Here is a 57,671-nt window from a genome sequence, read left to right as displayed (position 1 = left end):
GCAACCCTCTGTACCGACCATTGTATGACGTGTGAAGCCCTAGCCATAAGGGCCATGAGGACTTGACGTCATCCCCACCTTCCTCCGGTTTGTCACCGGCAGTCTCCTTAAAGTGCCCAACCAAATGATGGCAACTAAGGACAAGGGTTGCGCTCGTTGCGGGACTTAACCCAACATCTCACGACACGAGCTGACGACAGCCATGCAGCACCTGTGTTCAAGTTCCTTGCGGCACCCCCCAATCTCTCAGAGGTTCTTGACATGTCAAGGCTAGGTAAGGTTTTTCGCGTTGCATCGAATTAATCCACATCATCCACCGCTTGTGCGGGCCCCCGTCAATTCCTTTGAGTTTTAGCCTTGCGGCCGTACTCCCCAGGCGGTCTACTTCACGCGTTAGCTGCGTTACTAAGGAACGAATTCCCCAACAACTAGTAGACATCGTTTAGGGCGTGGACTACCAGGGTATCTAATCCTGTTTGCTCCCCACGCTTTCGTGCATGAGTGTCAGTATTAGCCCAGGGGGTTGCCTTCGCCATCGGTGTTCCTCCGCATCTCTACGCATTTCACTGCTACACGCGGAATTCCACCCCCCTCTGCCATACTCTAGTTCACCAGTTTGCAATGCAATTCCCAGGTTGAGCCCGGGGCTTTCACATCACACTTAATCAACCACCTGCGCACCCTTTACGCCCAGTAATTCCGATTAACGCTTGGACCCTACGTATTACCGCGGCTGCTGGCACGTAGTTAGCCGGTCCTTATTCTTCCGGTACTGTCATCCCCAAAAGATATTAGCTCTTAGGATTTCCTCCCGGACAAAAGCGCTTTACAACCCGAAGGCCTTCTTCACGCACGCGGCATTGCTGGATCAGGCTTGCGCCCATTGTCCAAGATTCCCCACTGCTGCCTCCCGTAGGAGTCTGGACCGTGTCTCAGTTCCAGTGTGGCGGATCGTCCTCTAAGACCCGCTACAGATCGTCGCCTTGGTGAGCCTTTACCTCACCAACTAGCTAATCTGATATCGGCCGCTCTAATAACGAGAGGTCTTGCGATCCCCCTCTTTCCCCCTCAGGGCGTATGCGGTATTAGCTATCCTTTCGGATAGTTATCCCCCATTACTAGGTACGTTCCGATATATTACTCACCCGTTCGCCACTCGTCAGCGGTGCAAGCACCCTGTTACCGTTCGACTTGCATGTGTAAAGCATGCCGCCAGCGTTCAATCTGAGCCAGGATCAAACTCTTTAGTTTAATCGCTAAGCTAGTACTTACTGGCTTACAAAACTCAAGCCATTCCGAAAAATGACTCTTACTATGCAAGCACTTGTTTCGCTTCCGAATCAAGCACTCACACTCATCGACTGTATTTTTTTAAAGATCGTTTCGCTTGCCCAAACACTGTGTTGCCGTGTGTGCTGCAGCGAGAGGCCGAAATATACGGACCTTACCCGGGAAGGTCAACCACTACCGTGCAATAAAAGCCTAGTAATGCGCTAAGCTGTTGATTTAAAATAAACCAACCCTTCCACCTAAATGACGCAAACACCCAGTAGAAATTAAGCAAAAGGTCAGAACATAAAAAAACCAGCGTACTTTAAGTAGCTGCGCCCAACAAACGCAGCACTGCCATTGCGCCTAAACGGGTATTGTCACCTGCCAGCCAAAGCGACACACCCTGACCGCTGGCACGCACACGACTCACCCAAACCTTGTCCCCACCAATCACGTCTTGCGGCGTAACCAAACCAGCAGCACCCTGTACTTCTAACAAGTAAACACCTTCTGCATCTGTTAATACCGCTTTCAGTGCATTTAAAGTGATATCTTCAGAAAAACGCACATTCAAGCTAATACCATGACCAAAAAACATCGGTACACGGGTACAAGTCAGTGACATCGGCACATCCACACACACGCTGCCAACCTCTGCAATGATGCGCATTTCTTCAACACTTGCGCCATATTCATCAATGGCACCAATAGAAGGATGCAGATTAAACGCCATCCGTTTTGCATAGTGGCTAATTTGCACTTCACTTTGTGCAAACAAAGCGCGTGTTTGCTCGGATAACTCGTAAATCCCCTGCTTGCCGTCTTGCGAAACCGACAACATGGCGGTCACAGTTAAACCAGAGAAAGGAGCAGCTTTAGCCAATGCCTTAAGTACAGGCAATAAAATAGTTGTGACTTCATGCGGCATACACGCCACACCACCACGCTTCAGGCGCGTATCGGCCTCTGCCAGAGGCACATCCGCCCCGCCACTTAAATCAACCACGGCTGCGCCAGCTTCTGCAGCAATTTTGGCATAGCGAATAGCGCACGCCGGATCTTCACCACAGAACACCACTAAATCTGGCACTTCCCAGTTGAAATCTTCCACACCCAGGATAGGAAAATCCTGGCCACGAAACTCGACCATCTCGCCTTCATCTGTCACCGCCAAAGGAAAAAAGGTGGAGAAAGACTGCGATGTTGCACCCAGCACCTCTAATAAAGTCTCGCCCGAAGTACTGTTTGCCCCGACAACAGCCAGAGAAAGCGGTTTTACAGCCATGATCAAATCCTTTGAAAATATAAAAATACAAAAACCAAAATCTGCAGACACAACGCGCATGGCTAAACAATGCAGAGGGTAAACCACAGAAATTGCACCCATCCACTAACAAAATGGCGCAGCACATCTGGTTTTACCCACATCGTTCGTATTGGCCGTGAACAATAAGCGCTGCTGTCATAAAACAAACAGGGCGCAATATGCGCCCTGCTTATCCATGCGTCCAGCTTAATATTTTACAAAGCCGCGACCACCGCATCGCCCATTTCTGAGCAGCTTACCTTTGTGGAGCCCGCTTCAAAAATATCAGCGGTGCGTAAACCATCAGCCAGTACTTTTTTCACCGCGTTTTCAATTCGCTGTGCAACCGCTTCCAGATTAAAGCTGTAGCGCATCATCATCGCCACCGACAAAATCGTCGCCAGCGGGTTAGCCAGATTTTTGCCCGCAATATCCGGTGCAGAACCATGGCTAGGCTCGTACAAACCTTTATTATTAGCATCTAAGGACGCAGAAGGCAGCATGCCGATCGAGCCGGTCAGCATCGAGGCTTCATCGCTCAGAATATCACCAAAGATATTACCGGTGACCATCACATCAAATTGCTTAGGATTACGCACCAATTGCATGGCCGCGTTATCCACATACATATGGCTAAGTGTGACTTCAGGGTACTCCTTAGCCACGTCAATCATGATTTCTTTCCAAAACTCGGTAGTTTCCAGCACGTTGGCCTTATCTACCGAGCACAATTTTTTATTGCGCTTCATCGCAATACCGAAAGCCACATGGGCAATGCGGCGCACTTCTGATTCGGCATAGAGCATGGTATTAAACCCCTCACGCTCACCCGATGCGTTGACGCGAATACCGCGAGGCTGACCAAAATAAATGTCTCCTGTCAGCTCGCGCACAATCATGATATCCAGACCACTGACCACTTCAGACTTCAATGTGGAAGCATTCGCCAGCTCAGGATAAAGAATAGCCGGGCGTAAATTAGCAAAAAGATTTAAATCTTTACGAATTGCCAGCAAACCACGCTCCGGGCGCAGCGGGCGATCCAGGTCATCGTAAGCCGGGCCACCCACCGCCCCCAGCAACACCGCATCAGCCTCATGGGCTAATTTTTGCGTCACTTCTGGATAAGGCGAGCCATACTGATCGTAAGCAGCACCACCCAAAGGCGCTTCTTCCAGCGTAATGGCCAGCCCTTCTTTTTGCAGCACTTCCAATACTTTACGGGCTTCTTTGATAATTTCCGGGCCAATGCCATCGCCTGGCAATACCGCAATCTTCATACCAATCAACCTTTTGCTAGTCTTTTAAATGGGTTTACGGGCGCAACTTATGTTAAGAGCACCCGTTGCAACGCTACTCTGCATCGTCTCTTTAGCGGAAAATCTCACCACAAGTACTGGCGATTAAATACAATACGCGTAAAGATATCACCTTGGATATTACCTGTTATCGACAAACCCACCAAGAAGCCCCTTTTACAATTAACCAACTCTGCAGATAAAAAAGTGCCCTCCATCGAAAACGGTATCTACCAGCATTACAAAGGCCCGCTCTATCAAGTCATTGGAGTGGCAAAGCACAGCGAAACCGAAGAAGAAATGGTAGTTTATCGCTGCCTCTATGGTGAATTTGATCTTTGGGTGCGCCCGCTCGCGATGTTCACGGAAAGCATTACTTACAACGGAAAAACCGTGCAGCGCTTTTGCTGGCATTCCAAGTAAACAAATAAAGCGCCCATCTCGTTGGCTCTTTTGAGCAAAAAGAGAGCGAGCTGTTTTTTTATATTCAAAAGCCATACAGACAAAAACTGCCCCTGTTTTAATAGGTGTGTTTGATTACACCAATCACACCCTTAATATTCAAAGCCATCAACGAAGAAAATAGACGCATAAAAAAAACCCGCCAGAGCGGGTTTTTTTATCAAAACTCAATATCAATTAAAAATTATATTTAGCCGTATAAATCATGGCATTTTGGTATGAAGCAGAGCCTAATTTTTGGTCCGCGTAGCGATATTGCAAACCAGTTGTGAATTCCTTGCTGACATTCCACCAAAGAGAAACTGCGCCATTCTGGCCTGTCGAATCCCCCTTGGTCACGCCTCCCGCCGGGCTGCCCATCATCAGAAATTTATCGCTACGATTAAATTCTGTTTCATGCCATTGCGTCGCCATAAAGGACTGACCAAACATCTGGAAGCTATAGCCTGCAACATAACCTGCCATCATGCCATTGCCATGTGCGCCAATATTTTTATCCAGCTGCTGATGTGCACCCAGAAACAGTTTAATCCAGAAATTGCCACTGGAAAAACTGGTCCCCAAGCCTAAAACGCGATTCTGCGTAAAGAAACCTGTACCCGGGTCACGTAAATCATAAATATGCACATAAGCCTGCACAGGCACAGAGCCCAGATGAGTCATGTTAAAGCGTCCAACAGCCTTAACTACATAGCGGCGGTTATTTCGCGAATCCGACTCGCTCTTTGCTTTGCTTGGGTTTTCGATATCAAAAAAGCCATAAGCCTCGCCCCAATCGCCACCAAAGCCTCCTTCTACTTCCAAAAGGGCGAAATCTTTCTTCCCTGCAAACGCACCTGCATTAGTACGATCTTCAGTACCACTGGACCAATCCAGCCAGTTCACGCTCACATTTTTGAAAGACCAGTCATTTGCAGCAAATGCAGCGGGAGTAGCCAGGATGCTGGCAGCAACTAAAATATTGCGAAGTTTCATATTAAGCTCATCATTTGATTATTTAATTCGGTAGAAATCTGCAACCATTCTTCCCTAACCGGCCAGGAGAGGGCAGCATAACGAGTTTATTTACGCTAGTAAATGAAATATATTTAATGAGCAGACTAATAGATTTAAACAGTAATATTATTGATTAAACTTAAGAAAGTTGTTCTGACCCGAAAGATGAGGATTGCAACTGTCATTTTTATATTCAAAATAGACACACAATAAACAAATACCCCTACGGATTAATATTTAAACAGCAAAATGCCCACCTATTAAACACCATTAAATAAATAATAATTACTACGTAATAGAATCACCAACCAAACATCCAGCAATTTAATTAGTTTTTTTATGCCTTTTAACCTAAAAGGCAAGCACACAGTAAATATCCTAGTAAGAAAAACCAATCAAAGGTTCAGGGTCAGGCCCAACGGTGCCACTAGGCCCATGTTAAAATTCGCCATATTCACCTTTGCTCGGGAAAATCTTATGCATATCGGCACACCTCTTTCACCCTCCGCTACTAAAGTCATGCTGTTAGGCAGCGGTGAGCTGGGTAAGGAAGTCATTATCGCCTTACAGAAACTAGGCGTTGAAGTAATTGCAGTGGATCGCTACGCGAACGCCCCCGGCATGCAGGTAGCGCATCGCAGCCATGTCATCGATATGACAGACCCCGCTGCACTGCGCGCCTTGGTGGAGCTAGAACGCCCGCATTTAATCGTGCCCGAAATCGAAGCCATTGCAACATCCGAGCTTATGGAGATCGAAGCCGATGGCCTTGCCACAGTAATCCCGAACGCCCGTGCCACCCATCTCACCATGAATCGCGAAGGCATTCGTCGCTTAGCCGCTGAAGAGCTGAGCTTGCCAACTTCCAGCTACCAGTTCGCCTCATCCCTAAATGAAATGCGCGCCGCCGTTGATGCCATCGGACTTCCTTGCCTGATTAAGCCGGTCATGTCATCTTCCGGCAAAGGCCAGTCCTTTGTTCATGATGCCACAGAAATCGATGCGGCATGGGAATGCGCCGCCAGTAGCAGTCGTGTCAATCAGGGCCGCGTCATCGTAGAGGGCTTTGTGGATTTTGAATACGAAATCACCCTACTTACCGTGCGGGCATTAGGCCCCTCTGGCAAAATTGAAACTTTTTTCTGCGACCCTATCGGCCATATCCAGAAAAATGGTGATTATATAGAAAGCTGGCAACCACAGCCGATGCGCCCGTTGGCCCTAAAACGCGCCCGCGATATTGCCCAAAAGATCACCAATAATTTAGGTGGTCGTGGCTTATTTGGTGTTGAGCTCTTTGTAAAAGGGGACGAAGTTTGGTTCTCCGAAGTCAGCCCACGCCCGCACGATACCGGCCTTGTTACCCTGGCCAGTCAGCGCTTCTCAGAATTTGAACTCCACGCCCGTGCTATTTTAATGTTGCCAATTGATGCCACACTGCGGGAACCTGCAGCCAGCGCCGTAATCTATGGCGGCATGGAAGAAACCGGTATTGCCTTTAAAGGCTTAGAACAGGCTTTAGCTATACCCCGGGCTGATTTACGCCTGTTTGGCAAACCAGAAAGCTTTGCCCGTCGCCGTATGGGTGTAGCACTCGCAGCAGGAGCCAGCCCCGATGAAGCACGTAGCCGCGCCAGACTTGCGGCCAGCCTTGTTAAACCTGTTAAGGAATAAGCAATGCAAGAAGTAGCAGAAATGACGCCCTACCACTTATTGGGTGGCGATGCAGTATTACGTCAATTAGTTGATCGCTTTTACGACATCATGAATAGCGACCCGCGTGCCAGCTCTATTCGCGCCATGCACCACGAGGACAGCACGCTCATTCGCGATAAATTATTCGATTTTTTATCTGGCTGGCTAGGCGGACCACAGCGCTTCATGGAAAAATATGGCCACCCTATGTTGCGTGCGCGTCATATGCCTTTTGCTATTAGCGAAGACGAGCGGGATCAATGGCTAATGTGCATGTTTCAAGCCATGGAAGAAATCCCTATGGAAAACACATTACGAGATCATTTAGAAGATGCATTTTTCCGTACAGCTGACTTTATGCGTAATAAATAGATACTTTATAAAATAAAGAAGTATAAAAATACTGACGTATTTTGTAATTATATTAGACACTGCAATTAACACCTGATTGACCTTATGCGTAACTCCAAATACCGTATCCAAATAATTGGATACGGTATTTTTTTGCTCACTTGAATTACAAGTAGCACCCCAAACTAATTATTTATTCATTTATAACGCTTTCTACTAGCAATACGCTAAATCAACTCTACAATCCATAACAAAGCTTCCTTTTGGAGAATCCCATGCTATCTAAATTTACAATTGCCGCAAGGCTGGTAGGAGGCTTTGCTCTACTCCTGCTTTTGCTCATCAGCGTGGGTGCTCTTGGGCTTTGGGGCCTTAATCGACAAGCCAGTCTTACAGAAAATATGCTGCAGCGTGATTTAAACTACTCACTTGACCTACTTGAAGCTCGTCATCAGGTTACAGATTTAAGACGATATGAAAAAGATATTTTTTTAAATTTTGAAAACATCGAAAAAGTTAAAGAATACGATCAAAAATGGCATGCTGCCCTTGAAAAAGCCAATATAGCCATCAAAGATGGCTCTGCCAACGCCGATGCTGAAGATTTACAAAAACTAAGTGAACTATCTCAACATCTAAAAACCTACTCCGAAGGTTTTAACAATATATCTAATGAGGTAAAATCCAAAAAATATGAAAGAGCATCAGAAATAAATGCTGAATTTTCCAAATATAAAGAGCCTATTCGCTCTATGCAAGAGAGCCTCACACATTTAGCAGATGAAGCCATCAATAAAGCAAAAAAGATGGAAAAAACACTCAGCCAAATTACTAAAACAACAATCAATACATCGATTATATTGATGTTTATTGCTGTACTCATTGGTATTGCCAGCGCTCTGATTATTATTCATAGCATTCGCAGACCACTCTCCGCATTACAAGCTGTTATTAGCGAAATAGATCAAACGGGTAATTTGGCACTCAGGCTTAACCAGTCCGGGATAGATGAAATCAGCCAGTCTTCTGCAGTTATCAATCGCTTACTCATCAATATGAGTAAAGTAATTAGCGAATCCCGTAAAAACTCCAGCCAGCTACTCAGCTCTGCCGAAATGCTCTCGTCTGCAGCAAAACAGATGACAGACTCATCTCACGTACAATCCTCTGCATCCAGTGCGACAGCGGCTGCGGTTGAAGAATTATCAGTAAGTGTGAATATGATTTCATCCAGCGCAGAAGGGCTAAATTCCGAAGCCAGACAAGGTGCATCAACAGCGGCTGAAGGCGCAATTTCTGCCAACCGCACTGCCAATGAAATTCGCCAGATTGCCGAAAATATAAATAGCTCTGCAGCCGTAATTGATCAGCTAAATCAGCGCTCGGGTGAAATTGGCAGCATTGTGATGGTTATTAAAGATATTGCGGATCAGACCAACTTACTGGCTCTCAATGCAGCAATTGAAGCTGCCCGTGCAGGTGATTTAGGCCGAGGCTTTGCCGTTGTTGCCGATGAAGTCAGGAAACTGGCCGAAAGAACGACCCAGGCCACCACCGAAATTACCAGCAAAATTGAAGCAGTACAAAGAGACACCAGCACTGCATCTGAAGGCATGCAGCACGCCAGCAAGATGGTTGAAAGCGGAGTGCGCAACACCCAAAGTGTCGCAGAATCTCTGGCGAACCTGGAACAGCAATCCAAAAATACGGTTAGCGATATCGCCCAGATGGCCGATGCGATCAGTGAGCAAAGCTCTGCCAGCCAGGATATTGCCAACAATATTGAAAAAATCGCCCAGGCTAGCGAACAAAATCATACAACCGCAAGCAGCACCAGTGAACTATCCGAAGAACTTCGCCAGATTGCTATCACCCTGAACACTATAATCAGCCAATATCACACCTGATTTCAACCGAAATATGTATAAAAAAAACACCGCTATTTCAATACATAGCGGTGTTTTTTATTTACTAATTATCGTAACTTAATTAGTTTGGTAGGGATAAGGCTTTTGCTGCACTTTAGATGCTATAGCGCGTAAATGCTCATCCAGATCCAGTGGTGCTTTATCCCACAAAAGTGCACGCCCCTCAAGCTGGCCCTGAGCAACCTCCGGGTTTTTCACCAAATAGTCATCCATAAACAAGGTAAAATCAGAAACGTACTGTGTGTTCTTAAACATGGCAATCCACGTTAGATGTGACGAATAAGCTCATTATACCGCGTTCAGCAGAAATGGCAGCGCTGCTGCGTGTAATACCGGGTTAGCCGCAGCCAGAACCCGCCCCTCACTATGAATATCCAACGCCCTGCCCTGCCAGTCTGTCATCCGCCCGCCTGCACCGTTCACCACAGGAGCCAACGCTGCAAAATCATGCAATTTCAGGCCTTCTTCCACAACCAGCTCCAGCCAGCCGCTAGCAACCTGTGCATACAAATAGCCATCACCTCCATAAGTAGTAAATCGGCACTGCTCGGACAAACGAGCAAAACCCGCAGCTCCCACATCCAGGTACTGCGGCCCAGTGGTTCCCAGCCTTGCCGAGTGCAACTGCTCAATTTGATTGACCACGACCCGCTCACCGTTAAACCACGCGCCTTGCCCTGTAATCCCCAGCCAGCGCTCATTTTGAATCGGCTGATTAATCACGCCCAGCACCGGCTTACCATGGTGCAGCAGGCCAATAAGAGTAACAAATAATGCCCGCCCTACCGTAAACGACTTGGTGCCATCAATCGGATCTAACACCCACAACCATTCCGCATTTTCACGCTCACGGCCAAACTCTTCGCCAATAATGCCGTCTTGAGGTCGTATTTTTTGAATCAGCTCGCGCATTACCTGCTCGGCTTCTTTGTCAGCAATCGTTACAGGGCTACGGTCATTTTTATCATCGATAGCTAAAGAGCCTCGAAAATAAGGGCGTATAATCACGCCACTGGCATCTGCCAATTGATGTGCCAGTGCAATAATTTCATCAGGCAATATCATAAGTGCTCCTATAGACCACGATTATCTTCAGCAAAAAATAACATAAATAGCCAACAAATAATAATAGTTTTTATTCCTTATACATATTTCAGATATTTATCATTACAACCAGACTTTTTAATGATTATTCATTAACACAGCAAAATAGTAAGAACTATTCCTAATAAAAAATACAAAAGATTCAATGGTAAAATATGGAGGAATCATAAATACTAATAGAATAAACAGCAGATAAATCATGAACAGTAATTTTGAATTCCCACATAGTTAGAAGGGTGTTAAAACTGACAAATGTCCCTGCCAGTCATAAATTGTAAAGCTGGACCAGCCACAAGGAAAATACAAAATGCAAGGTAGCAAACTCGTACTGAGCTCACTCAATAGCGTACTAGGCAATGAATTAATTGCTATCAACCAATTCTTCTTACACGCGCGCATGTATCGTAACTGGGGCTTAAAAAAACTGAATGATGCCGTTTACCATGAATCAATTGATGCAATGAAGCGGGCAGACCAGCTTATTACACGCATTCTAATGCTGGAAGGCCTGCCAAATTTGCAGCAACTGGGTAAATTATACATAGGTGAAAATACGCCAGAAATGCTGGAATGCGATTTAAAACTGGTCAGTGCCCACCTTAGCACTTTGCGCCAAGCGATTGAAACCTGCGAGCTTGAACAAGACTATGTCTCACGCGACATTCTGGAAGATCTGCTCGAAGAGGAAGAAGAATATGTTGATTGGCTGGAAACCCAGGCCGAACTGCAGGCTTCCCTGGGTTTAGCAAATTACCTCCAATCACAAATCGACGCATAAGGAATATCACCATGCAAGGCAAACAAAATGTAATCGCAGCCCTGAAAGAGCTGCTGGTAACTGAACTCACCTCCGTTGACCAATACTTTGTACATAGCCAGATGTATCATAACTGGGGCTATAGCAAGCTTTTTGAGCGCATTGATCACGAACGTCAGGATGAAATTGGCCATTCATCCCTGCTGATTGCACGCATTTTATTCCTGGGCGGCATACCAGATGTTGCCGGGCGAGATGCCTTACGAATCGGTTCTGATGTCCCCTCTATGCTACAAAATGATCTACTGACCGAATACGATGTCGCCAGCGCGCTCAAACGGGTAATCGCCATTTGTGAGCAAGAACAAGATTATGTCAGCCGTAATATGCTGGTTAAGCTATTGGATGATACCGAACAGGACCACGCACACTGGCTGGAGCAACAACTTGGCTTAATTAAAGCCATTAGCCTAGCTAATTACCTGCAAACACAAATGTAAAATCTTTTGTAAAATAAAAAAGGCCATTCATTTTATTAATTAATGAGTGGCTTTTTTTTATCTGACTAACCCCTAATAAATCAATCCTTATCATACTCACCGATCTAAAAAAGATTTCACCATCCACCTGCCTCTTGCCAATAAACAGACAATGAAATATCAGGCATCAGCTATAAAAAAACTTACTTGAAAAAATCCACACCGCCAACGGGAGTATTGTCATGCCTCTCAAGCCTTTTATTATGCTAGATGCAATGGCCAACCTCACCAGCTTAGATGATAGAGATGCGCTGTTAATCAGCCTGGGCATAAGCTTGCAGGAAATTTTTGATTTGGAGCAAGTCGACTTTTACCATTGCCATCTCCAGACAGAACAAACACAAACAATCTGGCAAATCAAAAAAACTTTAAGTCTTAGCAACGGATTGATTCAACAAGCCTGGCAATGGCGGGCACACAATACACTCAATAGTAACTCCGCCGATTTCGACCCGCTTCTTAAAAGTACTTTACTTGACTCAAAAAATATCACTGAAATAACCCACTTTCGCCTGGTGCGCTGCCTCAAAGTAAACAACCAACCCCATCTTTTAATCGACTGTCAGGGTAAGCGAGCCTTTAAGCAACAGGATTTACGAGCGATGCAGGGTATGACACGCATTTATGAAAATCATATATCCCTGCTCAAATATAGTGAAACAGATACCCTGACAGGGTTACTCAATCGAAAAACGCTGGAGCGCCAATTCCAAAAAATCATGGGCTCACAAGAGGAAGCCCCCTGCTCCAACCTTCACGGAATCCCTCCCTCGGAAGGAAGTGAGCGCCGCCGTCAACATGAGGACGACGCCTATTTTTTAGCCGTCATGGACATTGACCACTTTAAACGTATCAATGATCAGTTTGGCCATATTTACGGTGATGAAGTCCTTCTGCTAATTGCACAGCTCATGCAGGCGAGCTTTCGCAGCTGCGATTATTTATTTCGCTTTGGCGGAGAAGAATTTGTCGTTTTAATGGGGCCACAAATGGAAAGCAGTGCTCTTTTTGCCGTGGAGCGCTTTCGTGAAAGAGTAGCACGCATGCAATTTCCACAGGTAGGCCAGGTCACCATTAGCATCGGTTTTACCCGTCTCCTTCACTCCGAAGTACTCAGCACCGTGCTTGGGCGGGCTGATGAAGCGCTGTATCAATCCAAAAGTAATGGCCGCAATAAAGTCACTATCGCTCCTGTTGACACCCTGAACATTCATCGCCCCGCCAATGGAAGCGTTGAGCTGTTTTAAGTACACCCACTCCTTGTAAGCAGTAATTGAGCAAATTAAAAACGCAAAACGGGGACAAAGCCCCCGTATCGTTTGTGTGACAAAACTACTTCTACTTTCCATATTAATGCTTACCTGTACTTCCAAACCCCCTTCACCACGATCTGAATCTGCAAACTCCTCGACCAGATTAAACTCTACCTGTACCACGGGCACAATCACCAGCTGCGCAATGCGCTCCATAGGCTGAATGGTGAAAGGCACCTGGCTGCGATTCCATACCGAGACAAAAATTTGCCCCTGGTAATCTGAATCAATCAGGCCCACCAGATTACCCAACACAATCCCATGCTTATGCCCAAGCCCCGAGCGTGGCAAAATCATGGCTGCAAGGCCTGGATTATCCAGATGCAGCGCCATACCCGTTGGCACAAGTTGAGTTACACCAGGAGCCAGCTCCATCGGCATATCAAGACAGGCACGTAAATCCAGCCCAGCCGAGCCTTTGGTAGCATATTGCGGCAGGTTTTCTTGCAACCGGCCATCTAAAATCTTTACGTCTATCCGAGACATTTTCTTACCTTTTTTGATAAAGCCGTGCGATATGGGCAATCAAACGGCGCGCAACATCAAGCTTGGGGGCACGTGTTAATCGCGTTTCACCATCATCATCAAGCAAAATAATTTCATTTTCATCAGAACCCATTGCATTTTGCACTAAATTAGCCGCCAGCAGAGGCAGCTTTTTGCGCTTGCGCTTCGCTTCTGCATATTCCAGCAGATTTTCGGATTCCGCAGCAAAACCTACACAAAATGGAGGATGATCCCGTGCGGTAATATTGGCCAGAATATCCGGGTTGGGGCCAAGTTCCAGAGTCAGGATGTGCGCATCTTTCTTAATTTTTTGCTCGGAGGGGTTAAGCACATAGTAATCAGAAACAGCAGCCACACTAATAAAGATGTCAGTGTCTTCTACTTCGGCATTCACGGCCTGCAACATTTCCTCTGCACTCACCACATCAATACGGCGGCAGCCCAGCGGCTCTGGCAAAGCGGTTTCACCTGACACCAGAACTACATCTGCGCCAGACTCCCAAGCTGCACGGGCAATGGCATAGCCCATTTTACCTGAGCTGCTGTTAGTAATGCCGCGTACGGCGTCGATCCGCTCGAAAGTGGGCCCAGCAGTGATCAAGACCCGTTTACCAGCCAGCAATTTCAACTGAAAAAAAGCATCGATATGCTGCAGCAGCACTTCTGGCTCCAGCATCCGGCCAAGACCTATTTCACCACAGGCCTGCTCCCCCTCGCCAGGCCCCAGAATATGTACACCATCAGAAATCAGCTGCGCCACATTGCGCTGATTCGGCGGGTTTTCCCACATTTGCCGATTCATGGCAGGCGCTAATAAAAGCGGACAGTCTCTGGCTGCCACCAGGGTTGACAACAAATCATCGGCAAAACCATTAGCAACTTTCGCCATAAAATCAGCAGTAGCCGGGGCCACCACAATGGCATGAGCACCGCGGGTTAAATCAATGTGCGCCATATTATTTGGCGCTCGCCCATCCCATAAATCAACAAAAACCGGGCGCCCCGATACGGCCTGAAATGTCACGGGCCCAACAAACTTTGTTGCAGCTTCGGTCATGACCACCTGAACTTCATAAGACGCTTTTGTTAATAAGCGTACCAGCTCAACTGATTTATACGCGGCAACGCCACCGGTTACTCCAAGTACGATGCGTTTTTGGCTCATTGCTAAGCGCTCTCTTCAATAGGACACAAACAATAGTTTAACTGAGGATAGACCATGGTAAGTACTGTTGAATTAATGAGTAAGCCGATGCAAAGTATTGCAAATCAATATTTGATGCATTCTGACACCTGAACATACAGACTCAGCCCCCCCTAGGCTGGGCTTTATACCATCTGTACCGCCAAACAACAGACCCCCCGCCATGCTGACGCCTGCCACCTAAACTACAGACAACAATCTATAAGCAGCTAAAGCATGGCAATCACCGACTGGCCCGAAGACGAGCGCCCCAGAGAAAAACTACTTGCCCATGGAGCAGAAAATCTGAGTGATGCCGAACTGCTGGCGCTTTTTTTGCGCGTTGGGGTAAAAGGCAAAAGCGCAGTGGATCTGTCCCGGGATTTGCTGCTGCATTTTGGCTCTTTACAAGCACTATTTCATGCACCGCACAATGCACTTTGTCAGGTTCACGGCATGGGCTCCGCCAAATACTGCCAGCTACAGGCTGTTTTAGAAATGTCCAAGCGAGCCCTGCAAGAAGAGCTTCGCCAGACAGATGCATTTACCTCGCCAGCAGCTGTGAAAGCTTTTTTGAAACTACGCCTTCGCAGCCTGGATCACGAAGAATTTCATGCGCTATTTTTAAACACAGCCCATCAGTTAATTAGTGCTGAAACATTATTTAAAGGATCATTATCCGAGACTCGGATTTACCCGCGTGAAGTAGCAAGGCGAGCTTTAACCTTAAATGCTGCAGCCGTGATCGTCGCGCACAATCATCCATCCGGCAGCCCGCAAGCATCAGATGCAGATATTCACATTACCCAGCAGTTGCGCAATACTTTGGAAACGATCGACGTAACCCTGCTTGATCACTGCATTATTGCCGCGCACCAGGTAATCTCAATGGCAGAACTGGGGCTCCTATGAACAGACCATACATGAAGTTGCTGCGTTTTAACGCAGAACATCCCGCTCCGGCAACAAAGATTTCCCCCTCTCGCAGCCCCAAAAATCGGGCTCATTTTTCATCTAAAGCGATGCTCAATGAAGTAATCCAGTCTTCAAAAATGCGTAAAAGAAGACAGCATTAACGATCTCTGACACACCGGTCAAGCCATTTAATCTTCACAAAATCTTAATCTGACGGAGGTAAGCGGAGCTGTTGCGCCTTAGATACAGCTCCTCTCTGTTTGCAGAAATTCAATTGCGATGTCAATACCGAATAGCCTCTAATAAGGCAGGCATCAGCCTGCTGAAACCATAATTCACACCAAGGAATAAAGACATGACTATTGCACGTTACAGCCTTATCGCGGCTGCCATTCTGGCTCTTGGCGCTTGTGGTAAACAGGAACCCCCCAAAGAAATGGCCAGCCAGGCCGCTACAGTAACAGCCCCTCCCGTAGCTGGCAGCGATACAGTAAAAATTGCTCACTCAGCCCCGCTTACCGGCAATAATGCACACTTTGGCAAAGACAACGAAAATGGCACACGCATGGCTATTGATGAAATCAATGCCGAAGGCGGTGCTGATATTGCGGGGAAAAAAGTTAAATTTGAACTGGTTTCCGAAGACGATCAGGCCGATCCTAAAACGGCCACAACCGTAGCCCAGCGCTTTGTCGACATGAAAGTTGTCGGCATTATTGGCCATATGAACTCTGGCACGACCATTCCCGCATCCAAGATTTATGCGGATGCAGGAATTCCGCAAATTTCCCCGTCAGCCACCGCCGTTGCTTACACAGCACAAGGCTTTAAATCAGCTTTTCGCGTGATGAGTAATGATGCTCAGCAGGGAAAAGTACTTGGTGACTTTGCCGTTAAAAAACTAGCCGCTAAAAAAATAGCCATTATTGATGACCGCACGGCTTATGGCCAAGGTTTGGCAGATGAGTTTGAAAAAGCCGCCAAAGCAGCTGGGGCCGAAGTCGTTAAACGAGAATTTACCACCAATCAAGAAACAGACTTTAATGCGATTCTGACCAGCATTAAGGGTGCAAAACCCGATCTCGTCTTTTATGGCGGCATGGATGCACAAGCTGCCCCCCTTAAAAAGCAAGCTAAAAAACTAGGTATTGCCGCAAAAATAATGGGGGGAGATGGCACACAAACTCCTGAGTTTATTAAACTAGCAGGTGCAGATTCTGAAGGCATGGTATCTTCGAGCCCCGGTCAATCTAAAGAAAGCATGCCGGGCGGCACCGAATTTTTAACAAAATTCAAAGCAAAGTTTGGTGTAGACGTTAACCTCTATGCTCCTTACAATTACGATGCAACTAAAGTCATGATTGAAGCCATGAAAAAAGCAGGTTCCGTTGATCCTGCAAAATACCTGCCTGAATTGCAAAAGATCGAATACAAAGGTGTAACAGGCACCATTAGCTTTGATGAAAAGGGTGATATTAAAAACGGCCCGATCACGGTCTATCAAGTGAAAGGTGGCAAGTGGGAAGTCATCGAAGTCGTTGCAGGTGAAGCTAAGTAAGCGTCATAATGACGTAATCTAAAAAGGCGACCCTAGCGTCGCCTTTTTATTAAACGACAGTCTTGGATTCGCTAGCGGATAGCCCTGCCTTGAACTAGGATAAAAACGGCATTCGCATAGAAATGCACGCAATACGGGAGAGTAACACCATGAAACTTGAAGAAGTTTTCGAACAAACGCACAAGCTGCCGACTATACCCAAGGTTGTTCAAGAACTCATTGATAGCTTTAGCAAAGATGATATTGATATCGAGACCATTGCAAAAAAAATTTCGCTCGACCAGGTTATTACCGCAAAAGTACTTCGCCTGGCTAACTCCGCCCACTTTGGCGCATCCAGACAAATTGCATCTGTAAACGAAGCAGTAGTTGTCCTTGGGTTTAACACTGTCCGAACCTTAGTAGTTGCCTCCGGTGTTACAGGCGCATTTATTACAACCCCTGGCTTTGATCGTAAGCGTTTTTGGAAACATAGTCTGCGCGTGGCCACGCTGGCTAAATGGCTTTCCAAGCATGCCAAATATAATGGTGAAATCGCCTTTACCACTGGCATGATTCACAGTATTGGCGAAATGCTTATTCATATCGTGGCACCCGAATTAGCAGCAAAAATTGATCAATATGTAGAAAATGGCGCTGCAGATCGTGTAGCGCTGGAAACTAATAATATTGGCTTTGATTATGTTATGGTGGGGGAAGAGCTTGCCCGCCGCTGGAATTTCCCGATTGAAATTCAAATGGCTGTTAAATACCAAAATATACCAAATGATCAACAGCCCAGCTCCAAATTAAGCCATCTGTTGCACCTTGCCTTGCTACTGACCCAAAATGAAAAAAACAGCGCAGACGTACAGAAACTGGCCGCCAGCCTGCCCGCATTATCACTCGACGCTCTGGCCCTTGATATTGAGACCTTGAATGCTCAGCTTATTGAAATTAAAGACCTCACCTGTGGCATGGAAGAAATGATGGGCTAAAACCTGCTCAGTAAAATGATTATGACATTAAAAAAACCGGTATATTTGCCGGTTTTTTTAATGCAACATCTCGCATTAAGCCTGTTAATTCAATAACCTGGCACCCAACAAGTATTTCTATTTAATCAAAAAAAACTTTGTGTTTAAAATGCGGGATTAGCCTGATATTCAAATCATAGGGCAGCACTTAGTCTTGCTTTACCGAATGCTTAAAGCCAGAGAATCGGTCCCCCCCCCAAAGCGGAGATACAACATGTTCAGCAAAAAAAATATAATTCTATTGCTCGCCAGTACCACGCTGCTCGTTACTCCTGCATATGCTGCAAAAGCTTACCAGGTTGCCACCGATGCCGCTTATGCACCGTTTGAATCTGTAAATGAGAAAAAAGAAATTGTCGGTTTTGACATAGACATCATTAAAGCAGTTGCACTCAAAGCAGGTATAGACATTCAGCTACACAATACCCCCTGGGAAGGTATTTTTGCGACGCTTAGCTCTGGTGATCGTGATTTAGTCGTCTCTGCCGTCACCATTACACCGGAACGCAAACAAAGCATGGATTTTTCTGATCCATATTTTGAAGCCAAGCAACTAATTGCAATTGGCAAAAAAAGCACCATAAGCAACTTTACGGCATTGAAAGAAAAAAAAGTAGGCGTTCAAACGGGTACAACCGGTGATGAAGTCGTTCAAAAGCTACTCGGCAAAACCAGCTCGAATATCAAACGCTTTGAATCTACGCCACTAGCCCTTAAAGAATTACTAAATGGCGGTGTAGATGCTGTCGTTGCCGACAATGGCGTCGTTATTAATTTCATGACTAATAATAAATCATCAAGTCTCAAAACCATTGACGATGTAACTTTCGCAAAAGAATACTATGGATTCGCTGTAAAGAAAGGTAATAAAGAACTATTAGAAAAACTAAACAAAGGTATCGCTGCAATTAAAGCTGATGGTACTTACGACAAAATCCATAAGAAATACTTCGGTAGTTAAGCTTAATCCTTTAAAATCGCATTAATCTCTTTCAGATGCGCAAGCCTGCTGGGCTTGCGTTTTTTTATTCCGTAACCATGAATATGGCATGACAATGGATTTCATTACATTTTGGCAACAAATACAAACAGCCGTTCCCATTCTTTCTAATTTTCAATTACAAGTTGTCTGGGAATATCGCTCACTCTTTATTGATGGCATGAAGATGACCATCGGCATTACCCTGATTGCGGTTGTCTTTGGTACATTAATTGGCTTATTTGCGGGAATGGCCCGCCTTGCCGACGTCAAACACGGCCTATGGAAATACCCGGTCCGCTTTTTAGTCCGCTGGCCCTCTTCTGCCTATGTCACATTTTTCCGCGGCACGCCTTTATTTGTGCAAATTCTACTCACCCACTTTGCCGTCATGCCAATGCTAGTGCATCCCTCTGATGGCCTGCTTATCAGTGGGGATCTGGCCTCCACACTTCGCCAGGACTACGGCGCATTTATGTCTGGCCTTGTGGCGCTCACCCTGAATGCCGGCGCTTATATCACCGAGATCTTCCGTGCAGGGATTCAGTCGATAGCCAAAGGCCAATTTGAAGCATCCCGCTCCCTGGGTATGAATTACTGGCAAACCATGCGTTTTGTGATTATCCCGCAAGCCTTCCGACGCATGCTGCCACCACTAGGCAATGAAGCCATTATGCTGCTCAAAGACAGCTCGCTGGTATCTGCCATTGGTTTAGCCGAGCTGGCTTACGCCGCCAGAACAGTCGCTGGTGCGTATTCTCGCTACTGGGAGCCTTACCTCACCATCTCGTTCCTCTACCTGATTCTTACCCTGCTGATGGCTGCAGGTGTAAACAAACTGGAGAAACACTTTCAGGCCAGCGGCGGCATTCACTAGTGCCCTGGCCAATGCAAAAGCCTTCCAGCGATGGAAGGCTTTTTTTTGCCTTAAAAAAACCGACATAAATACATGGCTTTCTGTGTTTTAGTTTCACGACTACATCTCAATCGGATCTACATCCAGAATGCAGCGTACTTTATTATTGCGGACCTCCAGCATGGGCGCAATCCGTTTTAAGGCGTTCACCAAGGGATGACGTGTGTCACTCATCACCAGCAGCTGCCAGCGCTCCATCCCTGCCTTACGCTGCATGGTGGCAGCAATCGGATCAAACATCTGTACGCCTGCCGCATCAGCAAGCAGAGCTTGCAATTGCTGCAAAAATGCCTTAGCCAGCGCTCCCTCTTCTGCCTCGGCACGTAATAGTGCATAAGCTGCAAAAGGCGGCAGCTGCATGCTACGACGCTCATCCAGCTGAGCATCCGCAAAGGCCGCATAATCCTGCGCCAGCAACTGACCATAAAACGGGTGATCATGATAGCCGGTCTGAATCAGCACCCGCCCTTGCGTGCCTGCCCGCCCCGCACGCCCAGCTACTTGCAAGAGCTGGGCATACATACGCTCTTCTCCGCGAAAATCGACACTGAACAAACCCGCATCAGCATTTAATACCACCACCAGATTAAGCGCCGGAAAATCATGCCCCTTGGCCATCATTTGCGTGCCCACCAGCAAATTGGCCTCGCCCGCACTTACCTGGCGCAGCATTTCCTGCAGGCTACCTTTGCGCCTTGTATTGTCTCTATCGATACGTAAGATTTTGGCATCAGGGAACAATGTTTCTAAAGCGGCTTCAATCCGCTGTGTTCCCTGCCCAAGCGGACGTATATCCTGATTACCGCAATCCGGGCAAGCCGTCGGAATCATTTGCTCGTCACCGCAGTGATGGCAGCGCAAACGGCGCTCTTTTAAATGCAGCACCAGCTTGGCCGAACAGCGCTTACATTCACCCAGCCAGCCGCATTCACCGCAAGAGAGCACCGGCGCATAGCCGCGACGGTTAATAAACACCAGCACCTGCTGACCCGCCGCCAAATGGTCACGCATGATGTTTAAAGTAGCCTGATGCAGACCTTCCACCACCTTGGCGCGATGCATGGGAATAATTTCGATTATAGGGGGCATTGCGCCGCCCACAGCGCGGTGTTGCAAAGTAATCAGGCGATAGCGCCCCGAACGGGCGTTGTGCCAGGTTTCCAGTGCCGGTGTGGCCGAGCCGAGCACAATCGGCACTTGCCGCTGATGCGCCCGATACACAGCGGCATCACGCGCCGAATAGCGCAGGCCTTCTTGCTGCTTAAACGAGGCGTCGTGTTCTTCATCCACCACGATCATTCCCAAGCGCGGCATAGGTGTAAACACAGCCAGACGCGTGCCAAGCACAATATGCGCCTCGCCCCGGCTGGCAGACAGCCAATTGAGCACCCTTTCTTTATCACTGAGGCCACTATGCAAGGCCACAATGCGGGCCGTGGGAAAGCGCGCTCTGAAACGCGCTTCCAATTGAGGCGTCAGGTTGATCTCCGGCACCAGCACCAAAGCTTGCTGTCCTCGTGCAAGGCAAGCGGCGATGGTTTGCAAATAGACTTCGGTCTTGCCACTACCGGTAATTCCAAACAGCAAAAAGGCAGCAAAAGCAGCATGGCTGCCATCAATCGCGGCAATGGCTGCGGCCTGCTCGGCATTCGCCTCGGCAGCCCCTGCGGGCAAGGGAATCACATCAGGCAACGTTTCTGTAAAAGCCACCCAGCCCGCTTCCATCCAATTCTTCAGCCATTTACTCGCACTGGGAGATGCCGCGGCCAACTCGGCACGTGCCATAGGCTGCGCCAGCATCAGGGCCAATTGTTTTTGGGCCGTCGCGCGGGCAGACAAGCTTTGTAATAAGGCATTTAAATCGGTGGCTTGATAAACGCCACTGGGCTCTGGCGGCACAAAGACCTTAGGCTGGCGCAGCGCAACCGGCAGCGCAGTGGCCAGAACTTGCCCTAAGGGATGGCCGTAATACTCGGCACAAAAACGGCCAAGCGCCAGTACATCCTCAGGCAAGGGCGGCATATCATTGGGCAAAGCAACGACCGGGCGTATTTTGCTGCTATCAAACTGCGTTTCACTCGCCACCCCCAGTACCACCCCCGCCAAGCGGCGCGGGCCGAAGGGCACAATCACCCGCGCCCCGATCTTTGGCAAAGACGCTTCAATGCAGCGGTATTCAAAAAGGCGTGTAAGCGGAACATCGAGCGCCACTGAAACGTAGCAGCATTTTTTTAATACTCCGGTCATAAACGCCCTGCAGATATAAGCAAAACAAGACTACCCACAGATTATGTGGATAACTTTGTGGATTAACTGAAGATAAGTGCACAAACCCCAATAAAATCGGGGATATGCTTAGCTTGCCTATTTTTTGAACTTTAAATTAATTACTTTAAAATCAATGAGTTACAAAAACACGCAACAAACAATTAATTTATCTTTAATACTTGACAAGTCGCACTTAGTAATCATGCACGTTGTGTATAACTCGGGCTTATATTTAAAAATCATGAGAAAACAAAGAATATAAGCCCTTGTTTTACTTGTGAATTTGATGATATTTTTGAGATAGATTATGCACACTATCCACCAGAGTGGTTACATGATCAGGGTTAGTAAATTGTGAAATACCATGGCCCAGATTAAATACATGTCCCTCTCCTTCACCAAAACTTGCCAGTAAGCGATCAACTTCAGACTCGATTGCAGCGGGATTGGCAAACAACGCATTCGGATCAAAATTACCCTGCAAAGCCACTTTATCACCGATACGGCGACGTGCATCAGCCAGATCAACAGTCCAATCCAGCCCTACTGCATCGCAACCACTATTAGCGATATCTTCCAGCCACAGACCACCACCCTTGGTAAACACAATCACCGGCACTTTACGCCCGTCATGCTCACGCTTAAGGCCGGCAATCACCTGCTTCATATAATTGAGCGAAAATTCCTGATACTTGCCATAGGCCAAAGCACCTCCCCAGGTATCAAAAATCTGCACTGCCTGAGCGCCTGCTTCAATTTGCGCATTCAGATAATCAATCACAGTGCGGGCATTCACATCCAGGATATGGTGCAAGAGATCAGGCCGATCATAAAGCATGGTTTTAACACGGCTAAATGTTGCAGAGCCTGCGCCTTCGATCATATAGCAAGCAAGAGTGAACGGACTGCCCGAGAAACCGATCAGGGGTACACGGCCATTTAAAGCCTTACGGATAGATGACACCGCATCGGTCACATAACGCAGCTCAGTGCCTACATCTGGCACGGTCAGCGCCAGAATATCGCGCTCGTCCCGCAGTGGCCGCTCAAACTTCGGGCCTTCCCCTTCTGCAAAATACAAACCCAGGCCCATGGCATCAGGCACGGTCAGGATATCGCTGAATAAAATTGCAGCATCAAGCGGATAGCGCTCCAGCGGCTGCAAGGTCACTTCGGTGGCAAGCTCAGTATTTTTGCACAGCTGCAAAAAAGATCCGGCCACTTTGCGGGTAGCGCAGTACTCGGGCAAATAACGCCCGGCCTGGCGCATCAGCCAGACCGGTGTGTAGGGCACAGGCTCACGACATAGTGCACGCAAAAAAGTATCGTTTTGTAATTGACTCATTAAGTAACTTTCCTTTTTAAGCAAATAGCCCCTTATCCCGGGCTATTTGCTGAAAAGCGGGATGAAACAAATCATCCACAGAGATAACGCATACCATTCATAAGCTTAACGGCAAAGCTGTTTGGTATAACCCTTAACACCACGGCGACAGCTGTGATCTTGTTGCTGCTCGACAATCACCCAGGCCGTATCCACAAAAGCCATTTTAAGACGGTAGCGTTGGCTGTCCACGCTATCATCCATCAAGCCCCTCATTTCGACGCTCACTTGAGTCCGTGAAAAATCCTCCCCTTGCGAGCGCTGCCGGATATCTAAACGCTGATATTCAAACTGCCCGGCAGAGTTGCTGATTTTATCTTTCAAATAGGCCAAAGCCACTTGCACCGGATGCTGCCCTGCATCCCCCTGATAAAGTAAAGCAGGTGTCGCTGCAAACGCCGCACTACTACCCGCCAGCAAAATTACGGCCAGCCATTTGTTCACGCTGCGCTTTTCCACGTGTCTTTCAGTGTAACCGCGCGGTTGAAGACGATTTTTTCACCGGCAATATGGTCTTTGCGATCGGTGACAAAATAACCCAGACGCTCGAATTGATAGCGGGTTTCTGGTGCTAAATCGCGCGCTACGGGCTCTATATAGGCCGTAACAACTTCCAGTGACTCAGGGTTAATAAACTGGCGAAAATCTGCATACTCGCCATCCGCACCACGTACTGCATCCGGGCGTGCAGTCGTAAACAGTCGATCATAAAGCCGCACTTCGGCAGCCACAGCATGCTCTGCTGACAGCCAGTGAATTACACCTTTTACCTTACGTCCCACCGGATTTTGCCCCAGTGTCGCCATATCCAGACTGCATTTAAGTTCAATCACATTGCCCGCAGCGTCTTTAACGACTTCATCACACTTCATTACATAGGAGTAGCGCAAACGCACTTCACTACCCACAGTCAGACGTTGCCAGCCTGACGGCGGCACTTCGGCAAAATCATCCTGCTCCACCCAGATCTCGCGCGAGATAGGTACATTGCGCTCGCCAAACTCCGGATGTTGCGGGTGGTAAGGCGCAGTGCGGGCAGCAGTAACGCCTTCTTCGTAATTGGTCAGCGTCACTTTAAGCGGGCGAAGCACGGCCATAATGCGCGGGCAGCTGCCTTCCAATTGCTCACGCACTGCGCCTTCCAGAATACTTAGATCAACCACGTTCTCTGATTTGGACACACCCACTCGCTGGGCAAACAACTTAATGCCTTCAGGTGTATAACCGCGGCGACGCATACCAATCACAGTCGGCATGCGCGGATCATCCCAGCCTGACACCAGGCCTTCGTTCACCAGAGCTGCCAGCTTACGCTTGGAAGTCATGGTATACAGCAGCTCAAGACGCGAGAACTCGATCTGCTGTGGGTGACAATCAATCGTAATATTATCCAGCACCCAATCGTAAAGCGGGCGGTGATCAGCAAATTCGAGCGTACACAGGCTGTGGGTAATGCCTTCCAGCGCATCAGAAATACAATGGGTGTAATCATACATAGGGTAGATACACCATTGATCACCGGTACGGATATGGTGCGCACGCTTGATACGGTAAATCACCGGATCACGCAAATTCAAGTTTGGCGCAGCCATATCAATTTTAAGGCGCAACGTTTTACTGCCATCAGCAAATTCACCCGCTTTCATGCGGCGGAATAAATCCAGATTTTCTTCAATGGAACGATCACGGAAAGGGCTGTTTTTACCCGGCACCTCAAAATTGCCACGGTATTCACGCATTTGCTCGGCATTCAGCTCACACACAAAGGCCTTGCCCGCCAGGGTTAATTCTTCGGCGTAAGCATAAAGTTGATCAAAGTAATCAGCGGCATGCCGAATCTCACCCGCCCATTCAAAACCCAGCCATTTCACATCACTGGCAATAGCTTGCGCAAATTCTTCGTTTTCTTTTTCTGGATTGGTGTCATCCATGCGCAAATTGCACTGGCCCTGGTAATCCTGAGCGACTCCAAAATTCAGACAAATCGATTTGGCATGACCAACGTGCAAATAACCATTAGGCTCAGGCGGAAAACGCGTTTGAATGCAGGTATGCTTGCCGCTGGCAAGATCGCTCTCAATCGTGCTACGAATAAAATTACTTACAACCGGGGATTCATTACTCATGTCTGAATAGTTTTCTGTAGATACTTAGATACAGCCCATTCTACCGTAACCAAGTGCAGATAGGCATCTGGGCGTGTGCTTCAACAATGCGGCAATAAGCACTTACATGATATCTTTGCGCCTTTTTTAAACTCGATTTAATAAAAGAGTGCTTATTTAGACTCTAACCAAACCCCAAACTCACTCAATAGGAAACACACACCATGTGGAAATGGTTATTTTTAGGTTTTTTACTTCATGTATCCTGGGCAAATGCGACCGACAAATTATCGATTTATGTATGGAGCAACTCCATGCCCGCCAGTACCATCAAAGCCTTTGAAGCGCGCTGCCAATGCCGTGTCGAGCAAAGCTATTACGGCGACAACGAAGAGCTGCTTGCCAAGCTAGCTGCAGGAGCCAAGGGTTATGATCTGATTTTCCCCTCCACTTTTGTTCTGCCCGCGCTCATTGCCCCCAATAAACTACTTGCCCTCAATAAAAGTAAACTTCCCCATAGCAAAGATATTCTGCCTGCCTTTTTGCGTGTGCCCTACGACAACGACAATACCTATCACCAACCCTTTATGATTGGCGTAACGCTGCTGGGCTATAACGCAGAAAAACTGAAAGCAGCAGGTGTAGACCCCAGCAGCTGGGCCGCCATTTTCGACCCTGAACAACTCAAAAAAATAAAAAACAAGGTCACTGTTTTAGATAGCTCGCGCGAGTTATTTGCCGCAGCATTGATGTATTTGGGGAAAGATCCCAACTCAGGGAAACAAGAGGATTTAGCCGCAGCCAGCGATGTTATTCGCAAGGCAAAGCCCTATTGGGCCGCATTTAATAACGATAGCTATAGCCGTCAACTTGCCAGTGGCAATATCTGGCTGGCAATGGGCAATAGCTCAGATTTATTTCAGGCGCGCCGCGAAGTCAAAGAGACCAAACGTAAATTTCAGCTGGAGTTTGCCGCGCAAAAAGAAGGTAATGAATGGTGGATGGACACTGTCGCCATCATGAAAGACGCGCCAAGACCGGACCTTGCCCATCAATTTATTGATTTTCTGCTGGAAGGAAAAACGGCAGCGGCACAATCAAAAGCCAGTGGGGGGATCAGCCCTGTCAGTAGCGCCACACCTTTTTTAGACCCAGAGCTCAGCCAGCATCCTGTACTTAACCCTAAACCACAAGACTTTACCAAGTGGACCTTATTACGTGCATATGATGCGAAAGAGCGGCGCTTACTCAGCCGATACTGGACAGGCATTAAAGTGCGTTAATGACTGGATGTGCAAAATCAGCATGCCTGGCAAAACAATCATGCTGATTCACGCCAAACCCCAGCGTATAAATTAAGGATTGTCCCAATAAAGATACGATAGCCTTCAATAAAAATGCTGCACATCTCAAATGGCACGCCCCGAAATAAATTCAGTTCATCAAAAAAAACCATCAGTTTACAAGTAAATTGTTGTGCTGTTCTTCAGCCCTATTGTACAAACGAAAAAACACCAAATACTGTAGCTGCAAAAGTGAATCAAGAATTAGAAACCTTTTTTGAACAATATGACCAGGCTTATTCAAACTTAGATCCACACGCAACTTCATCCATGTTTGCTTTACCCTTTATGACCGTCCATCAAGGGCAGGGCACGGCCTGGGAAACAATGGATTTACGTCTTCCCGCAACAGCAGGCCTACTCAACTGGTTTAAACAGCAGGGCTTTATGGGTGCAAGCTATAAGATCGAAGATGTTCTTTATCTTGATGCTCATTTCGCCTCCGTTAAACTCATTTGATCAGTAACACGACTAGACGACGTTCCATGGCAAATGGCACCTGCTACCATGTCAGACGAGGCGAGAATGGCTGGAAAATCTACTGCGTAGTGCAATTTGACACTTTCCCCCAAATGGAAGAAAACGCCGATATAGAGATCAATCTTCGGCCTTACTAAAAACCCAGCATCATTGATTCCAAGCACTCGCAGTAAATGTCCAAACAGGTGTTTAATACTTCTGTCCGAGTGAATGCAACAACTCGCCTATCATCTGACTAAACAGCACTCTCTTGCTCAGCAGGTAGAAGTAAATTAATGGCAATAGCCAGCACACTAACCAAACCTACACCCGCCAGATTAAAATCACCAATTTTCAACATCAGGCCACCTATCCCGCAGGTCAGCACCACTGAGACAATCACTAAATTACGTGGCGCCATCAGGTTAACCTTAGCGTCTATCAACGTTTTCAAGCCAATACTGGCAATCGTACCAAACAGCAATACCATAATTCCGCCCATGACTGGCAGCGGAATTGACTGAAGTACCGCATTAAACTTGCCAAAGAAAGCCAGAATCACCGCCAGTACTGCAGCCCAGGTCATAATCACCGGATTAAAATTACGCGTAATCATCAGCGCGCCTGTGACTTCCGAGTACGTCGTAATAGGTGGGCCACCAATTAAACCTGCAAAGCACACACCAAACCCATCACCTGCCAGCGTGCGATGTAAGCCCGGTGTCTTGGTGTAATCGTCCCCGGTGACCTGCCCCACAGCCATCACCGCACCGATATGCTCGATCGTCGGTGCAATCGCAACCGGCAGCATAAATAAAGCCGCAGCCCAATTCACCTCCGGTTTGACAAAATGCGGCATGGCAAACCAGGGCGCCGCAACGATGGCCGTAAAATCAATGACCCCCAGAAAAATCGCTGCTACATAGCCAACCACCACGCCGGATAAAATTGGTACTAAGCGCAGCATACCACCGGCAAAGACTGAAACCACAATGGTTGTCCCCAGGGAAATGGCCGCCAAAAACAAGGAGGTATCATAAGCCACCAACTGCTTGCCCCCCCTAGCCCCATCGCCATACCAGAAGCGGCCACTGCAACAGACAAACCAATTACCATAATCACAGGACCAATTACCACCGGCGGTAATAGCTTATGAATAAAGCCCATACCACGCCATTTAATCAGACCTGCAATCACAAAATACATAAAGCCCGCTGCAAACAAACCAAACTGCGTAGCAGCCTGCCCCCAGGTGTGCATAGCAAAAATAATGGGGCCAATAAAGGCAAAAGAAGAGCCAAGAAAAATCGGCACTTTACGACCGGTAATCCACTGAAACACCAAAGTCCCTACGCCCGCCCCCAGCAAGGCCATTGCAGGATTTAAACCCGTTAACAAAGGCACCAGAACCAAAGCACCAAACGCCACAAATAGTATTTGCGCCCCGGACACAAATTGCTTTAAAGCAAACCACATAAATCCCGCCCCTGGAATAACTCAGATATAAAAATCCCCCTTCTTTGAGGGGGATGATTTAAAACTGGAAACACGGATTACTTTGTCGTACCAAAAATCTTATCGCCCGCATCACCCAGGCCCGGAATAATATAGCCTTGCTCATTTAAATGACTATCAAGCGAAGCGGCGACAATTTCTACATCAGGATGCGCATCATTCACCAGCTTCACGCCCTCTGGCGCAGCAACCATCACAATCGCTTTAATATCTTTACAACCATTACGCTTGAGCATATCAATCGTTGCAACCAGAGAGCCGCCTGTAGCGAGCATCGGATCAATAATCAACGCCAGCCGATCTTCAAGATTGCCCACAAATTTTTCAAAATAAGGCTCAGGCTGCAGTGTTTCTTCATTACGCGCCAACCCCACCACACTGATTTTTGCTGAAGGCACTAGATCCAGCACTCCATTAAGCATGCCAATCCCTGCTCGCAAAATCGGCACCACCGTCAGTTTTTTGCCCTTAACCTGCTGCACTTCGACAGGACCGCACCAACCCGCAATCATCGTTGATTCTAATGGTAAATCACGCGTTGCTTCATAAGCCAATAATCGTGCCAATTCTTCTGTGAGTAAGCGAAACTTGTTGGTACTTACATTCTCCGCACGCAATAGCGCCAGTTTATGTTGAACAAGAGGGTGTTTGACGACAGTAATCTGCATGGCGATGCCCAAAAAACTAAGATAAACGTTTCAGTGTAACGCTCCTTACACAAAAGCGCACCGGTGAAAATACGATATTTCTTAATTATGGCCAGAACTTCCCTCAAACTCTTTGCTATAAAACATCAAGAAAGCACTCATGCGAAAGGGCACGAAGCATAAAATAAAATGCTATCAACAAACACAAATCAGCCGACAAAAATCCAGTTTAAAAGACTGATTCATATAAAACCTGACTAAGAAAATAAATGCCAGCGAACTTATCACTTTTGAATCGTTTTGAGCTAAACCGGAAGTAACACAATCAAACAAATTTGATTTATCAATATTTGTAAAAGGGACTTAAACCGCACCATTTACCTGTCCGGCAGCCCATCGTGTACAAATTTAGGATGTCAGATCACACAAGCGTCATAAAAACATTCAATATCACCAAGGCAGGACAGATAACACAGCAAGGGGCAGGTTCATTGCGACAAAAGAGCCCATTTTTTGTTAAACTCCCCCAGTTTAGCGTCTGACCAACTGTTTCGGATACACATATGACACTGCGTCGCATTGCCCTAGCCTTTGTACCACTTTTCCTGTCCTTTAGCGCCTACGCTGGGGATGCCGAGGATATTCAACAGCTGCTCAAATCCAAACAATTGCCGCAGGCACTTGACCGTGCAGATAAATACTTAGCCAAGTCACCTAAAGAGCCCTCAATCCGCTTTTTACGCGGAATTATTCTGACTGAAATGGGCAGAACTGAAGAAGGTATCAAAGCCTTCACCCAGCTATCGGCAGATAACCCTCAGCTTCCGGAGCCTTACAACAATCTGGCGGTATTATATGCACAGCAAAACCAGCTGGATAAGGCGCGGGCAGCCCTGCTAATGGCCATACAAACCAATCCGTCTTATGCAACAGCCCATGAGAACCTGGGTGATCTATATGCACGCCTTGCCTCACAAGCGTACGACAAAGCATTGCAACTAGAAGGCAGTAATCCGGCAGTACAGGGTAAATTAAAAATGGTCGGCAGCCTGTTTGGCACCCCCGCAGCCAAAACAAATTCCGCACCGGTCAAAACAGCACAAGCCACACCACTAACGAGCAAGCCTGCTGTACCCGAGCCCAAGCCAACAGCACTGCCAAGCCCTGCTCCTACTGTAAAGCCAACAACAGCGCCGACAGTAACACCAACCGTTGCCCCAACAGCAAAGCCCAACACCCCCCCCACCCCGACACCGGCTCCAAAACCGAACACACTTGATGCGGATAAGACGCAGATTGCCGGTGCGGTAAGAAGCTGGGCTCAAGCCTGGAGCAAACAAAATGTAGCGGGCTACCTGGCAGCTTATAGCAATAATTTCAAAACCCCGGGCACTCAGAAATTCAGTGCCTGGAGCGAAGAGCGTCGCCAGCGCATTAGCAGCCCAAAATCAATTAACGTTAAAATATCAGACATGAAAATTGACATTGCAGACAATGGCACAGCCAAAGTACGCTTTCGTCAGCACTACAAAGCAAGCCACCTATCCAGTAGTACTGGCAAAACTTTAATTTTGGAAAAATCGGGCAGCCGCTGGCTGATCCGAGAAGAACGGACAGGCTTCTAATTACGTATGAGTAGTTTGTTTATCTGGGGCAAGCGTAGCGCTTGCCTGCTCGCTCTTTTGATGCTTGCACCCCCCGCCCGCCCCATTGCCTCTGCCCCTGCAGCCCCTCGCTTTTTAGAAGAAAAAGTAGGGGTGGCGAGTGTGGGCACGCCTGAACAAAGAATTTTGTCAGCCATTGATCATATCCGTAGCGGCAATTTAGCCAATGCACGAGCCACTGTTGATGCCCTACTCAAAGAACAACCAAATTACCGGCTAGCTCACTTGCTATCAGGTGATCTCTATGCGATGCGTGCTATGCCGCTAACCACCATAGGAGCAGGTGCAGACAGCACACAAGCGGCTCGCTTAGAAGATCTGCGCAAAGAAGCGCAGGCACGAATCAGCATCCGCCTCACTCATGCCCCTCAAACACAACTACCCGCACATTTACTGGTATTTGCTCCACAGCAGCAATATGCTCTTTTGATTGATGCGGAAGCATCACGCATTTATGTATTCAAAAATGTGGATGGTGTGCCTACTTATGTCACCGAACACTATGCAACCATCGGTAAACTCGGATCGGATAAATTCAGAGAAGGCGATCAACGCACCCCACTGGGGGTTTACTTTGTAAACAATCACCTATCGAGGCCCTATCTCGACAAAACACGCGGTGCACGCGCAGACCTGTACGGTATAGGTGCCTGGCCAATTTCGTTTCCAAATGAGCTGGATAAAAGCGAAGGCCGCACTGGCTCCGGCATTTGGCTGCACGGTGTGCCTGCGAATACCTATGCCCGTGCACCATGGGCATCTGATGGTTGCGTCGCGCTAAGTAACGAAGAAATGCTGGATATCGCCCAATATATCCAGGTAGGCCAGACACCGGTTGTTATCGTCCCAAAAGCTGAGTGGATTTCTAAAGTAGAATGGCAATCCAGGCGGGATGCCGCTTTAAGCATGGTTGATGGTTGGCGAGAAGACTGGGAATCACTCAAGACTCAGCCCTATCTTAGCCGCTATGCCAAGCAATTTAAAAGCGATGAGGGTCAGGACCTTGCGCGCTGGAGCAGCCAAAAGGCCAGCGTAAGTGCAAGCAAAAGCTGGAGCAAAATTCAGCTGGATAATTTAAGTATCTATGCCAGTGGCGGGCCTCGTCCGCACCTCACCACCAGCTTTACACAAAACTATCGCAGCAATAATTTAGATAATCAGATGAATAAGCGTCAGTACTGGCAACAGGAAGACGGCATCTGGAAAATTATTTTCGAAGGTGCAGCAACCTGACGTATTGACTGATCTGGTATTTAAATCAAACCGGATTAGTCAATCCCCCCCAAAGAAGGCCGCCAGTAAGGCACAACAACCTGCCCGCTGGTACAAAAAGCCGCATCGACTCCCAAGCCTGGCACGGCAGCCAATTCACCATTCAGATAAACCAGGGGAATATTCTGCCTTAGCCAGGGAGGCACTCCTGCGTCCTGGTAAAGCTGTTTCAATGCTTTTCGCGCCCCTCCTACAAACAGGCGTAGACACTCCCCCCCCACTCGTGGGCGCAATTCAAAATCTGCCCCCTTTAATATTTCAAGTGCGATTCCCACCTCGGCCTCACGCCAGCTCAAGCATCCCGATTTTAAATTTATCTCCGGCTGCCATGGCAACATAACCGGCTCGATCAACTCGATTTCTGCAAGCGTAATATAAAGTTTCTGCCGATAGCGCCGGACAGCACTCTTGCGCCAGATAAGCACAGGCTGAGCATCTGCAGCAGAAGAAACCGCCGTTCTGATTAGCTCTTCAAATGCGCGGGCATCCAGCTGCAGACCATTTTGAACCAGCCAGTAACGCAGCACATTACGCAAACGCAGCGGGGAGAAATCGACAGATAAATCAAACACATTATCCTGCACACAAACAGCAAAATCGCTACACGCCACCTCTAGCAGTAACTCATCAGCCTCTGCTACATGCCGTGCCACCCTCGCCAATGTGTTATTTGCGCTTGGCCAGACTGCATTTAAACGAGGAAAAACATCATTACGTAAAAAATTACGGTCATAACGTGGATTATGGTTACTTTCATCCTCAACCCAGATCAGGCCCTGCTCTGCTGCATAGGCTGCAAGCTCTGCCCGGGCAACACCAAGCAAGGGACGTAAAATACCCATCTTCTGATTTAAAGACCGATATTCCGGCATAGCCGCCAAACCACGCAAACCACTGCCCCGCAGCAAATTAAGCAAGACAGTTTCAGCCTGATCATCACAATGCTGAGCCAAAAGGATGACGTCACAATCCTGCCGGGCAAACGCTGCATAACGCGCAGTACGTGCAGCCCCCTCTGTGCCCTGCTTCAAAAAAGGAGCCAAAGAGACCCGCTCTACCGCGCATTTCACCCCAAGATTTGCTGCACAATCCATTGCAAACTGCGCCCAGGCATCCGCATTGGGCGATAAACCATGATGAACATGAAGAGCACGCAGCACAAAAAGCTGGCTATGCCTTAAAGTAGCCAGCAAATGCAATAACACAACGGAATCAAGACCACCCGACAAACCCACGCACAGGGTGGAATGGGGCAAAAAGCGGGAGAGCTTTTGCTCTACCCGCTCCAGCAAAGAGCCTGACTTAAACGATGAAAATAATGGACTGTGCATTTTTCAGGCTTGCAAAAAGAAATCCATCCAAAACATGCAAGCTCGCCCTTTGTCACTTAGCCATTGATGGCTAGTGTTTGAGCATCAGGAAACCGCTTCTTCCTTAAACTTGCCGTAGCTCATCATGCGCTCGAAACGCGCATCAAGAAGCTCGTCAATCGTTTTGGACTGAAGGGCCTTCAACGTGTCGCTTAAATTTTTCTTCATAGTGGCCATCATCTGCTGATAATCACGATGAGCGCCGCCCAAAGGCTCGGTAATCACTTTATCAATGATACCCAGCGTTTTTAAGCGATTGGCGGTAATACCCAATGCCTCGGCGGCATCTGGCGCTTTTTCTGCAGTTTTCCACAAAATAGACGCACAACCTTCAGGCGAGATCACCGAATAGGTCGAGTACTGCAACATCTGCACCACATCGCCCACCGCAATAGCCAAAGCACCTCCCGAGCCACCCTCACCAATCACCGTACAAATGACCGGCACCCTAAGCTTAGCCATCTCGAACAAATTGCGGCCAATCGCCTCGGATTGCCCGCGCTCTTCCGCACCAATCCCCGGATATGCACCCGGTGTATCAATAAAGGTAATCAGCGGGATATTAAATTTTTCTGCCAGTTTCATCAGGCGCAAAGCCTTACGATAGCCTTCGGGGCGCGGCATACCAAAATTACGGTACTGCCGGTCTTTGGTATCCCGACCCTTTTGATGGCCAATCACCATTACCGACTGACCATTGAAACGGGCTAAACCGCCGATAATTGCCGCATCGTCTGCATAGCTGCGATCACCATGCAACTCTTCAAAATCAGAGCACAGCGCCTTAATATAATCCAGGGTATAAGGGCGCTGCGGGTGGCGAGCCACCTGCGAAATTTGCCAAGATGCCAGTTTTGAATAGATCGTTTTTGTTAATTCCTGGCTCTTTTTTTCGAGATGGCCAATCTCTACAGAAATATCAACGGCGGAATCGTCTTGAACGAAGCGCAATTCTTCGATCTTGTTCTCAAGCTCCGCGATTGGCTGCTCGAAATCGAGAAAGGTCGTTTTCATGCTGCTCTCCTGCTGCGCGCGACTAAAGCAACCTTATAAAATATAGGCTGCCCGAAAAATCCGTGGATCATACAGCAAGCCGAGCAAGCACCCAAGATACTCGCAGTCTGAATATTCCCTGAATTCATCCTGCCCGCGCTAGTCCTTTGTTTCATATAGCAACTTTATTCAGGTCAGCACACAAATAAACTACTGGCTTTTTCACAAATTCCCCTAAAAATCAAAGCCCTAATGCAGCGCAACAACACTAAGGTTTTTTTGCGAAATTCTATTAGTGTTTGATTCACAACGCTGCCAGGCACTCTGCTCAATGCCCGGCAAAAATCAGCTACGGAACACAATATCAGCGCGAATACCTACTTTTTGTAAGGCCTTACGGCTCCTGATATTCAGTACCACCGGTGCCTGGGTGTTTGCTGTAATTTCCCGCCCCTCTTCAAACGGGCGGGATAATAACAGCAACAAAACAGCATCTTCAGCGTGCTCCAACTCAATTAAGGCACATTCTTCATCGCTAAGAGACACTTCATAAGATAAGCCCAGATGCTCTACCTGCACCAGGCTAAAACTTAAATCTGCGTCATCAAGAGACTGTAACCAGCGTACACGCGGATTAGGCTGCTCTTCGTGCAAAAGTTTATAGCGAGTGCAATCTTCAAAACCCGGCATGCCCAGCGGAAAAGTCAGCACCGTTTCCGGATCAATCTCTATTTCACCAAAACGCGTATTTAATGTTTGCATGATCTGCACCTTAAAAAATTAAAAGATAAGAGACAAATACTTCAAAAAAAATCTGCCTAAAATATATACGCGGGCCTATTCGAACTGGCTATTTCAACATATAAACCACCAAGCATGGCCCATTATAGATTAGATACCATGCTTTTTTTTCAATACTCTTTTAAAGAAGCAACATTGACTAAAAGCATCAGGTTAAGCCATTTACCTTCAAATCTGTAAACAAATCCCAATAGAAAATAAATCAGAGCATACTTAAGATTAAAAACTGAGCAGATCAATCCAGATCTACTTAAGCTTCAAAACCATATAAACTCCCTTTTATATATCTAAAATAATATCATTATTTACTCACCATCAGCGCACTGATACCACTCAACAGACAGGTTAAAAAAACAGTGAGTAAATTCATTTATTATTTGTATCAAAGCAACAATGCACCGACACGTTATCAAAGCATTCACTCATCACAGAAGCGATATAAACCTTCACATCTATAACGAAAGCAGACATAAACAAAACATCAAGCAGAAACAACAAGCCATACAAGCAAAACACCGTATCATAAATACAAAGCTTGTTCTATTTGTCATTTACCCGTTCGATTTTTTAAATTATCATTACCGACAGTATCCACAGTAACCGAGGTTTTTTTATGCTGCGCATGTTTATCGCAAGTTTATTAAGTGCTATCAGTCTGATGGCTCATGCCGATTTAATCGACACAATAAAGGAAAGAGAATATTTGGTTGTAGGTACTTTACCTGACCATCCTCCTTTTGCAAAAAGAAATAACAATAATACTGTTTCAGGTTATGACATTGATTTTGCATCCATCATCGCAAACAAATTAGGTGTAAAACTTAAAATACAAGACCTGGATCCGGCCGACCGCATTGGCGCTGTAAAATCAGGCAAAGTCGATATACTCGTTGCAACGTTTACTAAAACGCTGGAGCGTGAGCGGGAAGTCAGTTGCAGCTTGGGTTATTTCGTAAGTGCACAAAAAGTATTAACCCGAAAAGGCCAGTTCCAGACCGCTGAATCCCTTGCAAATGCCCGTATTGGTGTATCCAAAGGAGGAACCGGTGAAAATACATCCAGAAAACTTTATCCTAAAGCCAGTATTATAACCTTTGCCGACATACCCGAAGCTTCTCAAGCTCTTGCACAAAGCCGCATAGATGTATTCATGGCTGATGAAGCCGCTTTGGTTGGCAGATTAAATGCAATGCCAAATAAATCGTTATACGAGATATCTAATTATGCCATCACAACAGAATCCTTTGCGATTGCGACTAAATTAGGTGAAAAACGCCTGATGAACCTTATTAATGAATCATTAATTGAATCAGAGCAAAACGGAGAAGCAACAAAAATCTTTAATCGCTGGTTCGGGCCGCAAACAAGCACCCCGTTCCCTCGTACATTCCGTATTCAAGGTTAATAGCTGCTCTTTTAAAAAGAAAAAATCAATACTCTATAGTTCTTTTTTTATTAAAAGAGTTGATTCAATAATCAGTGGCAGATCTTTATTTTTTATCAAAAAATGGTCTGCCACTTATTTTTTCTCCTGCAGCTCCAGCTCCCTTACTCGCTCATCAGCACATCCCCTAAAACAAAGCAAGCTCCGTCTTCTATCACTCCGCCTAATTATTTCAATATGTAACCAATGCATTCAAAATATATTAATTGATCATATGCATTGGTAACTTGTCATTTTGTAATTTAGCTTAGCCTGCGTATAATCCAGCCAGAAATAAATCGCCTTCATTAACAGCCAAACATAAAAAAAATATATTTTGTTTCATCTATACTGTTGCCAGCACAGCCTTTACTCTTTGAATTTGCCTGCCCTTCATGCGTTACAGCCGCCTCACAGATTTCTAATTTCCTCTGATTTTTTACCCCAGAACACTATTACCGATTCAATGCCAATACATTAATACCCGTAAATAAAATAACTAAAAACCAGGCTGTGAGCAAAATCATTTATTCTTTATATTGTAACAATAAATATAAACATTCATTCCCACGCAAATAAAGGGATAGAATAAACAAAATCCCAGCAGAAAGGACAAATCACCCATCAGTAAAACACCGTATCTAAAATAAATAAATCATTTTATTTTACCTGTTTATATTTTTAAATTATCATCGTCGACAATGTTCACGATAATCAAGGCTTTTTCATGTTACGTATATTTATTGCAAGTTTATTAAGTGCTATCAGTCTGATGGCCCATGCCGATTTACTCGACACAATCAAAACACGCGGTTTTTTGATTGTAGGCACTTTACCTGACCAGCCTCCCTTCGCTATCAGAAATGCTAATCGTACCTTTTCAGGTTATGACATTGATTTTGCAGCACTCATCGCAAGAAAAATGGGTGTAAAACTTAAAATACAAGACCTGGACCCGACAGACCGTATTGGTACTGTAAAGTCTGGCAAAATTGATGTACTTGTTGCAACCTTTACCAAAACGCTGGAACGTGAACGGGAAGTCAGTTGCAGCCTGGGCTATTTTGTAACTTCAAAAAAGATCTTATCCCGAAAAGGCCGCTATAAAACAGCTGAATCCCTTGCGAACGCCCGTATTGGAGTATCTAAAGGAACAACGGATGAAATCATATCCCATAAGCTTTATCCCAAAGCTACTATCGTAACCTTTCCTGACATGCCTGAAGCTGCATATGCTCTTGAACAGGACCGTATTGATGCAATGATGGATGACGAAGCTGCTTTAGCCGGCAAATTAAGTCAGATGCGAAATAGATCGCTATACGAGATATCCGACTACTCCAGTGCAACAGAAACCTTCGCAATTGCTACAAAATTAGGTGAAAAACGCCTGATGAATCTTATTAATGAAGCATTAATTGAAGCAGAACATAACGGTGAAGCAGTGCAAATTTTCAATCGCTGGTTTGGGCCGCAAACAAGCACCCCCTTCCTTCGCACATTCCGTATTCAGGGTTAATAAAGCCTCTTTCCATGTAGATGCTGTTGAAACGATTTGGTGATCATTCTGCTAATCACCAAATTCTACACAGGCCAATTCAACACTCTATTTCAGTTTTGAATTGGCATCTCCTCTCAGTTTCATTTGGCACCTAACCAAGCCTTAAGCATAAGGATTTTCCCGTTCATCAGTATCGGGCGGATTTGTTTTTTTTAAAGGGGCAACAGCTCGAATGAGCTACCCAGATTGCACAGCAATAAACGTTTACCACACTCATTATTTAAAGCACTTGCATATGGCCTGCCCCAGCTGCTTATGGAACCTGTGCATTTTTTTAACCAGCTAGCCAGCTCATTTAGTCTTTACTTAAAAAGAGAGCCTGGCCATACAATACCCTTTTTTATTTAAAATAGATTAATACATAGTCTAATTCCATATATCAATGCTTATTATTGCAAAACCATTATGTAGCAGTTTCTTCTCTTTCTTCAATATTCTAAAAGCCATCTCAAGCCAGCTATTTATATTTCATATATTTTCCGGCCAAATGTAAACTCATATTACTTCACTTAACTCTTTAATGAATAACGAATATATCCGGGGCCATTACCTGATCGGAGATTAAAATCATCTGTAATGCTAAATAGGTGAACGCCAGAATATTTACGGCGTAACATCGAGCACCACTCGTTTTAGCTAGCAGATATATGATTTTTCTTTCAGAAAAAAGCTTAGAGGTTCTGGCTGAAGTTTTTGAAGAATACTTTTGAATAACTAGGCATGTTGTAACATCAAAATAATCTGATCAGGCGTATATGAGCAGAGCAAAATCACCCGCTCTACTCATACGTTTTAATCAGCCCTAACCCTTCACCCCGCCCGAAGTCAGGCCGGACACCATCCAGCGCTGGGCAAACAAGAACAGCAGGCTGATAGGTAAGCCAGATAAAATCGCGGCGGCGGCAAAGTCACCCCACAGATAATTCTGGGTGTAAAGATAAAGCTTGGAGCCCACCGCCAGCGTCATCTTGCTCTGCTCGTGCAGCAGCACCGATGCCACGGGGTATTCAATGATACCGCTGATAAAAGCCAGCAAGAACACCACAAACAAAATGGGCACAGCCATCGGCAGCAACACATAGCGAAACGATTGAAATGCGGTAGCACCGTCTACTCTGGCAGCTTCTTCGATCTCGACCGGAATGGTGTCAAAATAACCCTTGATGGTCCAGATATGCAATGCAATACCGCCAGCGTAAGCTAATACCAGGCTGCCATGGGTATCAATGCCCAGCCAGGGTACGTAGTTGCCGATTTCATCAAAAATAGCGTAAATGGCAACCAGCGACAGCACCGCCGGGAACATCTGTAAAAGCAGCAAGGCATTCATGCCAAATAAACGGCCGTGGAATTTAAGCCGGGCAAAAGCATAGGCGCAGCTGGTAGACAGCAGCAAGATCACCCCCGCGCTGATAAATGCCACTTTTACCGAGTTAAACAACCACAGCAGCACAGGAAACTGCGGCTTAATCAGAACACCATCGCCATCCAGGTAGCTAAAGCCCAGCGCCAGCTTCCAGTGCTCCAGACTAATCGTGTCAGGAATCAGGCTACCGGCCGCAAAATTGCCCGGCCTGAGCGAGATGGAAATAATCATAAAAAACGGAAATAAAATCAGCAGCAAAAAGGCGATCAACGCAAGATGCGCGCTCAGCACCCGCCATTTATGTGAGCGATCAAGCACTATGGCCATTATCGTTTCTCCTCTTGATTCACACGGGTCAGTCTTAGATTAATCAGCGACAACACCGCCACCAGCGCAAAAATCACAGTAGAAATGGCTGCAGCCAAACCAAAATTCTGCCCCGAATCCTGAAACGCCAGACGATAGGTGTAGGAAACCAGGATATCCGTGGTGCCTGCGGGTACTTTGCTATCAATAAAATCTGGCCGGCCATCGGTTAGCAAGCTGATCAGTACAAAGTTATTAAAGTTAAATGCGAATGAAGCAATCAAAAGCGGCATCATCGGCTTCAAAATTAGCGGCAGGGTGATTTTGAATAGATTAGTCAGCGGGCCTGCGCCATTAATGGCTGAGGCTTCATATAAATCGCTGGGGATAGATTTAATCAGCCCGGAGCAAAGCAACATAATGTAAGGGTAACCCAGCCAGGTGTTTACAATTAAAATCATCGCCTTGGCATTAAATGGATCGGAAAACCAGGCCGGCCGCAAACCGAACAGGCCATTGAGCACCATATTGATTTCACCAAAGCTCTCATTAAACAGGCCACGGAACACCAGAATAGAAATAAAACCCGGCACGGCGTAAGGCAAAAACAGCAGCGTGCGATACACACCGCGAAAACGCAGCGCTTCCCAGTTCAGTAGCACCGCCAAAGCCATGCCCACCACAAAAGTAAATATCACGGTCAGAAAAGCAAACAGTACGGTCCAGCCAAAGATTTTAAACATTGGCCCTTGAAACTCGTCACTTGCAAAGATCCGTGTGAAATTACTAAAACCCACATTGACTTTAAAGCCCGGCGTCAGGCTTTCACCTGCAGCTGTTTCATAAAAGCCGGTTTTAAAGTTGGGCTTTATCAATGAGCCATCCTGAGTGTTACTCAAACTGCCATCAGCATTTTTATGATACAAAAGCTGGGTAGGCGAAAACTGGCTCAGGCTGCTCAAACGCCATGGCTGCTCCTGATTTGGCAAAGTCACCCGTAATGCTTTTAGCGCTGATTGTTTGGAAATCACCGTTTTAATGGATTCTTTTTCGGCAAGTTCCTCAGTGCCGGCTACTTGCAATTGCAGCTGCTGCGGCTTGTTGTCCTGCAATTTAACCGGAGGGGAAACCCAGCTCTGCCCTTCTTCATCGCTGAACTTAAGCCGGTATTGCTCACCGGACTGATGCAAGGAAAACGCCATGCCCGCACCATCGGCGGCGCTAGTGGTTTCACTTAGCATATAGGCTGTTACGCGATCAAAACTCAATAAATTGGTCGAGCTGTAATTAGTAAAACCAATCCCTGCGGTATACACGGCAGGAAAAACAATAAACACCAGCACAGCCGCCACACCGGGGTATAAATAGCGGTAAGCGTAAGCTTTTGGTGATAAAAATACCCAGGCACTGGCCGCCAGCATGACCAAGCCACCCAAGGCGCTCAGTGTATGGCCTGATTGATAAACCCCCAATAGCAGCCACAACCCCGCCAACAGCAGCACCACTCCTAGCGAAGCTAGCAGCCAGCGCATATTAAATCCGCCCATTTTATTTTTCCTTCGGCGCAAAAACCCGGCTGCGCCCTTGCCATTAAATAACCGTGTGTCTCTTTGCAAAGCTAACAAATGCTGAGTATTCAACGGGTTTTGATAAAGAGCTAAACCTTAGACCACAGAAAAAAACGATAACAGAGAGACAACCTTCAGACAAAGCCATCTCGCTACTCGTTTGAATAAAACTACGGCAGTTTTCTCTGTGAAATGCTGTGGTCCAGGATTTAGATTGCTCAAAAATACAGAATGGATAAGAGCCTGCCCGTGCACTTCTTAGCACACGGGCATAGCCTGTATCCAGGCTGCAACTCTCTTTTTTTGCAATATTGCTGCCTTACCCAAGCGCAGCAAGCCACCCCTTACTTGCTGGCAATCCGTGCAGCTGCGGCATCCAGACCCTGCTTAGGCGTTTGGCGGCCTTGCGTGACATTTTGCAGTGCTGATTTTAATGAAGCCCAGAAGCGGCCCATTTCCGGAATATTAGGCATAGGCTGGCCTGCTTTGGCAGATTCCATCGAAGCTTGGATCGCCGGATTAGCTTTCAGCTCATTAAAGAATGCCTTATTGGCGGGAACGCCCAAGGGCACATCAGCGTTAATGGTTTTAAGACCAGCCACGGTGAGCATATGGTTTTCTAAAAACTCCACCGCCAGCTCTTTATTCTTGGAAGAGCGATTCAACATCGCACCCAATACACCCACAAAAGGCGCACCCGGCTTGCCATTAATCGTTGGGATTGGTGCTACGCCCCAATTAATTTTACTCTTTTTCAGATTATCCCAAGCCCATGGGCCATTAATCATCATGGCGATTTTGCCCTGATTTACGCCAGCTTCCATATCTGCATAGGTAGCGCTTTTTGGCATCACGCCGGTTTTAATCATTTTATTAATGGTTTCCAGGCCCGCAATTGCGCCTGCATTATTGACGCCCACATCTTTTGCATCGTAAGTGCCATCAGCCTTAGGTTTAAAAGCATATGCGCCGCCTGCTGCCAGCAGTGGCCAGCTGAAATAAGGCTCGCCGTAGTCCCACAGAATGGCTTTTTTGCCCTGCGCCGCCAGTTTTTTATCCAGTGCCATCACATCATCAAAACTCTTAGGCGGCACGGGTACAAGGTCTTTGTTATAAATCAGCGCAAGCGCTTCAATGGCAATCGGGTAGCCCCACTGCTTGCCATTTACCGTGAATGCTTTCCAGGCCAGCGGGTCAATCTCGGCCTGTACTTTTTTGGAAGGAGTAATCGGATTAAGCAAACCTGCGGTCATCCATTCACCCAGGCGATCATGCGGCCAGATCCAGATGTCAGGGCCTTTACCCGCAGCGGCCGATTGCTGAAACTTAGATGGCGCATCTTCCGGATGCTCCACCACCACTTCTACCCCGGTGGCCTTGGTAAAGGCGGCACCCACCTTTTCGATGCCCTTATAACCTTTATCACCATTCACCCAAATCACCAGCTTATCTGCAGCGAAAGCGGGGCCAGAAATCGCAATCGCTAATGCAGCTGCGATGGAAGACACTGCAAACTTGCCAAATTGACGGCGTGTTGTATTCATAAACCCTCCAAAAATACGGAAAAGCCTTCGCCAGTAAATGCCGGGCGATGACTGAATAAAACTGCAATTTTTAAAAAGCCAAATGATTATTCGGCCAGTGGGTGAAGGCGGCGCATTGCACTGCCATCGGCTTTAAACAAAAAACCATGCTCCGGTTTAAAGTGCAGCACACTACGCTCGCCCGGTTTCGAGCTAAACAACGCCGGCATGCGAGCCACAAAGGTATCCCGCATTCCGGGCACATCCAGATACAGCATGGATGCTTCACCGAGCTGCTCAAGTGTCAGCGTTACACCCGCCAGCTCATTACTACCCGCTGCTGCCGAGATTTTTAAATGCTCCGGGCGCACGCCCAAGATCACTTCATCACCGATACCCGCACCTGCTGCATCCACCGTGACCACCACCTGACAACCATCTGCCAAAACAACCGTCACACGGCCTTCCTGAATAGCAGCAATTTTTGCATTTAAGGTATTCATTTTTGGCGAGCCAATAAAGCCTGCAACAAACAGATTATCCGGCTGGTAATACAGTTCGGTCGGCGTGCCGACCTGCTCTACTTGCCCGGCACGCAGCACCACAATCCGATCAGCCAGCGTCATCGCTTCAGTCTGATCATGAGTAACATAAATCATGGTACTACCCAGTTCACGATGCAGACGGGCGATTTCAATACGCATCTGTACCCGCAGCGAGGCATCCAGATTGGATAGCGGCTCATCAAACAAAAATACTTTAGGCTTTTGCACAATAGCGCGGCCAATCGCTACCCGCTGCCGCTGCCCACCCGACATATCACGTGGCTTGCGATGCAATAAAGGCTCGATTTGCAAGACCTTGGCAACCCGCTCTACCAGCGGCGTGTACTCGACTGTTTTCATACCAGCCAGCTTCAGGCCGAAAGCGAGGTTTTCAAATACATCCATATGCGGATAAAGCGCATAGCTTTGAAACACCATGGAAATACCACGTTTAACCGGTGGCAATTCATTCACACGTAAGCCATCAATGCACATCTCGCCATCGGTAATATCTTCCAAGCCCGCGATGGTACGCAGCAAGGTCGATTTACCGCAGCCTGACGGGCCGACAAACACAACAAACTCCCCATCTTTGATTTCTAAATCGATGCCATGCAGGGTGTACACCGAAGAAAATGCTTTTTTAACACCTTTTAATGAAACAGTAGCCATGACTTACGCCTCTACACGGGCAATCAGTGCGCCCCAATGATCAAACTCAATCACGCCTGGCTGAATGCTTGCGCCACTCAGCCCGGCGTCAGCCAGCAATGTCAGCGTATCTTTACACGGCAATGATTGACTGCTTTCAGATAAATTAAACACACACAGCCAGCGCTCACCATTTAAGCTGCGGCTAAAAGCCAGCAGCGGCTCGGGTGCATCCATAAACTGGATATCACCCTGCCAGAGCACGGCCTGTGCTTTGCGCCAGTTAATAAAATGACGATAAAAATTTAAAGTGGATTCAGAGTCGCTCTCTTGAGTGCTAACAGCCAGCTGCTGATGCAGTTCAGGCACCGGCAACCAAGGTGCGCCGGTACTAAAACCGGCAGCAGCAGCATCATGCTGCCAGGGCATTGGTGTGCGGCAACCATCGCGGCCTTTGAATTCCGGCCACATAGCAATGCCATAAGGATCTTGCAATAGCTCAAACGGAATATCGGCCTCCGGCAAGCCCAGCTCATCCCCCTGCCACAGGCAGGCAGAGCCTCTGAAACACAGCAGCATGGCCAGCATACTGCGTGAAAAACGCGGATTCTGAGTATTATTGCCCCAACGACTCAGTACGCGCATCACGTCATGATTGCCGATTGACCAGCAACCCCAGCCGTTCCCAATGCGTTTTTCCAGATCTTCAATTTGCTTACGGATATAAGCGGCGGTAAAGTCTTTCGTCAGCAAATTAAAGCTATACGCCATATTAAGCTTGTCACCACCGGCGGTGTATTCAGCCATTACTTTCAGGCTATCGTCATCCCCGACTTCACCGACACTCATTGCGCCAAATTCATCCAGCAGCAAACGCACACGCTTTAGAAAAGCAATGTTTTCTGGCTGGGATTTATCGTAAACATGTGCCTGAAAGCCATAAGGATTATCCGGACTCACTGTCTTGGTATCTTTATTTTGTGCGGGCGGATTATTGCGCAATTGACGATCATGAAAATGGAAATTACACGCATCAAAGCGAAAGCCATCTACACCACGCTCAAGCCAGAAACGAATCGTGCCTAAAATAGCATCCTGCACGGCAGGACAATGGAAATTTAAATCAGGCTGACTGCTTAAAAAATTATGCAGATAATACTGGCAACGGCGGGTGTCCCAGGTCCAGGCCGGACCACCAAACACAGATAGCCAATTATTAGGTGCAGAGCCATCGGCCTTGGCATCAGCCCACACATACCAGTCGGCCTTGTCGCCTGTGCGGCTCAGGCGGCTATCTACAAACCAGGCATTTTGATCCGAAGTGTGCGAGAGCACCTGATCGATCATCACTTTTAAGCCCAATTGATGCGCTTTAGCCAGCACCGCATCAAAATCAGCCAGCGAGCCAAACAGCGGATCAACCTGACAATAATCAGTCACGTCGTAGCCAAAATCTTTCATGGGTGATTTAAAAAACGGACTAATCCAGACCGCATCCACCCCCAGAGCCGCGATATAGGGCAATTTGCCAAGCAAACCTTGTAAATCGCCTACGCCATCGGCATTGGCATCTGCAAAGCTGCGTGGATAAACCTGATAGATGACAGCTCCACGCCACCATTCATGATCGATCTTGGACATGACTCAATCCATTTAAAAGAGGGGTTCAACACGCTAAGCCAGCCTGAAAAACACTAACCAGGCTGACTTAGCACTTAAATCTTATTTAAGACTTAGCCAGTACAACTTACCACCACACTTCGGCCTGAGCGCCAAAGGTAAAACCACTTCTATCGGTACCGAACGGGCCATTAGCCGATAGCGGGTTATTAACCGCCAAGCCAGCGGCTTCCTGTGCAGCTCGGTTCCACTTGGCATAGGTTGCAAAAAAGCGCAGTTGCGGGCGGCTCCAGAAGCCTTTTTCCGGCTGCACCAGAAATGCCGCAGTAGTTTTTAAGAGATTGCGCGCATCGCCCTCTTCAGGCTTAACGCGGTCGTAGCCCACTTCAATCGCCGCACCAAGATTATCGGTAAACATATAGGTCGGGCGCACACCAAACGACATCCAGGTCTGACCTGCACCCTCTGCTGCCGGATCTGTTTTTTGCCAGATGGCCGCCATCATGCCGGAGTAGCGGCTGTTTTCCGGTTGCCACATTAGCTGCTCAACCACGCGGTAGGCTTTGTCGCCCGAATCAGCATTTACGTTCGGATACCCCCCAGCAAAGCTGGAGATATTGCCCTTGGCGTATTGCAGAGCAATCTTATTAAAGCCACCAAAAACAGCATTTTGAGTGTGCATCAGATTAAGTCCCACACCGTCGGTGGCCTTACCCTGATCTTTGTCGGCTTTCTTGGCAAAGCGTAAATCAAGGCCGATAGTCAGCTCGCCATTAGGGTTGACTTTAATACCGGAAAAACGGAAATCATGACCGGATACGCCGATTTTGCGATCCAGGTTTTCAATGCTGGTATCCGATGTGGTAACTGTATTCTGACGCCATGCGTAGGCAAATTTAGCAAAACCCACGTCCACATTTTCAATCCCGGCACCGGGGCCGGAGTTATCCCAGAAATAAAAGTCATTGATATGCACATCCTGGCGATCATAAAAACGCTTACCCGCCCACAGCTTACTTTCACCCAAGCCTACACCTTCAGCCGTAACGTACATTTCACGGAAAGCAAACTCGGCAGATTTGCCTGAATCACTTTCCCAATCCTGAAACTGCTTAGCAGAAACAGCCAAGCGTGATTCAACTCTGAAACGGGTACCCGTCTCTTTTTTCTCAAAAACATTACCGCCCACTGCGAACTCGGCATAAGTTTCGCACTCATTACCTAAGCGATACTTGGAGCCCGCACCATCTAACTGAAAACAAGATTGTGATCCGCCACCTGAAGCATTCGAACCTATGCCGCTACGTGCATAACCATGAAAATCGACCGGCATCGCCACTGCACTTGCTGCCAGACCCAAGCCACAAACGGCCAATGCTAACTTTGCCGGTACAAAAATCTGATTTACTGATTTGAACTTCATCTCATCTCTTCCCTGATAGGTACGGACATGCCGCTAAAACGAACAAACAACCTTGTAGTAGATCAATAAATTGCTACAAAACAGCAAATTATCTTGCCAAGGTTAATCAAAAACACTTTTAACCCATTGTTTTATTTGTTTTGAACGGGTTGAAAGTGCTAAAAACGAATCCAATACTGTTTTCCAAAGCGGTTTGGATTTGCTTTTTCGTAAGTTAATCTAGTGCACTACATAATGTAAACTAAATTAATGACCCTATTTACATTGCCCTTGTATTACAAAATAGCTGTTTATTGTGCTTCCAGATAAGCTCAGAGCAATAAAAATGCCCGTCTCCATAAATGGAAGACGGGCACTTAACAAAGCAAGCCTGCATTAAAAACCGGCCATAAATAAAGAGCTACTCACAAAAAAACCACAGACTGGTGATTTTAAAAAAATATAATTTGAGTTTTAAATCCTGTAGAAACCATCGATGTTTGCCCCAGAGATAAAATCTTTATCCATCTTGCAAAACCTGCCTCATGCAAGAGGTATACCCAAGTTAAATCAAACATGCCTGATCACTTGTGCCCGGCTGCAGCTGGGTTGGCCAGAGCATTTGCAATGATTCCGGGTTTTCTCCTTTCAGCCGAGCCAGCATCAGCGAAGCCAGCATTACCCCCGCTTCCCGAGGATCGGGCTGGCGAATAGCCGTAATGTTCTGCCCCATGGCCAGCTCTGGTGCAACCCCGCCAAACACGATCAGTGAAATATCTGTACCCGCCTGAAGATCCTTCTGCCGCAAAGCAGACAATACCCCCATCGCCGCCAGGTTGTTATCTACCACCACAGCAGTTGGCCGCTGGCTTTGCTTTAGTAAACGATGCATCAAGGCCTCGCCCGCTAGGGCGGTGAGAGCGCCTTCCTGTAGTAAACCCGGATCGATCACTACACTCGCAGCCTGCATGGCAGCGATAAACCCCTGCTTGCGCTGCATGGCAAAATTAAGTGTCAAAGGAGCTGAAATCAGGGCAATCCGGCGATGCCCCAGAGCCAGCAGACGCTCTACTGCGGCGCGTGTACCTGCTTCATTATCGTAATCAAACCAAGGATAGGGTGCATCCATCTGTGAGCGACCATGCGCCACAAAAGGAAACTGACATGATTGCAAATAACGCAAGCGCTCATCAAATACACAGGTCCGCGCCACAATCAGCCCGTCTACCCGATGCCCTGCAGTAATACGCTGATAAGTTTGCAGCTCGTTATGATTATCTGCCGAGATCAACATCAGATCGAGGCCCGCATCATTAAACTGGTCAGTCATTCCACCAACAATGGCGTGAAAAACCGGGTCGTTTAAATCATTGGGCTGCAGCGGATAAATCATACCCACACAATCGGTGCGTCCTAGCGCCAGTTTCCTGGCCGTACTGTTGGGCCGGTAGCCATGCTGCTCTGCTGCTACTGCTACCCTTAGCCTCGTCTTTTCACTTACATCAGAAAAGCCATTTAAAGCCCGGCTCACTGTCGTTGGCGACAAATCCAGTAGCTGAGCCAATTCCCGCAAATTCATTATGATTTCTGTCAGATTTTAATCATTCAGCTTATACCACGCAGCCTGCTGATTAGGCCAGAATTCACAACATTTAAAAAGTGCAAATTAGAGCAGCACCCCGAATATTTTTACCAAAAATCCAGGGGAAAATAGCAGACTCCCGCCTGAAAGAAAGTAAAAAAACAGAATTAATCAGCACCTTGCCAGGCTTTTTACTCCCCCACAGGGATAGCTCAGTATTTATACCGTTAACCATTTTTCCAGCGTATTTTGTAATACTTCGATATTGATAGGCTTGGCAAGAAAATCATCCATGCCTGCATCAAGGCACTGCTGACGATCCTGCTCAAACACCCCCGCACTTAAGGCAATAATGGGAGTGCGGGGGCTCCGGAGCGAAGCTTCCATCTGGCGAATCTGGCGAGTTGCCTCAAAGCCATCAATATCCGGCATCTGGCAATCCATAAAAATAATGGCAGGTGCTGTACCCTCGGCAATCAGGCGAACAGCCTCCCGGCCATCTTGAGCCTGTATAACCGTAAAACCCAGTTTGGACAAAATAGTTTTGATAACAGTTAAATTAAGCGGATTATCATCCACCGCCAAGATAGAGAGCCCATGCTGGGCGCTAAGACTTTGACGAAGCGGAACCGGAGATAGAGGGGCCGGCTCGGACAAATCCACCCCTACCCGGATACAAAACCAAAAACAAGAGCCTTTTCCAACTTCGCTTTCGACCCCTACCTCGCCATGCATCAGCCCCGCCAGCTCTCGCACAATCGACAGCCCAAGCCCGCTGCCACCATATTTGCGCGTATTGCCATTATCGATCTGAGAAAAAGGCAAAAATAGCGCCAGCTGCTGCTCCGGACTAATCCCAATTCCAGAGTCATAGACTTTAAACATCAGCATGGCGTGATCACTCTCGCGCTGGCTGACGTAAGCCTCTACAAACACTTCGCCGGACTCTGTAAATTTCACAGCGTTGCCCAGCAGATTAGAAAGCATTTGCCGCAAGCGAAGTGCATCACCCAGATAACGTGGAGGATCTTTTTCCTGCCGCCAGCTTCTGCTTACGCTAATATTTTTTTGCTTAAAACTGTAGTAAAACAAAGAAAGCACATCATCAATCAGTTTTTCCGGCTCAAAAAAAGACAGATCAAGCTCGAATTTACCCGCCTCTACCTTGGATAAATCCAGAATATCGTTAAGTAGTGTCAGTAAACTCTGACCCGACTTTGAAATAATCCGGGCATAACTCAGCCGCTCTTCTTTCTCCAGATCATCCAGTAAAAGCAGTTGTGCCATACCCAAAATGCCGTTAAGCGGGGTACGAATTTCATGACTCATGGTCGCCAGAAACTGACTTTTTGCCTGATTTGCCGCATCCGCTTCGTTTTTAGCCCGCCTTAATGCTTCTTCCTGACTGGCTCTTTCTGCCGCAATGGTATTGGACATTTGCATTGCAGCAGAGCGTAGTAAACCGGCCTGATCAGCGCTTGAAAAACGGTTTAATTGCGCTACCCGTACAAATAATCCCTGGCTCGTAGGTTGCACATCCCCCACCACCGAAAACACACCATTCACATAAGAAAACAAGCCCGGATCACAAGACAAAACACTACCCTGACTTTGCATCAAAATGTAGTCAATCGTCATGCCTGGCTGCAGCTTAACACCAGCAAACTCTTCTGCAAAAAGAGGATTCCAATCCAGCAAGCAGCCAGCCTGATCAAATGACGAATAGCTCAGTAACTTCACGATATCAGGCAATGCCTAACTGACGTGCAGCAAGTGCAGTGCCTTCGATGCGGGCTGCAATTTTGGCAAATGCAGCTTCACGGCTGGTACTGGTGTCATCGCAAAAAGGCGAAAAGCCGCAATCATCTGTTGTTGCCAAATAGGGATGCGGAATATAACGTGCAGCCTGTAATACTCTGTCGCACACTATCTGGGCCGTTTCGATTTCTGGATTAATCACGTCAATGACCCCCACAAAAATCACCTGATCAGGCTTACGGTACTGTTGAATGATTTTCAACACTCTTTCCGGATCTTTCTCGCAAGCCAGCGCAATATAAAAACATCCCGCCTTTATTTCAAACAGACTAGGTAATAATTCGGCATAATCCACATCCGCACTATGAGTGGAATCATGATCACTTCCCGCGCAAGTATGAATACCAATTTTTTGCCGCTCTTCAGGGCTGAACCGATCCAGCAGCATATTATTGATATCAATAAAACTGCGTAAAATTTGCCCGCTGGGATCCAGCTTTACCGAAAGCCGCCCCTCGGTAAAATCGAGCTGCACTTTACTTGCCCCCTGAGCAAAACAGCCACGGATTTCTTTTTCCTGCTCAGCCAGCAAATCAGCCACAAACTGCTCACGCGGATAGTCTGCAATACCTTGCTCCGGGTAAAACAAACTCAATGCCGAAGCAGAAATAATGGCTTGCTTAAAAGGTTTCTGGGTGTACTGACGAGCCAGAGGGATTGCTTCATATGCAAACCTGGCAAAGCGGAACGGTCCCCGGGTTAAGCGGGGCAGCTGACGAACATGCCCGTCATGAAACGGAATGCATAAGCCATCTGCTGCCATATTTTTATCGCCCTCAACCCCATAGGTTGCAAAGCTATGTGTTTTACGCTGCTCTCCGTCGCTTAGCACTGGCGAGCCAACCGCCTCCAGATTCATGATCGTGTCTTTTACGGCTTCATCGTAAAAGAGCTCCATTTCGGCTTCACTTAACTGACCTTGATCATACAAAGACAGTGCGTGCTGCAATTTAGCCGATCGCGGAATGCTACCAATAGATTCAGTTGTCATACTCATAAAACAGTACTCCCAGATTTAGCCCCCTGGTTTAAAGGGGAAGCAATACTTACGTAGTTATTTCTAAATTATTTCGCAATAAAAAACATAGCCGATCACACAAACACACCCCTGCCCCAGCTCAAACCTCATCAGACAGAAAGTCGTAAAAAAACCATTGAGCAGCCAGTGCCAAGGTTACTTTGCAGAGCATAATACTTGAAACCGGAGAAACACAGCGCACGGTATTTATAATTGCCCTCATCCCTTGCAAAAATCTCAGCAGATACATAGCCCGTCCAGGCCTCCTCTGGCAGGCATACCCTTTCTAGTTATTGAAAAATAGCGATAAATTGATTAGGCATGCCTTAGCCAAAAGCAATAGGGTTGGGGGCCATTCTTATATTTAAAACGGCAATTGATATCGAGGTATTTAGGCCCTGGCCCACTGTTTTTGATGGCTTATACCGTGATGCCTGACAAGAAATCAGCAGAGCGCCAAAGCAGCTGCCAAAATAAGAAGAATGAGATGAGCTAAAACCGTAGCCAGGCAGCAATCATTCGCGCCGAACCGCCGCACAGGCAGGCCCAGCATCAGGCAAGATTACACAGCGAAGACGACAGCCGTGGCGGTGTATTTGAAACTCAGGCAAGGCAAAACCAATTGTAAGCAACAGCGCTTATTAAAGTGACCAGATGCCACATTTGCGTTTCGCCTCTGTCAGGCAATCCTGAAACCTGACAAGACCCAACGATGCCTGCCCATAAAAAAGCATCGCTGGGTTATACGACTAAATCGAGATATGCAAATCAAAACGCGCGCCGTTCGAGAAAGTACAAGTGCCTGCGCCCAACTCTGCACTACTCATACTGTAATCACATTTAGCATAACCGCCTTTATTGCCCACCGCATTTGCATTGCCCTTGGAAGAGCCCGGAGCACGGGTAGCCTCACCGGTATATGATTCTTTACCTGCATCAAAAGCAAATTCGCCACGGCCTTTTTCAAAGTTGCTGATTGTGCCAACAATCCGGCCGATAGGAGCAGCCGCGTCATTGGTAGGATAAAGTCTTGCGGTATACACAAGACGTGGTGCAACAACTTCCGTTATCACAACCTGTGACGGCTGACGCGGCGACGGGCCTGCACCCGCGGTAGCAGGCTGAATCGGCACCACATAGCAAGCAGACAACATCGCGGCTACAGAAGCTGCAATCAGCAAACCTTTTACTTTAAACATAAAATTCCCTTTCTATTTTAACTAAGCAATTCTTACTCTGTTTGCCAGCAGTTTTTCAGCATGATTTAGCGCTGTCAAGATAGGTCTAACCATTGGGGGAGTAAAACTGCAATAACACAAACAACAGAAAAAGAGAGAAAAAACTTACATAACAAAATCAAGCGTAAAGAACTCAAAGCCTGGCCGGGCTTACTCATATCCAGTATTTATGCCATTTTCAAGTTAACTAAACTCAATAAAGCATCCTTGGTATTTCTAATAAAGCATTTGTTTCCACGAAACTCATGACCTAAGCAAAATACACTGGGTAAAAAAACCACCTTGCCAATCGGCAATATTACCTAATATCTGCGATGCAAAACGGCAACTTAAATGACGTTATCTTAAACTCGATCCAAGCACGTCAACCTCCTGTACACCATCAAGCAGAGCATCAGATGCTTATTTTTAATATATGAAGATCAGCAGCAATGCGGCTCACTCGAAGGAGCAACTCAATGCCTCCAGACAAATATACAAACAGCTTTAAACTGATCTTGCTCCTGACATTAAGTGCCTGTAGCGGGGGCGGAGGCGGCAGCGCCCCCATACCTGCTCATTCAATACGACTGGGCAATTTACGCTATTACGCACCAGAATAGCCGCATTGCTGAACAAGCTGCGGGCTATCAATTATGGCTCTGGCAAAATTTTAAAGAGCAATAATTGCCAGCGACAGCCACTGGGACCAGGGTTACGCACTCACCTTTGACAAAGCAGAAAGCAGATTTAGTCACATTTTTAAAAACACTCACAGACACCTGATTAGTCAGTGGTAACAAGTTTTCTAATCTATTTAAATAATGCGCGGCAACGAGACTAAGCATTAAAGCTAAAATCCCTTTATCATCTGACCTTCGGCGCTGTTGTAGCGCCGAAAGCATTTATTAATGGGCCACTCAACAGCAATTAATTTTACGCAAAAAAGCGCAGGCAAAATCACCTCGCCCCTAAGGCAGAAGTATTTTTAAATACAGCATAAGCTCTTACAGAAAGTGATCGTTTGTAAAGAAGCCCTAATCAGGATTACCCAATGAATCAAACCCATATCACCGAATTTTTTGACCTAATCGCCGATGGCGGGCTGGAGCAAAACGACATCATGGCCATGAGTACAGAAGTGCTCAAAGCCGAAAAAGATGCAGAAGCCTATCTGGCAAATGATAAAGAAAGTGCTTACCAAGCCCATTTTGCGATCCCACTTTGGGAGTGGGTCATGATCGAGCAGCTGGAAGGCGGGCTGATTTTCCGCGCCAAACAAGCTGATGCGCTTTATGCACAAATTGAAGACGCTTTTGGAGAGGGCGAGCTTGACTTGGCTGCCACTGCACTAAAAGAGCTCAGCAATGCCGATGCCCTTGCCCTGATCCAGAAAGAGCTGGCCCCGGCCTACACACTGGTGAATTTCAGCAAACCACTGAATGATGAGATGCAAATCGTACTGATCCGCAGCAACAAGCTGGAGCGCTTCCTGGCGCTATGCGAAACACTGGAACTAAGCGCAGCCCCAAGCTGCAACATCTGAAAGTGACATGAGCCGTGAGTAATCAGCACGGCTCAAATAACAGGCCCGCCTCACATTACAACTTGCCACCCACTTTCTGAGCCCCCTGAAATCTCAGAGTTAATATAAAAAGCTCAGCCTTTCCTCTGTATATAAATACTGCACGCTTTGTATTTCTTGCCGTTAAAAATTCTGGCTATCGTCTTTTTATAATCAGACTCAATAAAGGAGCTGAAAATGCAAAGATTAAACTACCTGATCATTGCCTTGCTGCTTGGCGCCTGCACAGCATCGCCCCCCGCCACCTCCATAAGCCAGGCTGCCATCTGTATTAAAGAGGGGGGTGAAATGAAACAAGGTGGCATCATGGGCCACTTACTCTGCGTAAAGCCCTATGCTGATGCCGGAAAAATCTGCCAGAACAAATCAGACTGCCAGGGAAAATGCCTGGCCGATCTGGGCACGGCTCGATCAGAAGATGGTCAACAAACAGGACTTTGCCAGAAGGACAACATGCCCTTTGGCTGCTATGCCGAAGTGAAATCCGGCAATCTTGGCCCGGGGCTTTGCGTGGATTAGCCGGGCAAGAGGGCAATACACTCGCCCGATACATTAATGTGTGCCGGGCTGAAAAAATATAAATAAGCATCGGGACTGCTCTGATTAAATCCTCCCCTACGATTATCTGTACCTGGCAGAAAGAGCAGAGCAAATTAGCATTCGCCTTCATAAGCAAGTTGCTCTTTCATACAACAGCAAAATATCTATCTAAAAACACAATCACAAATTAAAGAAAGCAGTCTAATCCTCAGCTCTTGCCCCTTCCCCTTAAAACAATAAACCCGCACCTATTCAATACATTCCAAAAGCATAAAAAAATTAATAATTACTATTTATTGCCCATTAAGCCGGTTAATAATCAGATCCGACTTGATAAATACAGAATATTCTTAGTAAAAAAATAGTGAGCTACCTCAAAACCAACACAATAACATTAAATTAAACACCTTATTTTTATGGCTTTTTTCACATTTATTCTTCATAAAAATATTCACATTCTATTACTTTTCAATAAAAAGAGTCATCCTGCCCTGCTTCACTTTATTGGGATAAACCACAATACAGGCAAAAAAAGCAAGCAAAATATACCTAAAAACCCTTATAAAAATCATTAATTTATCATTAAATTATTCCATTAGAATATATACCCCTTCTACTATTCATATGCAATAAACGCTAGAGCCTCTTTCCCCCAAAAAAACAAACCTCCTTCCTCCTATCATTTAGATAGGATTTTTCTCATAGTTACACATACTTTCACTTCTTATACTCGCACCAAATTGGCGCCTCTCCCCGCAATAATAAAAAAATACAGGTTACGGCATACCTTTAAAAAAAGGGAATCGGTTTACAAAGCGTATATATAAAGGAAACAAGCAAATGACATATCCAAATACAAAATACACTTTCGGTGATTTTGTTTTACAAACAGATGGTGTACTTCAATACAAAGAGCAGCAGGTCAATATCCCGCCCAAAGAACTGGCCGTTCTGACCATGCTATTAGAATATGCAGGCGAATTAGTCACCAAGGATAAATTATTAGATTACGCATGGTCCAGCCTGGAGGTCAGCGACGAATCCCTGACCCGGTGTATTTATGCCTTACGCAAAGCACTTTTTGAAGACAAAAACAATCGTTATATTGATACCGTTTATGGTAAAGGCTATCGTTTTTGCCGCCCTGTCGCCAGCATTGCACTGACTGAATCAAATCCCGGCCAATGCTCAATCGCCCTGCTGCCTTTTCATATTAATAAAGAAATAGATACCCACAGTCTGCATGACGCGCTGATACAAGGATTATCACTTTACGCATCGTACGGGTTTACTGTCCTGCCCGCCGTAATCACGCAGAGCTGCAACTTGCCATCCGAAATCATCACACTTATCGAGATGGTCCGTCCGGATTACTACCTGGCAGGTTACTCGGTGATCAGTAGTGGTAAGCACTTATTACGTATTGAGCTGGTTCAAGCCAATAACCATCAACTGGTTCACCGTGAAATGCTCGAAATCGAGGTTCACCTTGACATAGAAAAGCTGCAGCAAGATCTGGTGTCCATGATCCCCCGTCACATTCCCAGCCTAAACTGGGCGTGCCATGAAGATGCACCACTCAGCTCGCAAAATGCCACGGTCTGTTATTTGAATGCACGTTATGACCTTCATTCGCAATCAAATCTTAAACACCCCCAGCCCGCACTTAAACAATGATACACAACAACACCGAAGCACTTACAGTTACTTTAAGTTATGGCAGTTCACCACGTAACACGATCAGATAATACACGGCAGCAGTATCACTACTATTTCATAAAACGCTAAAACATCGATCATCATCAAACCGAATCAGCCTGTCTCTCTTTGTAATGCCCGGCAAGCCATCACCGCTTTAGTCTGAAAAATAGTAATAAAAACAAAATCATAGCAATCAATAGAAATCCCCCTAAATCAAGCGCGTGCAGTTCAGGGGATATACGACAGGCCGACTAAAATGCGCTTTTTCTATTTATTACTTCTACTTCATTCACCAGCCGTGCTCGCTAATTGCTGGGAGCGTGCGGGGC

46 protein-coding genes, 1 rRNA gene and 2 pseudogenes (2 of these 49 only partly in view) are annotated in these 57,671 nt (G+C 46.8%); 22 read left to right on the top strand and 27 right to left on the bottom strand.

The genetic code is table 11. From position 1 onward, the window contains the following. The 3 genes from EJO50_RS05350 to leuB form a co-directional block, all read right to left on the bottom strand. Positions 1-1,251, bottom strand: a 16S ribosomal RNA gene (locus tag EJO50_RS05350); it reaches 283 nt to the left of the window's first position. 343 nt (positions 1,252-1,594) lie between these two features. Further along, positions 1,595-2,557 carry an Asd/ArgC dimerization domain-containing protein gene (locus EJO50_RS05345; RefSeq protein WP_164521436.1) on the bottom strand — a complete coding sequence of 321 codons (963 nt, stop codon included), beginning with the start codon at positions 2,555-2,557 and terminating at the stop codon, positions 1,595-1,597. Positions 2,558-2,793: 236 nt separating this feature from the next. After that, complete coding sequence (gene leuB / locus EJO50_RS05340; protein WP_125972179.1) at positions 2,794-3,858, bottom strand: 3-isopropylmalate dehydrogenase; 1,065 nt, start codon at positions 3,856-3,858, stop codon at positions 2,794-2,796. Between the two features lie 225 nt (positions 3,859-4,083). Here leuB and EJO50_RS05335 point away from each other — a divergent pair, with 225 nt between their 5' ends. Continuing rightward, positions 4,084-4,299 carry a DUF1653 domain-containing protein gene (locus EJO50_RS05335; protein WP_125972177.1) on the top strand — a complete coding sequence of 72 codons (216 nt, stop codon included), beginning with the start codon at positions 4,084-4,086 and terminating at the stop codon, positions 4,297-4,299. A gap of 216 nt (positions 4,300-4,515) precedes the next feature. Here EJO50_RS05335 and EJO50_RS05330 read toward each other — a convergent pair whose 3' ends face one another. Further along, positions 4,516-5,313 (bottom strand): outer membrane protein OmpK, encoded by a 798-nt coding sequence (locus EJO50_RS05330; protein WP_125972175.1) that lies wholly within the window; start codon positions 5,311-5,313, stop codon positions 4,516-4,518. A gap of 498 nt (positions 5,314-5,811) precedes the next feature. Here EJO50_RS05330 and purT point away from each other — a divergent pair, with 498 nt between their 5' ends. From purT to EJO50_RS05315, 3 genes are all read left to right on the top strand, one after another. After that, on the top strand, positions 5,812-7,008 hold the full coding sequence (gene purT / locus EJO50_RS05325; protein ID WP_125972173.1) for a formate-dependent phosphoribosylglycinamide formyltransferase: 1,197 nt from the start codon (positions 5,812-5,814) through the stop codon (positions 7,006-7,008). A gap of 3 nt (positions 7,009-7,011) precedes the next feature. After that, positions 7,012-7,401: a group II truncated hemoglobin gene (locus tag EJO50_RS05320; RefSeq protein ID WP_125972171.1), complete on the top strand. Its 390-nt coding sequence runs from the start codon at positions 7,012-7,014 to the stop codon at positions 7,399-7,401. A gap of 254 nt (positions 7,402-7,655) precedes the next feature. Then, entirely contained in the window at positions 7,656-9,287 is a 1,632-nt protein-coding gene (locus tag EJO50_RS05315; protein WP_125972169.1) for a methyl-accepting chemotaxis protein, read from the top strand. A gap of 78 nt (positions 9,288-9,365) precedes the next feature. On the opposite strand, the gene EJO50_RS05310 is transcribed toward EJO50_RS05315, so the two are convergent. Both EJO50_RS05310 and EJO50_RS05305 read right to left on the bottom strand, forming a co-directional pair. After that, the gene (locus EJO50_RS05310; RefSeq protein WP_206434456.1) at positions 9,366-9,563 is read right to left on the bottom strand and encodes a DUF3460 family protein; all 198 of its coding nucleotides are present in this window, start codon (positions 9,561-9,563) and stop codon (positions 9,366-9,368) included. A 33-nt stretch (positions 9,564-9,596) separates the two neighbouring features. Next, positions 9,597-10,373, bottom strand: coding sequence for an inositol monophosphatase family protein (locus EJO50_RS05305; RefSeq protein WP_125972166.1), 777 nt, complete (start codon positions 10,371-10,373; stop codon positions 9,597-9,599). A 346-nt stretch (positions 10,374-10,719) separates the two neighbouring features. On the opposite strand from EJO50_RS05305, the gene bfr (EJO50_RS05300) reads away from it, so the two are divergent. The 3 genes from bfr (EJO50_RS05300) to EJO50_RS05290 all read left to right on the top strand — a co-directional run bounded on the left by bfr (EJO50_RS05300) (position 10,720) and on the right by EJO50_RS05290 (position 12,955). Then, the gene (gene bfr, locus EJO50_RS05300; RefSeq protein ID WP_125972164.1) at positions 10,720-11,190 is read left to right on the top strand and encodes a bacterioferritin; all 471 of its coding nucleotides are present in this window, start codon (positions 10,720-10,722) and stop codon (positions 11,188-11,190) included. Positions 11,191-11,201: 11 nt separating this feature from the next. Beyond that, a complete protein-coding gene (gene bfr, locus EJO50_RS05295) occupies positions 11,202-11,669 on the top strand; it encodes a bacterioferritin (RefSeq protein ID WP_125972162.1) in 468 nt (155 codons plus the stop codon). A 221-nt stretch (positions 11,670-11,890) separates the two neighbouring features. Next, positions 11,891-12,955: a GGDEF domain-containing protein gene (locus EJO50_RS05290; RefSeq protein ID WP_125972160.1), complete on the top strand. Its 1,065-nt coding sequence runs from the start codon at positions 11,891-11,893 to the stop codon at positions 12,953-12,955. A 103-nt stretch (positions 12,956-13,058) separates the two neighbouring features. Here the strand turns inward: EJO50_RS05290 and dut are convergent. Then, positions 13,059-13,507 (bottom strand): annotated as a pseudogene (gene dut, locus EJO50_RS05285) (dUTP diphosphatase). Between the two features lie 4 nt (positions 13,508-13,511). Next, entirely contained in the window at positions 13,512-14,693 is a 1,182-nt protein-coding gene (gene coaBC / locus EJO50_RS05280) for a bifunctional phosphopantothenoylcysteine decarboxylase/phosphopantothenate--cysteine ligase CoaBC (protein WP_125972158.1), read from the bottom strand. A 255-nt stretch (positions 14,694-14,948) separates the two neighbouring features. Here coaBC and radC point away from each other — a divergent pair, with 255 nt between their 5' ends. From radC to EJO50_RS05255, 5 genes are all read left to right on the top strand, one after another. Beyond that, positions 14,949-15,623 carry a RadC family protein gene (gene radC, locus EJO50_RS05275; protein ID WP_125972156.1) on the top strand — a complete coding sequence of 225 codons (675 nt, stop codon included), beginning with the start codon at positions 14,949-14,951 and terminating at the stop codon, positions 15,621-15,623. A gap of 358 nt (positions 15,624-15,981) precedes the next feature. Next, positions 15,982-17,184: a branched-chain amino acid ABC transporter substrate-binding protein gene (locus EJO50_RS05270; protein WP_125972154.1), complete on the top strand. Its 1,203-nt coding sequence runs from the start codon at positions 15,982-15,984 to the stop codon at positions 17,182-17,184. Between the two features lie 149 nt (positions 17,185-17,333). After that, positions 17,334-18,161 (top strand): HDOD domain-containing protein, encoded by an 828-nt coding sequence (locus tag EJO50_RS05265; RefSeq protein ID WP_164521435.1) that lies wholly within the window; start codon positions 17,334-17,336, stop codon positions 18,159-18,161. A gap of 253 nt (positions 18,162-18,414) precedes the next feature. Next, positions 18,415-19,161: a basic amino acid ABC transporter substrate-binding protein gene (locus tag EJO50_RS05260; RefSeq protein ID WP_125972150.1), complete on the top strand. Its 747-nt coding sequence runs from the start codon at positions 18,415-18,417 to the stop codon at positions 19,159-19,161. A gap of 94 nt (positions 19,162-19,255) precedes the next feature. Beyond that, positions 19,256-20,056 carry an amino acid ABC transporter permease gene (locus EJO50_RS05255; RefSeq protein ID WP_125972148.1) on the top strand — a complete coding sequence of 267 codons (801 nt, stop codon included), beginning with the start codon at positions 19,256-19,258 and terminating at the stop codon, positions 20,054-20,056. Between the two features lie 99 nt (positions 20,057-20,155). On the opposite strand, the gene EJO50_RS05250 is transcribed toward EJO50_RS05255, so the two are convergent. The 4 genes from EJO50_RS05250 to EJO50_RS05235 all read right to left on the bottom strand — a co-directional run bounded on the left by EJO50_RS05250 (position 20,156) and on the right by EJO50_RS05235 (position 25,873). Continuing rightward, positions 20,156-22,342 carry a primosomal protein N' gene (locus EJO50_RS05250; protein WP_125972146.1) on the bottom strand — a complete coding sequence of 729 codons (2,187 nt, stop codon included), beginning with the start codon at positions 22,340-22,342 and terminating at the stop codon, positions 20,156-20,158. A gap of 292 nt (positions 22,343-22,634) precedes the next feature. Continuing rightward, positions 22,635-23,708: a uroporphyrinogen decarboxylase gene (gene hemE / locus EJO50_RS05245; protein WP_125972144.1), complete on the bottom strand. Its 1,074-nt coding sequence runs from the start codon at positions 23,706-23,708 to the stop codon at positions 22,635-22,637. 105 nt (positions 23,709-23,813) lie between these two features. Further along, entirely contained in the window at positions 23,814-24,191 is a 378-nt protein-coding gene (locus EJO50_RS05240) for a hypothetical protein (protein ID WP_125972142.1), read from the bottom strand. After that, entirely contained in the window at positions 24,188-25,873 is a 1,686-nt protein-coding gene (locus EJO50_RS05235; RefSeq protein WP_125972140.1) for a glutamine--tRNA ligase/YqeY domain fusion protein, read from the bottom strand. The genes EJO50_RS05240 and EJO50_RS05235 overlap by 4 nt, the downstream gene beginning before the upstream one ends. 203 nt (positions 25,874-26,076) lie before the next feature. Here EJO50_RS05235 and EJO50_RS05230 point away from each other — a divergent pair, with 203 nt between their 5' ends. Next, positions 26,077-27,135 carry an ABC transporter substrate-binding protein gene (locus tag EJO50_RS05230; RefSeq protein WP_125972138.1) on the top strand — a complete coding sequence of 353 codons (1,059 nt, stop codon included), beginning with the start codon at positions 26,077-26,079 and terminating at the stop codon, positions 27,133-27,135. A gap of 114 nt (positions 27,136-27,249) precedes the next feature. Beyond that, a complete protein-coding gene (locus EJO50_RS05225) occupies positions 27,250-27,654 on the top strand; it encodes a hypothetical protein (RefSeq protein ID WP_125972136.1) in 405 nt (134 codons plus the stop codon). 256 nt (positions 27,655-27,910) lie between these two features. Here the strand turns inward: EJO50_RS05225 and EJO50_RS05220 are convergent. Beyond that, positions 27,911-29,130: pseudogene (locus EJO50_RS05220) on the bottom strand (uracil-xanthine permease family protein). Between the two features lie 77 nt (positions 29,131-29,207). After that, positions 29,208-29,837 (bottom strand): uracil phosphoribosyltransferase, encoded by a 630-nt coding sequence (gene upp / locus EJO50_RS05215; RefSeq protein WP_125972134.1) that lies wholly within the window; start codon positions 29,835-29,837, stop codon positions 29,208-29,210. A gap of 542 nt (positions 29,838-30,379) precedes the next feature. Here upp and EJO50_RS05210 point away from each other — a divergent pair. Both EJO50_RS05210 and EJO50_RS05205 read left to right on the top strand, forming a co-directional pair. Beyond that, on the top strand, positions 30,380-31,441 hold the full coding sequence (locus tag EJO50_RS05210) for a L,D-transpeptidase Cds6 family protein (protein WP_125972132.1): 1,062 nt from the start codon (positions 30,380-30,382) through the stop codon (positions 31,439-31,441). Between the two features lie 6 nt (positions 31,442-31,447). After that, positions 31,448-32,713 (top strand): L,D-transpeptidase family protein, encoded by a 1,266-nt coding sequence (locus EJO50_RS05205; protein WP_125972130.1) that lies wholly within the window; start codon positions 31,448-31,450, stop codon positions 32,711-32,713. Between the two features lie 35 nt (positions 32,714-32,748). On the opposite strand, the gene tilS is transcribed toward EJO50_RS05205, so the two are convergent. The 3 genes from tilS to fliW all read right to left on the bottom strand — a co-directional run bounded on the left by tilS (position 32,749) and on the right by fliW (position 35,877). Further along, the gene (tilS, locus tag EJO50_RS05200; protein WP_125972128.1) at positions 32,749-34,083 is read right to left on the bottom strand and encodes a tRNA lysidine(34) synthetase TilS; all 1,335 of its coding nucleotides are present in this window, start codon (positions 34,081-34,083) and stop codon (positions 32,749-32,751) included. Between the two features lie 84 nt (positions 34,084-34,167). After that, the gene (locus tag EJO50_RS05195) at positions 34,168-35,136 is read right to left on the bottom strand and encodes an acetyl-CoA carboxylase carboxyltransferase subunit alpha (protein WP_125972126.1); all 969 of its coding nucleotides are present in this window, start codon (positions 35,134-35,136) and stop codon (positions 34,168-34,170) included. A 324-nt stretch (positions 35,137-35,460) separates the two neighbouring features. Further along, entirely contained in the window at positions 35,461-35,877 is a 417-nt protein-coding gene (gene fliW / locus EJO50_RS05190) for a flagellar assembly protein FliW (protein ID WP_125972125.1), read from the bottom strand. Positions 35,878-36,529: 652 nt separating this feature from the next. On the opposite strand from fliW, the gene EJO50_RS05185 reads away from it, so the two are divergent. Continuing rightward, positions 36,530-37,321, top strand: a complete 792-nt coding sequence (locus EJO50_RS05185) for a transporter substrate-binding domain-containing protein (protein ID WP_125972123.1) — start codon at positions 36,530-36,532, stop codon at positions 37,319-37,321. Positions 37,322-38,066: 745 nt separating this feature from the next. Then, positions 38,067-38,858, top strand: coding sequence for a transporter substrate-binding domain-containing protein (locus tag EJO50_RS05180; RefSeq protein ID WP_125972121.1), 792 nt, complete (start codon positions 38,067-38,069; stop codon positions 38,856-38,858). Between the two features lie 844 nt (positions 38,859-39,702). Here EJO50_RS05180 and malG read toward each other — a convergent pair. From malG to EJO50_RS05130, 10 genes are all read right to left on the bottom strand, one after another. Beyond that, complete coding sequence (gene malG / locus EJO50_RS05175; protein WP_125972119.1) at positions 39,703-40,593, bottom strand: maltose ABC transporter permease MalG; 891 nt, start codon at positions 40,591-40,593, stop codon at positions 39,703-39,705. Then, positions 40,593-42,119: a maltose ABC transporter permease MalF gene (malF, locus tag EJO50_RS05170; RefSeq protein WP_206434455.1), complete on the bottom strand. Its 1,527-nt coding sequence runs from the start codon at positions 42,117-42,119 to the stop codon at positions 40,593-40,595. Before malF ends, malG begins: the two co-directional genes overlap by 1 nt. Positions 42,120-42,484: 365 nt before the next feature. Then, the gene (malE, locus tag EJO50_RS05165; protein WP_125972117.1) at positions 42,485-43,684 is read right to left on the bottom strand and encodes a maltose/maltodextrin ABC transporter substrate-binding protein MalE; all 1,200 of its coding nucleotides are present in this window, start codon (positions 43,682-43,684) and stop codon (positions 42,485-42,487) included. Positions 43,685-43,770: 86 nt separating this feature from the next. Next, positions 43,771-44,880 (bottom strand): ABC transporter ATP-binding protein, encoded by a 1,110-nt coding sequence (locus tag EJO50_RS05160; protein WP_125972115.1) that lies wholly within the window; start codon positions 44,878-44,880, stop codon positions 43,771-43,773. Positions 44,881-44,883: 3 nt separating this feature from the next. After that, positions 44,884-46,500, bottom strand: a complete 1,617-nt coding sequence (locus EJO50_RS05155) for an alpha-glucosidase family protein (protein ID WP_125972113.1) — start codon at positions 46,498-46,500, stop codon at positions 44,884-44,886. Between the two features lie 106 nt (positions 46,501-46,606). After that, complete coding sequence (locus EJO50_RS05150) at positions 46,607-47,902, bottom strand: maltoporin (protein ID WP_125972111.1); 1,296 nt, start codon at positions 47,900-47,902, stop codon at positions 46,607-46,609. A gap of 544 nt (positions 47,903-48,446) precedes the next feature. Continuing rightward, the gene (locus EJO50_RS05145; RefSeq protein WP_125972109.1) at positions 48,447-49,460 is read right to left on the bottom strand and encodes a substrate-binding domain-containing protein; all 1,014 of its coding nucleotides are present in this window, start codon (positions 49,458-49,460) and stop codon (positions 48,447-48,449) included. Positions 49,461-49,682: 222 nt separating this feature from the next. Next, positions 49,683-51,203 (bottom strand): response regulator, encoded by a 1,521-nt coding sequence (locus tag EJO50_RS05140; RefSeq protein WP_125972107.1) that lies wholly within the window; start codon positions 51,201-51,203, stop codon positions 49,683-49,685. Between the two features lie 4 nt (positions 51,204-51,207). Then, positions 51,208-52,278 carry a uroporphyrinogen decarboxylase/cobalamine-independent methonine synthase family protein gene (locus EJO50_RS05135; protein ID WP_125972105.1) on the bottom strand — a complete coding sequence of 357 codons (1,071 nt, stop codon included), beginning with the start codon at positions 52,276-52,278 and terminating at the stop codon, positions 51,208-51,210. A 770-nt stretch (positions 52,279-53,048) separates the two neighbouring features. Beyond that, positions 53,049-53,498, bottom strand: a complete 450-nt coding sequence (locus EJO50_RS05130; RefSeq protein WP_125972103.1) for a hypothetical protein — start codon at positions 53,496-53,498, stop codon at positions 53,049-53,051. A gap of 1,072 nt (positions 53,499-54,570) precedes the next feature. Between EJO50_RS05130 and EJO50_RS05125 the strand changes: the two genes are divergently transcribed. The 4 genes from EJO50_RS05125 to iagB form a co-directional block, all read left to right on the top strand. Beyond that, positions 54,571-55,062: a hypothetical protein gene (locus EJO50_RS05125; RefSeq protein WP_125972101.1), complete on the top strand. Its 492-nt coding sequence runs from the start codon at positions 54,571-54,573 to the stop codon at positions 55,060-55,062. Between the two features lie 216 nt (positions 55,063-55,278). Continuing rightward, positions 55,279-55,620, top strand: a complete 342-nt coding sequence (locus tag EJO50_RS05120; protein ID WP_206434454.1) for a hypothetical protein — start codon at positions 55,279-55,281, stop codon at positions 55,618-55,620. 861 nt (positions 55,621-56,481) lie between these two features. After that, a complete protein-coding gene (locus tag EJO50_RS05115) occupies positions 56,482-57,318 on the top strand; it encodes a winged helix-turn-helix domain-containing protein (protein ID WP_125972099.1) in 837 nt (278 codons plus the stop codon). A gap of 280 nt (positions 57,319-57,598) precedes the next feature. Continuing rightward, on the top strand, positions 57,599-57,671 hold the beginning of the coding sequence (gene iagB / locus EJO50_RS05110) for a type III secretion system invasion protein IagB (protein WP_125972097.1). It continues 404 nt past the right edge of the window; only the first 73 of its 477 coding nucleotides appear in the window; it begins with the start codon at positions 57,599-57,601; its stop codon lies off the right edge, out of view.

Source organism: Iodobacter ciconiae, from assembly GCF_003952345.1.
Lineage (GTDB): Bacteria > Pseudomonadota > Gammaproteobacteria > Burkholderiales > Chitinibacteraceae > Iodobacter > Iodobacter ciconiae.
Note: the sequence above shows the minus strand (reverse complement) of the source record. Positions and strands in the feature narration are given on the sequence as shown.

What these genes read in the sequence shown, in the direction of transcription:
- EJO50_RS05345 (WP_164521436.1), bottom strand. Translation starts at nt 2,557, where the DNA reads ATGGCTGTAAAACCGCTTTCTCTGGCTGTTGTCGGGGCAAACAGTACT.
- leuB (WP_125972179.1), bottom strand. Translation starts at nt 3,858, where the DNA reads ATGAAGATTGCGGTATTGCCAGGCGATGGCATTGGCCCGGAAATTATC.
- EJO50_RS05330 (WP_125972175.1), bottom strand. Translation starts at nt 5,313, where the DNA reads ATGAAACTTCGCAATATTTTAGTTGCTGCCAGCATCCTGGCTACTCCC.
- purT (WP_125972173.1), top strand. Translation starts at nt 5,812, where the DNA reads ATGCATATCGGCACACCTCTTTCACCCTCCGCTACTAAAGTCATGCTG.
- EJO50_RS05320 (WP_125972171.1), top strand. Translation starts at nt 7,012, where the DNA reads ATGCAAGAAGTAGCAGAAATGACGCCCTACCACTTATTGGGTGGCGAT.
- EJO50_RS05315 (WP_125972169.1), top strand. Translation starts at nt 7,656, where the DNA reads ATGCTATCTAAATTTACAATTGCCGCAAGGCTGGTAGGAGGCTTTGCT.
- EJO50_RS05310 (WP_206434456.1), bottom strand. Translation starts at nt 9,563, where the DNA reads ATGTTTAAGAACACACAGTACGTTTCTGATTTTACCTTGTTTATGGAT.
- EJO50_RS05305 (WP_125972166.1), bottom strand. Translation starts at nt 10,373, where the DNA reads ATGATATTGCCTGATGAAATTATTGCACTGGCACATCAATTGGCAGAT.
- bfr (WP_125972164.1), top strand. Translation starts at nt 10,720, where the DNA reads ATGCAAGGTAGCAAACTCGTACTGAGCTCACTCAATAGCGTACTAGGC.
- bfr (WP_125972162.1), top strand. Translation starts at nt 11,202, where the DNA reads ATGCAAGGCAAACAAAATGTAATCGCAGCCCTGAAAGAGCTGCTGGTA.
- EJO50_RS05290 (WP_125972160.1), top strand. Translation starts at nt 11,891, where the DNA reads ATGCCTCTCAAGCCTTTTATTATGCTAGATGCAATGGCCAACCTCACC.
- coaBC (WP_125972158.1), bottom strand. Translation starts at nt 14,693, where the DNA reads ATGAGCCAAAAACGCATCGTACTTGGAGTAACCGGTGGCGTTGCCGCG.
- radC (WP_125972156.1), top strand. Translation starts at nt 14,949, where the DNA reads ATGGCAATCACCGACTGGCCCGAAGACGAGCGCCCCAGAGAAAAACTA.
- EJO50_RS05270 (WP_125972154.1), top strand. Translation starts at nt 15,982, where the DNA reads ATGACTATTGCACGTTACAGCCTTATCGCGGCTGCCATTCTGGCTCTT.
- EJO50_RS05265 (WP_164521435.1), top strand. Translation starts at nt 17,334, where the DNA reads ATGAAACTTGAAGAAGTTTTCGAACAAACGCACAAGCTGCCGACTATA.
- EJO50_RS05260 (WP_125972150.1), top strand. Translation starts at nt 18,415, where the DNA reads ATGTTCAGCAAAAAAAATATAATTCTATTGCTCGCCAGTACCACGCTG.
- EJO50_RS05255 (WP_125972148.1), top strand. Translation starts at nt 19,256, where the DNA reads ATGGATTTCATTACATTTTGGCAACAAATACAAACAGCCGTTCCCATT.
- EJO50_RS05250 (WP_125972146.1), bottom strand. Translation starts at nt 22,342, where the DNA reads ATGACCGGAGTATTAAAAAAATGCTGCTACGTTTCAGTGGCGCTCGAT.
- hemE (WP_125972144.1), bottom strand. Translation starts at nt 23,708, where the DNA reads ATGAGTCAATTACAAAACGATACTTTTTTGCGTGCACTATGTCGTGAG.
- EJO50_RS05235 (WP_125972140.1), bottom strand. Translation starts at nt 25,873, where the DNA reads ATGAGTAATGAATCCCCGGTTGTAAGTAATTTTATTCGTAGCACGATT.
- EJO50_RS05230 (WP_125972138.1), top strand. Translation starts at nt 26,077, where the DNA reads ATGTGGAAATGGTTATTTTTAGGTTTTTTACTTCATGTATCCTGGGCA.
- EJO50_RS05225 (WP_125972136.1), top strand. Translation starts at nt 27,250, where the DNA reads ATGCTGCACATCTCAAATGGCACGCCCCGAAATAAATTCAGTTCATCA.
- upp (WP_125972134.1), bottom strand. Translation starts at nt 29,837, where the DNA reads ATGCAGATTACTGTCGTCAAACACCCTCTTGTTCAACATAAACTGGCG.
- EJO50_RS05210 (WP_125972132.1), top strand. Translation starts at nt 30,380, where the DNA reads ATGACACTGCGTCGCATTGCCCTAGCCTTTGTACCACTTTTCCTGTCC.
- EJO50_RS05205 (WP_125972130.1), top strand. Translation starts at nt 31,448, where the DNA reads ATGAGTAGTTTGTTTATCTGGGGCAAGCGTAGCGCTTGCCTGCTCGCT.
- tilS (WP_125972128.1), bottom strand. Translation starts at nt 34,083, where the DNA reads ATGCACAGTCCATTATTTTCATCGTTTAAGTCAGGCTCTTTGCTGGAG.
- EJO50_RS05195 (WP_125972126.1), bottom strand. Translation starts at nt 35,136, where the DNA reads ATGAAAACGACCTTTCTCGATTTCGAGCAGCCAATCGCGGAGCTTGAG.
- fliW (WP_125972125.1), bottom strand. Translation starts at nt 35,877, where the DNA reads ATGCAAACATTAAATACGCGTTTTGGTGAAATAGAGATTGATCCGGAA.
- EJO50_RS05185 (WP_125972123.1), top strand. Translation starts at nt 36,530, where the DNA reads ATGCTGCGCATGTTTATCGCAAGTTTATTAAGTGCTATCAGTCTGATG.
- EJO50_RS05180 (WP_125972121.1), top strand. Translation starts at nt 38,067, where the DNA reads ATGTTACGTATATTTATTGCAAGTTTATTAAGTGCTATCAGTCTGATG.
- malG (WP_125972119.1), bottom strand. Translation starts at nt 40,593, where the DNA reads ATGGCCATAGTGCTTGATCGCTCACATAAATGGCGGGTGCTGAGCGCG.
- malF (WP_206434455.1), bottom strand. Translation starts at nt 42,119, where the DNA reads ATGGGCGGATTTAATATGCGCTGGCTGCTAGCTTCGCTAGGAGTGGTG.
- malE (WP_125972117.1), bottom strand. Translation starts at nt 43,684, where the DNA reads ATGAATACAACACGCCGTCAATTTGGCAAGTTTGCAGTGTCTTCCATC.
- EJO50_RS05160 (WP_125972115.1), bottom strand. Translation starts at nt 44,880, where the DNA reads ATGGCTACTGTTTCATTAAAAGGTGTTAAAAAAGCATTTTCTTCGGTG.
- EJO50_RS05155 (WP_125972113.1), bottom strand. Translation starts at nt 46,500, where the DNA reads ATGTCCAAGATCGATCATGAATGGTGGCGTGGAGCTGTCATCTATCAG.
- EJO50_RS05150 (WP_125972111.1), bottom strand. Translation starts at nt 47,902, where the DNA reads ATGAAGTTCAAATCAGTAAATCAGATTTTTGTACCGGCAAAGTTAGCA.
- EJO50_RS05145 (WP_125972109.1), bottom strand. Translation starts at nt 49,460, where the DNA reads ATGAATTTGCGGGAATTGGCTCAGCTACTGGATTTGTCGCCAACGACA.
- EJO50_RS05135 (WP_125972105.1), bottom strand. Translation starts at nt 52,278, where the DNA reads ATGAGTATGACAACTGAATCTATTGGTAGCATTCCGCGATCGGCTAAA.
- EJO50_RS05130 (WP_125972103.1), bottom strand. Translation starts at nt 53,498, where the DNA reads ATGTTTAAAGTAAAAGGTTTGCTGATTGCAGCTTCTGTAGCCGCGATG.
- EJO50_RS05125 (WP_125972101.1), top strand. Translation starts at nt 54,571, where the DNA reads ATGAATCAAACCCATATCACCGAATTTTTTGACCTAATCGCCGATGGC.
- EJO50_RS05120 (WP_206434454.1), top strand. Translation starts at nt 55,279, where the DNA reads ATGCAAAGATTAAACTACCTGATCATTGCCTTGCTGCTTGGCGCCTGC.
- EJO50_RS05115 (WP_125972099.1), top strand. Translation starts at nt 56,482, where the DNA reads ATGACATATCCAAATACAAAATACACTTTCGGTGATTTTGTTTTACAA.